This is a genomic window from Streptomyces meridianus, from assembly GCF_023703325.1.
Taxonomy (GTDB): domain Bacteria; phylum Actinomycetota; class Actinomycetes; order Streptomycetales; family Streptomycetaceae; genus Streptomyces; species Streptomyces meridianus.
The window spans coordinates 57,128-113,650 of the sequence record NZ_JAMQGM010000021.1 but is presented as its reverse complement, the minus strand read 5'-3'; the positions used below and the strand labels follow the sequence as shown (position 1 = coordinate 113,650).

Genomic DNA, 56,523 nt, shown 5'->3' with positions numbered 1-56,523 from the left:
GCGGGCCCTGCACGCGCTGGCCCGCGCCGCCCGGTCCATCGGCGAGCAGGAGGAGTACGAACGCTGTTCGGCCTTCCTGCGCGAGTCCTCCCCGACCGCGGCCGACACCCTCGGCTAGAGGCCTGTCCGAGCAGCCCCCCGGCCTTCGGCGTGGGGCCCCGGAGGACGGCTCTCCGCCGTGCAGCCCGGGGAATCTCCCGGCCGGAGGCCGGGGGAGCACCGGACGACCGGAGCCCGCCTCACGGCGGCCGGTGCCGTGCGAGACACAGATCCCGGCCCTCCCCGCGTCCCGTCGCCCGCCCCGCGCGCGGCGGGACCGGCCGACCAGGAGCCCGCCTGCATCGCGCAGGCGGGCTCTTGCCGTCGGGGCGGGCTCCACGGATGATGCGACCAGGAGCGTGCCGAGGATCTTCGGGGCGCTCCAGGGCCCGGCGATCCGGGCCCGAGAGGGGACCGGAGCTCCTTGGCCCGACCGGGCCGGGGCGGACCGCTACCCGGAGGAACGCAGTACGAGGAGCACCTGATGTCGCACCCCTCCGCATCCGAGCCGGGGTCCCAGGACCTCGAGCCCGACGTCAGCATCGGCAGCGAGGGCACGACCCCCTACGAGGACTACGTTCACGCGTCCGTCCTCACCCATCTGCAGAAGCCGCTCTCCGACGATCCGGGCGAGATGGTGTTCCTGGTGACCACTCAGATCATGGAGCTGTGGTTCACCGTGATCGTCCACGAGTGGCAGACCGCCGCGCAGGCCCTGCGCCGGGACGACCTCCCGAGCGCCATGGCCGCGCTGCGCCGCAGCCGGTGGGAGCTGGAGTCGCTGAACGCGTCCTGGAAGCCCCTGGCCCATCTCACCCCGGCCCAGTTCAACGCCTACCGCAGCGCACTCGGCGAGGGCTCGGGGTTCCAGTCCGCGATGTACCGCCGCATGGAGTTCCTGCTCGGCGAGAAGTCGGCGTCGATGCTCGTCCCGCACCGGGGCGCACCGCGTGAGTACGCCGAACTCGAGCAGGCCTTGAACGAGCCGAGCCTGTACGACGAAGTGCTGCGGCTGCTGGCCCGCCGCGGGCTCCCCGTCCCGGCATCGGTACTGGACCGTGACCCGACCGCGCGCCACGAGCCGGACCCGGGGGTCGAGGCCGTCTGGCAGCAGGTGTACGCGGGCGACCAGGAGAGCGAACTGGTGCGTCTGGGCGAGGAGTTGACGGAGGTGGCGGAGCTGGTGTGGCGATGGCGCAACGACCATCTGGTGGCCACCCGGCGGGCGATGGGCGCCAAGCCCGGCACCGGCGGGTCCGCCGGGGTCGCCTGGTTGGAGAAGCGCGCGGCGAAGAACGTCTTCCCCGAGCTGTGGACGGCGCGCAGCCATGTCTGAGGCGCTCGCGGCGAAGGCCGCACGGCTCGATGCCGAGGACGAACTGGCCAAGCTGCGCGACCGGTTCGCGCTGGAGACTCCGTCGGAGGGGAACGCCGCCGTCTACCTCGACGGCAACTCGCTCGGGGCGCTGCCGCGCAACGTCCCGGAGCGGCTGGCCGAGGTGGTGGCCCACGAGTGGGGCCGGATGCGGATCCGCTCCTGGGAGGAGAGCGGCTGGTGGACGGCGCCGGAGCGGGTCGGCGACCGCATCGCGCCGCTGATCGGTGCGGGACCCGGCCGGGTGGTGGCCGGTGACTCGACGAGCGTGAACGTGTTCAAGGCGGTCGTCGGCGCCGTGCGGTTGTCCGGCGGGCCGGAGCAGGACCGCGACGAGGTGCTCGTCGACGCGACCACGTTCCCGACGGACGGTTACATCGCCGGGTCCGCCGCCCGGATGACGGGCTGCCGGGTCCGGGCGGTCGAGCCGGCCGCGCTCGGGGAGGCGCTCGGCGGCCGGACGGCAGCCGTCCTCGTCAACCACGTCGACTACCGCACCGGGCGTCTGTACGACCTGCCCGGCATCACGGCCGCGGCGCACGCGGCGGGGGCACCGATCGTGTGGGACCTCTGCCACAGTGCGGGCGCCCTGCCGGTCGGACTGGACGAGCACCGCGTCGAGTTCGCGGTGGGCTGCACCTACAAGTACCTCAACGGCGGCCCGGGGGCGCCCGCTTACCTGTACGTCCGCGAGGACGTCCAGCCGGCCTTCGACTCCCCACTGCCCGGCTGGAACTCGCACGCGGACCCGTTCGGCATGACGTCCGGCTACACCCCGGCGGACGGTGCGGTGCGCGGCCGCGTCGGCACGCCGGACATCCTGTCGATGCTGGCGCTCGAGGCCGCCCTCGAGGTGTGGGACGGCGTGGACATAGGCGCGGTGCGGGCCAAGAGCCTGGCGCTCACGGACTTCTTCCTGGAGTGCGTGGACGCGTATGTGCCCGGGGGGCGTCTCTCCTGTGCCACACCGGCGGCGCACGCGGAGCGCGGCAGCCAGATCGCGCTGCGCTGCGACGACGCGGGCGAGGTGATGCGCGGCCTGGTGGCCCGCGGCGTCGTGGGCGACTTCCGCCCGCCGGACGTGCTGCGATTCGGGTTCACCCCGCTGTACACGGGGTTCGCCGACACCGAGCGGGCCGCGCGCGTGCTGGCCGACGTGCTCGCCGGCGTGCCGGTCGCGCGGTGACGGGCGGGTGCGGGCCGGTGCCGGGGGCGCCGGAGCCGTCCGCGAGTGCCGGGCCGGCTGTCGCCGGGGCGCTGCCCGCGGCGGACCTCGCCACGGCGCGTGCCGAGGAGGCCGCGCTGCTCGAACTCGCGCCCCGGCCGCCTCAGCGGTCGGCGGGGTACGGCCCGCACCCGTCCCAGGTGATCGACTGGTTCCTGCCGGACGGTGATCCCAGGGCCCGGGTGACGGTGCTGCACGGCGGGTTCTGGCGCGAGGCGTACGACCGTGCGCATCTGTCCCCGTTCGCGGCCGCGCTGGCCGAGCGGGGCGTCGCGGTCGCGCTCGCCGAGTACCGGCGGGTGGGCGGGGGCGGCGGCTGGCCGGAGACGTTCGAGGACGTGCGGGCGGTGCTGTCCTCGGCGTGGCCGGACCGCGGGCCCGCGGTGCTGTTCGGGCACTCGGCGGGCGGTCACCTCGCGCTCTGGGCGGCGGCGGGCGGTCGCGTTCCGGCGCCCGGGCCGGGCCGGGACACCCCGCAGGCGGATCAGCTCCCGGGCCCCGGGAGCGCCGGGGGCGCGGGCCCGGCGCGCGTGGTGGCGCTGGCCCCCGTCGCCGATCTGGCCGGGGCCCACCGACTCGGCCTGAGCGGGGGCGCGGTGGCCGGACTGCTCGGCGGCGCGGACCGGGTCGAGGGCCTGCTGCCGTGGACGGACCCGGCGCGGCTGCCGCCCCCGGACGTCCCGACGGTGATCCTGCACGGCGCCGCCGACGCCGACGTTCCCGTCGGGATCTCCCGCCGGTACGCGGCGGCGGTCCGGGAGCGGGGCGGCACGGTCGAACTGCGGGAGCTGCCTGGGCGCGGCCACTACGCGCCGCTCATCCCCGGCACCGAGGAGTTCGAGCTGCTGCACGGCCTGCTGGCGGGTGGAGGGAGTCGCCCCTGAGCCGGTCGATCCCCCGCGCCAGAACCAGGACGGGGTATGGGATATCATCTGCGGTGTATGGTTCAGAGTATGGCGACGAAGAAGATCACGATCACCATCCCTGAAGAGCTGCTGGAGGAGATCCGCGCTGACGCTGCGGAACGCGGGGTCTCCGCATACGTGGCCGAGGCATTGTGGGCCAAACGGGACCGGGACCGCTTGGTGGAGCTGGTGGACTGGTTGCAGGAAGAACACGGCCCGGTGACGGACGCCGAGCGCGCGGCAGCGCTTGCCGAGTTGGACTCGATCGACGCCGAGCACCGGAACCGTCGTGGTGGTGGTTCGGGAGCCGTTGCGTGACGCGGAAGAAGCGAAAGGCGGCGGCCAGGCCACTGCGGGTCTTCGTGCTTGACTGCGAGGCGCTCGCCCGAGCCGTGCGGGGTGATCGGAGGATGATCGCCCTGCTCGATCTCGCCGCGCGGGGCGAAGCAGAAGTCATCACGTCCCCCCTCACGCTGGTCGAGGCACACGACGGCCGGACCACGGAGAGCCGGTGGGACTGGATTCTGTCCCGCGTGCAGGTCGCTGTCGTCGGCAAGGAAGAGGCCCGTCAGGCGCGAAAACTCCTCGCAGGTGCTGGTCTGCACGGGCACAAGCACGCGATCGATGCGCTGTTGGCCGTCGTGGCTGTGAGGCAGCCGGGACAGGTCACGGTCCTCACCTCGGACATCGACGACCTCGAGGCCCTGCTGCCCGGGACGGTGCTGGTCAGGAAGGTGTGACCCCTCCGAACCGAGCGCCCCGGGCGGACGTGCGGCCCCCTCCTCCGTACGTCCGCCCGGGGCGGCTCAGCCCAGGTCGCGCCGGCGGAGCCCCGCCGCACCCACCGCCGTCAGAGCCGCGGCGAGGAGTCCGAGCACGATCAGGGGCAGAGCCGTCGGGTCCTCGGCCGGCACCTTCGGAAGGTGACTGAACGGCGAGAGGTCCAGCACCGGTCGGGGCAGGTCCAGCACCGGCCCGTACAGCCCCACCAGCAGGAAGAACCCGAGCAGGCCCCACGCCGCACCGGCCGCCCTCGGCACCACGCCGTGCAGCACGAACGCGGTGGCCCCGGTGAACCACACGGCCGGCGCGAGCACCAGTGCCGCGCCCGTCATCCGCGACGCCTGCCCCGGCAGGTCGCCACCGGTGGCGCCGTGTCCGAGCCCGAGTGACAGACCGGCGACGAGCAGCAGAGCCAGGCCGCCGAGCCCCGCGGGGACGAGATGGCTCGCGGCCCACCGCAGCCGCGACACCGCACCGGCGAGCACGGGTTCGGCGCGGCCCGACGTCTCCTCGCCGTGCAGCCGCAGCACGGACTGCACGGTGTACACCGAGGCGAGCATCGCCAACAGGGAGACCATGGAGGCCAGATAGGTGTCGGTCAGCTGCTGCGCGCCGCCGATCCGGCGGAAGACGTCGGCGAGTCGTGCGTTGTCGCGGATCAGGTCGGCCACCCCGTCGGCGAGGCTGCCGAAGGCGAGGCCGGCCACGGCGAATCCGGCTGCCCAGCCGTACAGCGATCCGCGCTGGAGCCGCCAGGCGAGGCCGAACGGCCCGGACAGGCGCCGGGAGGCGGTGGCCGGTCCGGGCCGGGATGCCAGTAGCCCGGCGTCCAGGTCGCGGCGGGCGACGAGGGCATGGGCCACGGCGGTCAGGGCCGAGGCGGCGCCGAGGAGGAGCGGCACCACCCACCAGCGCTCGTCTGCGAACGGCCGCAGCTGCTCGGTCCAGCCGAGCGGAGAGGCCCACACCAGCCACGACGGTCCGCCGTCCTGGGCGCTGTCGCCGGCGGCCCGCAGCAGGAAGGCCAGGCCGAGCACCGTCCCGGCCAGTGAGCGCGCCGCCCGTCCGGTCTCGGCGAGTTGGGCGGTGACCCCGGCCAGCGACGCGAAGACGACCGTGCTGAGGGTGAACGCGAGTCCGAGCGCGAACGAGCCGGCCACGCCCTCGCCCTGGGCGCACAACCCCACGGCGACCAGGAGGCCGAGGGCGATACCGGCGCCCGACGCGGTGAGCAGCGCGGCGGTCAGCGGGGCGCGGCGGCCCACGGCGGCGGCGCCGACGAGTTCCAGCCGTCCCGCCTCCTCCTCGTCCCGGGTGTGCCGGACGACCAGAAGGATGCCCATCAGTCCCGCGAGGGCGGCGCCGAAGACCCCGAAGCGCCAGGCCGTCAGGCCGCCGGTCGTCGAGGCGTCGAACACCGGTCCGTAGAGGGCGCGCAGCGAACCGTTGCCCGCCATGCTGCGCGCCAGACCGATGCGGGAGGCCGGGGTGTCGTAGAGGGCGGCGATGGACGAGGCGCCGCCGACGGTCATCAGGCCGAGGCCCAGGACCCAGGCCGGCACCATCAACCGGTCCCGGCGCAGTGCGAGGCGGGCCAGGGGGAGCGTGCCCGCCAGGGGGCCGGTCGCCGCCGGCCGGGCGGTGAGAGCGGTCATCGGGACACTACCTCGCCCAGGTCGTTCCGGTAGTGGCGCAGGAACAGCTCCTCGAGGGTCGGTGGGGTGCTGGTCAGGCTGCGTACCCCGGCTTCGGTGAGTCGTTGCAGCACAGGACCGAGGCTGTCGCTGTCGACCTGGAGCCGTACCCGGTTGCCGGTGGTCTCGAGGTCGTGGACCCCGGGGAGCCGGTCGAGCCCGTCGGGGCCGGCGCCGAGTTCGGCGGTGACGGAGGTCCGGGTCAGGTGGCGCAGCTCGGCGAGTGTCCCGGTCTCCACGGTGCGGCCCTTGCGGATGATCGTCACCCGGTCGCACAGCGCCTCGACCTCGCTGAGGATGTGGCTGGAGAGCAGGACCGTGCGGCCGCGGGACCGCTCCTCGGTGACACAGCTGCGGAAGACCTCCTCCATGAGGGGGTCGAGCCCGGCGGTGGGTTCGTCGAGGATCAGCAGTTCGGCGTCCGAGGCGAGGGCCGCGACGAGGGCGACCTTCTGGCGGTTGCCCTTCGAGTAGGCGCGGCCCTTCTTCGTGGGGTCGAGTTCGAAGCGTTCCAGCAGGTCGTCCCGGCGCCGCGGGTTCAGTCCGCCGCGCAGCCTGCCGAGGAGGTCGATGACCTCGCCGCCGGTCAGGTTGCGCCAGAGGGTGACGTCGCCGGGGACGTACGCCAGCCGCCGGTGCAGCGGTACCGCGTCGCGCCAGGGGTCGCCGCCGAGCAGCCGGGCCGATCCGCCGTCGGCGCGCAGCAGACCGAGCAGGATCCGGATGGTGGTGGACTTGCCCGAACCGTTGGGGCCGAGGAAGCCGTGGACCTCGCCGGTGCCGACCTCGAGGTCGAGACCGTCCAGGGCGTGGGTACGGCCGAAGGACTTGTGGAGGCCGGACACAGCGATGGCCGTGCCGGCCGTGGTTGCCGTTGTCATGTTTTGGAAAGTACGCTTCTTTCAGAAATTTGTGAAGTTAAGGAAGTGTATAAACTCGCCATTTGCGGATCGGGAGCCGGAGCAAGGGAGTTGATCAGGACGATGACCGAGGGCGCACAGGCCGCAGGAGGGCGCGACGCCGCGGCCGTGGACCGCTTCGTGGAGCGGTTCGCCGCCGAGCTGACCGAGGCCGGCATGCAGCGCATGGCGTCCCGCGTCTTCGCCGCGCTGCTCGCCTCCGACACGGGCTCGCTCAACGCCGCCGAGCTCGCCGAGCGGCTGCAGATCAGCCCCGCGGCGGTCTCGGGTGCGATCCGCTATCTCTCCCAGGTGAGCATGGTCGGCCGGGAGCGCGAGCCGGGGTCCCGGCGCGAGCGGTACCGGCTGCACAGCGAGCTCTGGTACGAGACCTTCACCCGCCGCGACCAGGTCCTCATCCGCTGGCAGCAGACCCTCCGCGAGGGCGCGGACAGCCTCGGCCCGGGCACTCCGGCGGCGCAGCGCATCTCCGAGACGGCCGAGTTCTTCGCCTTCCTGCATGCCGAGATGACGCAGATCATGGACCGCTGGCGGGCGCACAAGGCCGACCGGGCGGCGGAGCAAGCGACGGAAACGGTCGGCGACCCGGAGCGGTAACGGGCCGGACAACCGGAGCAGCCACCCGACCGCGGCCCGTCGTAGCCGGGGCTCCGCGCCGAGCCCGCTGCCGCATCCTGCGCCGGACGTGCCTCAGCCCCGGGGCAGCGTCAGCCGGCAGGCCCCCGGCTGCACGGTCCAGGTCCGGGTGCGCACCGGGCCGCCGACGAGCGCGTCCGCGCGGTAGCGGAAGTCTGCCCCCGACACGGTCACCCTCCGGGCGAGAGTCCTCACCCCGCTCGCGCCCTCGCCGCTCTCCCGGACGACGACCTCCGCGAATCCGCCGTCGGCCGAGACCCGTACCTGCTGCACCGGCCGGTCCAGGTCGGCGAGCACCACCCCGTCCGCCTCGACGCGCAGCCGGTGCCCGGGGTGCGCCTCGTCACCGAGGATCTGCGGCGGAGCGTCCGCCCGGCCGGAGGGCTTGCCGACCGTGAGGGAACGCATCAGCGACCTGTAGCAGTCCCACACCCCGAGCGGACCGTGCCCCTGAGAGTCCGCGCCCCTCGAAGAGGCGGGGATCCGCAGGTCCCCCAGAACGACCCCGTCGCTCTCGTCGACCAGCAGGTCGATGCGCTGCTCGGTCCCGTCCAGCACCGCGCGGGACGCGTCCACCGTGTCCGTCGGCACTCCCAGCCCGCGGGCCACCGACACCGACGCCGCGTCCGCCCCGACCGGAACCATCGACAGCACCGCGTCGGCCAGCGCCCGCTCCCGGTACAGCAGGTTCACGACCCGCAGGAAGGCGGAATCGTCGCCCACCACCACCGGGCGCCGCCGGCCTCTTCGGCCCACGGCCCGTGCGAGGTCCCGCGCGTTCTCGGGAAGACAGATTTTCGCGGAAGCGCCCGCGCACAGGACATCCTTCGCGATGCGTACGGACTCGCCGTCCGTCCGGCGGGCGTTGGGGTCGATGACCACGAGCAGGGGGCTCTCCCGGACGGGGTCCGCGGGAGGATGCCCATGACGCTGTGCCGACACCTCGGTCCTTCCTCAGGTAATCTCTCGGTGCAAGAGCCCCTGCCGTTGTTGCGCCAGGGGCTTCGTCTATCCGGGGCACCGGTCGACGGCTCTGGTGGCGGGACGTGCCGAGGCACCGCCCGCCGGATCGCCGCCGCGCACGTTGGACATGCCCCGCCCGGAAGGGGTGTACGCCTGTGCCCGCACTTGTGCTGCTCGGTGCTCAGTGGGGTGACGAAGGCAAGGGAAAGGCCACCGACCTGCTCGGTGGCTCCGTGGACTACGTGGTGCGTTACCAGGGCGGCAACAACGCCGGCCACACGGTCGTCGTCGGCGACCAGAAATACGCGCTGCACCTCCTGCCTTCCGGGATTCTCTCGCCGGGGTGCACCCCGGTCATCGGCAACGGTGTCGTCGTCGACCCGGCGGTCCTGCTCTCCGAGCTGAGCGGACTGAACGCGCGCGGCGTCGACACGTCCAAGCTGCTGGTCAGCGGTAACGCGCACCTGATCACGCCCTACCACACGACCGTCGACAAGGTGACGGAACGCTTCCTCGGGAAGCGGAAGATCGGCACCACCGGCCGCGGCATCGGCCCGGCCTACGCGGACAAGATCAACCGCGTCGGCATCCGGGTCCAGGACCTCTTCGACGAGTCCATCCTGCGCCAGAAGGTCGAGGCCGCCCTCGACATGAAGAACCAGCTGCTGGCCAAGCTCTACAACCGCCGTGCCATCGAGGTCGAGCAGGTCGTCGGGGAGCTGCTGGGCTACGCGGACGAGATCCGGGGCTACGTCGCCGACACCACCCTGATCCTCAACAACGCCGTCGACGAGGGCAAGGTCGTCCTCTTCGAGGGTGGTCAGGGCACACTGCTCGACGTGGACCACGGGACGTACCCGTTCGTCACCTCGTCGAACCCGACCGCGGGCGGTGCCTGCACCGGTGCCGGCGTGGGCCCGACGAAGATCAACCGCGTCATCGGCATCCTCAAGGCGTACACGACCCGCGTCGGCGCCGGCCCGTTCCCGACCGAGCTGTTCGACGAGGACGGCGATGCGCTGCGCACCATCGGCGGCGAGCGCGGTGTGACCACCGGCCGGGACCGTCGCTGCGGCTGGTTCGACGCGGTCATCGCCCGCTACGCGACCCGGGTCAACGGCCTCACCGACTTCTTCCTGACGAAGCTCGACGTGCTGACCGGCTGGGAGCGGATCCCGGTGTGTGTGGCGTACGAGATCGACGGCAAGCGGGTCGAGGAACTCCCCTACAGCCAGACCGACTTCCACCACGCGAAGCCGGTGTACGAGATGTTGCCGGGCTGGTCCGAGGACATCACCCGGGCCAAGACGTTCGCCGACCTGCCGAAGAACGCGCAGGGCTACGTGAAGGCGCTCGAGGAGATGTCGGGCGCCCCGATCTCCGCGATCGGCGTCGGCCCCGGCCGCGACGAGACCATCGAGATCAACTCGTTCCTGTAGGGCCCCGGGCCGATGCACGGCCCGACGGTGCCCCCCCATCCCGCCCCCGGCGAGCTCTGCCCGCCGGGGGCGCGGGCGTTCGCGACCAGGGTGAGCGGACCCGCCGACCCGACAGGATGCCGGGCCACGTGGCCGAAGCCATACAGGGTGGCGGTGTCGGCGCCGTGCCGCCGGTATCTACGCTGACCCGCATGACCGTTCACGCAGACCCCCAGGCCGGACAGGCAGTCAAGGCCGCCGACCGCGCCCATGTCTTCCACTCCTGGTCCGCGCAGGGCCTCATCGACCCGCTCGCCGTCGCCGGCGCCGAGGGCTCGTACTTCTGGGACTACGACGGCAACCGCTACCTCGACTTCTCCTCCCAGCTGGTCAACACCAACATCGGTCACCAGCACCCGAAGGTCGTCGCCGCCATCCAGGAGCAGGCGGGCAGGCTGTGCACCATCGCCCCGGGCTTCGCCGTGGACGTCCGCGCCGAGGCCGCGCGGCTGGTCGCCGAGCGCACCCCCGGCGACCTCGACAAGATCTTTTTCACCAACGGCGGCGCCGAGGCTGTGGAGAACGCGGTCCGGATGGCCCGCCTCCACACCGGCCGCCCCAAGGTGATGTCCGCCTACCGCTCGTACCACGGCGCCACCTCGACGGCGATCAACCTGACCGGCGACCCGCGCCGCTGGGCGTCCGACAGCGCGGCCGCCGGTGTCGTGCACTTCTGGGGCCCGTTCCTGTACCGCTCCAGCTTCCACGCCGAGACCGAGGCCCAGGAGTGCGAGCGCGCCCTGGCCCACCTCGAGCAGACCATCGCCTTCGAGGGCCCGCAGACCATCGCGGCGATCATCCTCGAGACGATCGTCGGTACCGCCGGCGTGCTCGTCCCGCCGCCCGGCTACCTCGCCGGCGTCCGTGAGATCTGCGACAAGTACGGCATCGTCTTCATCCTGGACGAGGTCATGGCGGGCTTCGGCCGCACCGGAACCTGGTTCGCCGCCGACCTGTTCGACGTCACCCCCGACCTGCTGACCTTCGCCAAGGGCGTCAACTCGGGGTACGTCCCGCTCGGCGGCGTCGCCATCTCCGCGAAGATCGCCGCGGACTTCGAGACCAAGCCCTACCCCGGCGGTCTCACCTACTCCGGGCACCCGCTGGCCTGTGCCTCCGCTGTCGCGACGATCAACGCGATGGCCGAGGAGGGCATCGTCGAGAACGCCGCACGCATCGGTGAGGACGTGCTCGGCCCCGGCCTGCGGGACCTGGCCGAACGTCACCCGTCGGTCGGCGAGGTGCGTGGCATGGGCGTGTTCTGGGCGCTCGACCTCGTGAGGAACAAGGAGACGCGCGAGCCGCTGGTGCCGTACAACGCCGCGGGCGAAGCGAACGCCCCGATGGCCGAGTTCGCGGCCGCCTGCAAGAAGCGGGGCCTGTGGCCGTTCGTGAACATGAACCGCACCCACGTCGTGCCGGCCTGCACCATCGGCGAGGCCGAGGCGAAGGACGGGCTCGCCGCGCTCGACGCCGCGCTCGCCGTCGCCGACGCGCACTGCGCGTAGCAGTCCGCACCGGTCCGGCACCCCACCGGCCGCGCGCCGCGGGACCTCCCGCGGCGCGCGGCCGCGTGCGAAACCCCGCACCGACGAGTCCGCGACCGGCGTTCCTCGCATATCGTGATGCGACGGTCGGTGTCCGCGCCGGCCCGACACCGCGAAGGAGACCGCCGACCATGCCCCGCAGCGGAGCTGTCACCCGCAACACCCTGCGGCAGCAGATCGCCGACGCGCTCCGCGACGAAGTGCTCGCCGGGCGCCTCCCGGTGGGCCGGCACGTGGCGGTCAAGGAGATCGCCGAGCAGTACGGAGTCTCCGCCACCCCTGTCCGCGAGGCGCTCGTCGACCTCTCCGCCCAGGGCCTCGTCGACATGGAGCACCACCGCGGCTTCCAGGTGCACCGGTTCACCCCGCAGGACTTCCGCGGCATGGTCGCCGCCCGGACTCTGATCATCGACGGCATCTTCCGGCAGATCGCCGACCGGGTCGACGACTCCGTGCCGGAGAAGTTCCTGACCTCGCTGCGCCGCCGTGCGGACGAGGCCCGGCGCGCCTCCCTGGCAGGCGACCTCGACATACTCATCGGCTACGACCTGCGGTTCTGGCGCGAGTTGAGCTGGCTCGCCGCCAACCCGTACATCAGCGACCTGCTGGACCGGCTCCGGGTCCAGTGCTGGGTCTTCTCCGTGCCGTACCTGCGCCGCGAGACCGATCTCCAGGGTGCTCTGTGGGCCCGTCACCGCGACCTCGCGGACGCCGTCGCCGCCCGTGACGTCCCGGCCGCGCAGGAGCTCGTCGACGACTACAACCGGCACACCCTGGAACTCGTCGGCAGGCTCTGCGGAGGCACGGCGGACTGACCCGCTGCGGGCCCCGCTTCGCGGCGACCGCACCGGAGTCCGCGCGACGACTCCCATCGGCTCGCTTCGCGCAGCGTGCCCGGAGCACTACGCTGACCCGGCTGCCCGCATGAACCCGACCGAGAGCGAGGCCCCGTGGCGTGCGACCTGTGGCTGGTTCCCCTCGTCGATGTGCTGTGCCACAGCTCCGACAACCCCTTCGCCGAAGAGATCGCGAGCTACGACAAGGCCCTGGCGGAGGCGGGACTGCCGCGCGTGCCCGTCTACGCCTACATGCCGGGACTGTCCGGTGAGGTCGCCCCCGTGGCCGGCTTCGACTACGACGCGCTGCACTTCCTGCGCCGCGCCTACCTGTTGCACATCAGCGGGCTGGAGGTGACACCGGTCGACGAACTCGGTAGCGACTACGAGCAGTTGCTGGAAATGTTCGGGACGGCGGCCCGGCAGTCGCACCTCGTCTGGCACTACGACCACGCGGGCGCGTACATCCCGCTGGACTTCCCGCACCCGGTTGCCTCGGACGAACTCCTCGAGGGAGGCGGGCCGCTGGGCTCCAGTCACGGGCTGCTGCGGGAACTCGAGACGGTCGCCCCGGTGATCGGCATCGACCACCTCAACCCGCCCGCCGCCCCGGCCCCTCCGGGCCGGCCGACCGCCCTGGACGAGCGCGCGGTCCCGCCGTCCCACGAGGACGGCCCGTACGCCCGGGAGCGTCACGTGTGGCTCGGCCTGCACGCCGCGGTGACGCGCAGCCTCGGCCAGGGCTCGATGATCGTCTTCAGCTGAGCCAGGACCCGCCGGCGTACGCTCAGCCCGGCGGGTGGTCGTCGCGGTGGTCGGCGCGGTGGTCGGCGCGCCGATCAGCGCGGCGGTTCCGGCGGGCGCTGACGCGGCATGCTCGGCCGGGACGCCGGCGGCAGCAGACGCGACGCCGGCCGGACCGGGCCCGGCCGGGTGCTCCACGGCACCAGCGACTGGGTGCGCAACGGAGCCGGCCCGGATCTGAACTCCACCATCCAGTCGGCGGTTTCGGCGCGCACGAGGTCGGACACGTCCTCGGAGAAGCGGCGCAGCACCGACAGGCACCGCTCTGCCGCCTCGCTGGAGGTGCCCTCCGTCGGCCCCAGCACCTCGCGGATGGACTCCGACGCCCAGTCGAACCGCAGGGCCTCCAGGCGCCGTTGGACCGCCTGGGCCGTCGCCATGTCCCGCATCCAGCCCGACGTCAGTCCGCAGTACCGGTCCAGGCCCAGACAGGCGGCGGCGCCCAGCAGCGCCAGATAGCCCCATGCCGTGCCGCTGTCCAGAACCCCGGTCAGGTCGAGCAGCGGCAACCCCGCCCCCGTGGTCGCGGTGAGCGCCGCGCCGATCCGCAGGGCGCGGGCCCCGCGGCGCTTCCACAACCGGTCGCGGAGGTACCAGTCGACGGTGTCCAGCGCACGGGACTCGACCCAGTGGCAGATCTCCTCGAGGCGCTCCGCGGGCTCGCCCCAGTCGCCGACCGGGAAGGCCCGGCCGGTCAGATCCCGCTGCCGTCCCCCGTGCTCCTCCCGAGGCGGCCCCTCGGGCTGCATCTCCGGTTGGCTCACCCGGTGCTCCCTCTGCGGTACGTGCGTGTGCGCGCCCACGTCTGATGCGCGGCCCCTTTCCTACCGCCGAACGGCCGCGCGCGGGGGCCGGATCGAGGCCATTCCGCCCGGAAGTGGCCTCCGATCAGGTATTAAGACCATCTCTGTCTCACTCGAAAGAGTGACCGGCGGCGCGGTTCCCGCCGCTCCCGGAGGCAGCTGAGGGCGGGGGCGGGGAGCGGAGCCGGCGCGCCCGGCCACTACCCTGAACCGGGTGAAGGTCCTTGTCATCGGCGGCGGCGCCCGCGAACACGCCCTGTGCCGCTCTCTCTCGACCGACCCCGACGTCAGCGAGGTCCACTGCGCGCCCGGCAACGCCGGTGTCGCCGCCCTGGCCGAGCTGCACGAGGTCGACGCCCTCGACGGCGCGGCCGTCGCCGACCTGGCCGCCGGCCTCGGCGCAGACCTGGTGGTCGTCGGCCCGGAGGCCCCGCTCGTGGCGGGCGTCGCCGACGCCGTACGGGCCCGCGGGATCGCCTGCTTCGGCCCCAGCGGCGAGGCGGCGCAACTGGAGGGCTCCAAGGCCTTCGCCAAGGACGTCATGGCCGAGGCCAACGTGCCCACGGCCCGCAGCTACGTCTGCACCTCCCCGGCCGAGGTGGACGCCGCGCTCGGCGCGTTCGGCGCCCCGTACGTCGTCAAGGACGACGGCCTCGCCGCGGGCAAGGGCGTCGTGGTCACCGACGACATCGAGGCCGCCCGCGCGCACGCGCTGGCATGCGACCGCGTCGTCATCGAGGAGTTCCTCGACGGACCCGAGGTCTCCCTGTTCGCGGTCACCGACGGCGAGACCGTCGTCCCGCTCCGTCCGGCCCAGGACTTCAAGCGCGCCCTGGACTCGGACGAGGGGCCCAACACCGGTGGCATGGGCGCCTACTCCCCGCTGCCGTGGGCCGACCCCGAGCTCGTCGACGAGGTCCTCGCGACGGTTCTCCAGCCCACCGTCGACGAGCTGCGCCGCCGCGGCACGCCGTTCTCCGGGCTGCTCTACGCCGGGCTCGCGATCACCTCGCGCGGGATCCGCGTCATCGAGTTCAACGCCCGGTTCGGCGACCCGGAGACCCAGGTCGTCCTGGCCCGGCTGAAGACGCCGCTCGCCGGACTGCTGCACGCCGCGGCCACCGGCAGGCTGGCGGACTTCCCGCGGCTGCGCTGGAGCGACGACGCGGCCGTCACCGTCGTCATCGCCTCGCACAACTACCCGGGCACGCCCCGGACCGGAGATCCGATCGAGGGCCTGCCCGAGGTCGAGGAGCAGGACCGGCACGCGTACGTGCTGCACGCCGGCACCCGGGCCGCGGACGACGGACGGATCCTCAGCGCGGGTGGCCGGGTACTCTCCGTGACCGCGACGGGCCCCGACCTGGCGAAGGCGCGGGAGCGGGCCTACCGGGCCGTCGGCCGGATCCGCCTGGACGGCTCCCACCACCGCACCGACATCGCCGCAGCCGCAGCCGCAGTCGAAGCCGCCTCCTGACGCCCGCCGGCCGGTCGGCGCCGTCCCGACCGCCCCGTGCACTCCCGGTGCACGGGGCGCGGTCGTGCCCGGACCACCGCAGGGCGCGCGTCCGGGGCCGTGCACCCGCCCGGACATGATCGTTCACAGGGCGCAGGGCGAGGCGGGCGGCGAGCACGTAGGCTCGGGCTACCGAGCAAAAACGCCCGACAACATCGAATGCCAGGAGCGAAGTCGTGATTCCCGGTGGTGGTCAGCCGAACATGCAGCAGCTGCTTCAGCAGGCCCAGCAGATGCAACAACAGCTCGCGGAGACCCAGGAGGAGCTGGCCGCGACCCTCGTCGAGGGCTCGGCGGGCGGCGGGCTCGTCAAGGCCACGGTGAACGGGTCCGGTGAGCTCCAGGGCCTGGTCATCGATCCGAAGACGGTGGATCCTGACGACACGGAGACCCTCGCGGACCTGGTCCTCGCGGCCGTCCGGGACGCGAACCATGCCGCGCAGGAGCTCCAGAAGCAGAAGCTGGGCCCGCTCACCGAGGGGCTCGGCGGCATGCCCGGTCTGCCCTTCTGACGCCGTGGGACCCGGATCGGGCGCAACGGTCCCGTTACTGATCCGGACCTTAAGCGCGGTCAACTAGCTTACCCAGCAACAGGAACAGCGCCGGAAGAGCGCGACGAAGGAGAAGACGGCCCGTGTACGAAGGCGTGGTCCAGGACCTCATCGACGAGTTGGGCAGGCTGCCCGGCGTCGGTCCCAAGAGCGCGCAGCGGATCGCCTTCCACGTCCTCCAGGCGGACCCGGCCGACGTCCGCCGCCTCGCGCACGTGCTGACCGAGGTCAAGGCGAAGGTCCGGTTCTGCTCGGTGTGCGGCAACGTCGCCCAGGACGAACAGTGCCGGGTGTGCCAGGACCCGCGCCGCGACCCGGCCGTCATCTGCGTCGTCGAGGAGCCCAAGGACGTCGTCGCCATCGAGCGGACGCGCGAGTTCCGGGGCCGGTACCACGTGCTGGGCGGGGCGATCAGTCCCATCGAGGGCGTCGGGCCGGACGATCTGCGGATCCGGGAACTGCTGGCCAGGCTCGCGGACGGCAGTGTCACCGAGCTGATCCTGGCCACGGATCCGAACCTGGAGGGGGAGGCGACCGCCACCTACCTCGCACGGATGACCAAACCCATGGGACTGAAAGTCACGCGACTTGCCAGCGGGCTCCCAGTGGGGGGAGACCTGGAGTACGCCGACGAGGTCACCCTCGGACGCGCCTTCGAAGGGAGACGACTTCTCGATGTCTGACGCCACGCTGCACGACGCACGCCAGAGTCCGGACGACTTCGCCGTCCAGATCGCCGACCAGATCGACAGCTTCCTGGTGGCGGTGTCCGAGGTCGCCAAGGGGGACGAGCCCGGGAGCGCGATCCCGTTCCTGCTGCTCGAGGTCTCGCAGTTGCTGCTCGCGGGCGGCAGACTGGGGGCGCACGAGGACTTCGTCCCGGACGAGCAGTACGAGCCGGACGCGGGGCCGGAGCCGGACGCCGACGGCATGCGCGAGCGGTTCGCCGCGCTGATGGAGCCGGCGGACGTCTACTCCGAGGTGTTCGACCCGTACGTGCCGCGCAGCGAGCCGGTCGCCTGCCGGATCTCGGACGACCTTGCGGACATCATCACGGACCTGCGGCACGGCATGGCCCACTACCGGGCGGGCCGGGTCAGCGAGGCGCTGTGGTGGTGGCAGTTCTCGTACTTCTCGAACTGGGGGCCGTCCGCGTCGGCCTGCCTGCGGGCCCTCCAGTCCCTGCTGGCGCACATCCGCACCGAGACGCCGCTGGACGAGCTGAACGGTCTCGACACCGACGACGCGCTGGGCCGTGACGACGCGTCGCTGGAGGAGGAGGCGGGCCGTGTGATGGCCGCCGAGATCGCCGCCCCGCTGGGGCTGGGCGCCAAGGCCCGCGCCTGACGGCCGGATCCGGGACCCTTCGCGTACCCGCAGGTCCGACCGCGGGCGTCGGTGTGTCGGTGTCGTCCAGGTGTCAGCGCCCCGAGATCCGGTCTGCGATTCCGGCGATCGGTGAGGTGGTGGTGCGGCCGGCGACCTCGCTGCGGTCGGCGGCCCGGTAGGCCGCGTACATGCCGTGGACGCCGAGCCAGCGCACGGGTTCCGGCTCCCACGCCCTGGACCGGTGGCCGACCCAGGGCAGGTCGGTGAGGGGGGTGTCCTGGCCCAGTACGAGGTCCCGCAGCGTGCGTCCTGCGAGATTGGTGGCGGCCACGCCGTGCCCGACGTAACCGCCGGCCGAGCCCAGCCCGGTGGCCGGGTCGAACGTCACGGAGGCGCACCAGTCGCGCGGTACTGCGAGGACGCCCGACCAGGCGTGGTCGATGCGCGCCCCGGCGGTCGCGGGCAGCAGCCGGGCCAGGGTGTCCCGGAGCGCGCGGACGGTCCGTGTGCTGGTCCTGCCGTCGCGTTCGATGCGCGATCCGTAGCGGTAGGGCACCCCGCGTCCGCCGGCCGCGATCCGCCCGTCGGCGGTGCGCTGGGCGTACAGGTAGGCGTGCGTGCTGTCGCTGAGCAGCTCGTGCCCGGACCAGCCGATGGCCTTCCACACCGCGTCGGACAGCGGTTCGGTGATCACCATGGAGGAGTTCATCGGGAGCCAGGTGCGGTGTTCGCCGTGCAGATCGCTGGTGTAGCCCTCGGTGGCGCGGATGATCCGGTCGGCCCTGACCTCGCCGAACGGGGTCTCGGCGCGGCCGGGCGCGATGCGGGTGACGGGCGTGGACTCGAGGATGGTGACGCCGAGTGCCTGGACCGCGTCGGCCAGGCCCTGGACGAGTTTTGCCGGGTGCACACGGGCGCAGTGCGGGTTGTGGACGCCGCCCAGCGCGCCGGCGATGTCGACCCGCTCCAGCACTTCGGGTGCGGTCAGCCACGCCAGGTCGGTGCTGCCCCAGTGCACGGCGTCCCGGTGCGCGGCGCGCAGCCGGGGGAGCTGGGCCGGGCCGTGGGCGACCGTGAGGTAGCCGCTCTTGACGATGTCGGCCTCGATGCCCTCGGCCCCGGCCACGGCGATGACCTCGTCGACCGTCTCGTTCATGGCCTGCTGGAGGTCCAGGACGGCCTGCCGGCCGTGCCCGCGGGCATAGGTCGCGGCCGATCCGGCGATCTTGGCGCTGAGCCAGCCCGCGTTGCGGCCCGAGGCGCCGAAACCGGCGAAGTCGCGCTCGATGACGGTGATGTCGATGGATGGCTCCGCCTTCTTGAGGTAGTAGGCCGTCCACAGGCCCGTGAAGCCGGCGCCGACGATGCACACGTCGGTCTCGGCGGATCCGTCCAGCGGCGGACGGCGGGCGGGGAAGCCCTCCTGCCGGTACCAGAAGGAAACGCTGCCGTTGACGGTCATGGTGCCTCGTTCGTTCTCGTCGTTGTGCCGTGCCGTGCCGTGCCGTGCCGTGCCGTGCCGGGCCCTGTTCGTGGTCCGTGTCGGAACAGGTGTCGGTAGCCGGGCGGGCCGATCACCCGGGGGCCGCTGCCGCACGCGGGACGCGCGATCCGGTCCGGCAGTCGGAGCGCGCGAACGGCCGGCCGTGGTGAGACCGCCCCGGAGATCTGCTGGAGCGCGGTGATGCTCGGGTCGGCGGCCGTGCCGCGTTCCACCCGGCGCAGGTGGCCAGTCCCGGCCTACCCGGCGACGGGTCCGGAGGGAGGTGGCGGACCCGGCGCATCGAGCGCACTCGCTCTCCGGGCGGGACCTCCTCGTCGCAGATGTCGTGCGCCATGCCCGGCAACGTAGCCCGCCGTGACACGCGGGAACAGTCCCTGACCCGGGAACGCGGAAGCCGTTCCGGGGGCCGCGAGGTCCGGCCGTGGGCACGGCGGAGACGACGGGCAGGGCGGTTTCTTGAGCTCTCCGCCGTCCCCGGCGGCACCTGTCCTCGGGGCAGATGTGTGACCTGCGTAACGTTTCCGTGTGCAATCCGTCGAGTGGGGCAGGGGTTCGTGCTGAGCAGGTGGGCCGTCCGGAGTTCATGGAGTGAACGTTTGTCTCGCCATGTGATATCGCCAGGTCGGATTCCCCCTGCTCGTTAGACTGAGCCGACCGAAGGATCCCGATTTCGGGGTCCGCGGAACAGATTTCGAGGAGCGCACGTGGGCCTTGTCGTGCAGAAGTACGGCGGCTCCTCCGTCGCGGATGCCGAAGGCATCAAGCGCGTCGCCAAGCGGATCGTCGAAGCCAAGAAGAACGGCCACCAGGTCGTCGTCGTGGTTTCTGCGATGGGCGACACGACGGACGAGTTGATCGATCTCGCGGGAGAGGTTTCTCCGATCCCCTCCGGCCGCGAGTTCGACATGCTGCTGACCGCCGGAGAGCGGATCTCGATGGCTTTGCTGGCGATGGCGATCAAGAACCTCGGGCACGAGGCTCAGTCGTTCACCGGCAGCCAGGCGGGTGTCATCACGGACTCGGTCCACAACAAGGCGCGCATCATCGATGTCACGCCGGGCCGGATCAAGAGCTCGGTCGACGAGGGCAACATCGCCATCGTGGCCGGCTTCCAGGGGGTGTCCCACGACAAGAAGGACATCACCACCCTCGGCCGTGGTGGTTCCGACACCACCGCAGTGGCCCTCGCGGCCGCGCTGGACGCCGAGGTCTGCGAGATCTACACCGACGTCGACGGTGTCTTCACCGCTGACCCGCGGGTCGTGAAGAAGGCCCGCAAGATCGACTGGATCTCGTTCGAGGACATGCTGGAGCTGGCCAGCTCCGGTTCCAAGGTGCTGCTGCACCGCTGCGTCGAGTACGCACGCCGATACAACATCCCGATCCACGTCCGGTCGTCGTTCTCCGGCCTCCGGGGCACCTGGGTCAGCAACGAGCCGCAAGGGGACCAGACGATGGAGCAGGCACTCATCTCCGGAGTCGCCCACGACACGTCCGAGGCCAAGGTCACGGTCGTCGGGGTGCCGGACAAGCCGGGCGAGGCGGCGATGCTCTTCCGAGCCATCGCGGACGCCGAGATCAACATCGACATGGTGGTGCAGAACGTGTCCGCCGCCACCACCGGTCTCACCGACATCTCCTTCACGCTGCCGAAGACCGACGGCAAGAAGGCCATCGCGGCGCTGGAGAAGACCAGGGCGAGCGTCGGCTTCGACTCGCTGCGCTACGACGACCAGATCGCGAAGATCTCCCTCGTGGGCGCGGGCATGAAGACCAACCCGGGCGTCACCGCGACGTTCTTCGAGGCGCTCTCCAACGCCGACGTCAACATCGAGCTGATCTCGACCTCCGAGATCCGCATCTCCGTGGTCACCCGGGCCGACGACGTCAACGCCGCGGTCCGCGTCGTCCACACCGCCTTCGGTCTGGACAGCGACAGCGACGAGGCCGTCGTCTACGGAGGGACCGGCCGATGAGTGCCGCTGCGGGCCGCAAGCCCACCCTGGCCGTCGTCGGCGCCACCGGCGCCGTCGGCACCGTCATGCGGGGGATCCTCTCGGAGCGCGCCGACATCTGGGGCGAGATCCGGTTGATCGCCTCACCGCGTTCGGCGGGGCGGAAGCTCACCGTGCGCGGTGAGGAGGTCGAGGTCGTTGCGCTGAGCGAGGAGTCCTTCGAAGGGGTCGACGTCGCGATGTTCGACGTCCCCGACGAGGTCTCGGCGCAGTGGGCTCCGGTCGCAGCGGCCAAGGGCGCCGTCGCGGTCGACAACTCCGGTGCCTTCCGGATGGACCCGGACGTGCCGCTGGTGGTCCCCGAGGTCAATGCGCATGCGGCCCGCAACCGCCCGCGCGGCATCATCTCGAACCCGAACTGCACGACGCTCTCGATGATCGTCGCGCTCGGTGCGCTGCACGCGGAGTTCGGGCTCAGCGAGCTGATCGTCTCCTCGTACCAGGCGGTTTCCGGCTCGGGCAAGGAGGGCGTCGACACCCTTCGCGACCAGGTCGCGAAGGTCGCCGGTACGGATCTGGGCACGCACCCCGGCGACGTGCGGCGCGCGGTCGGTGACCTCGGCCCCTATCCCGCCCCGATCGCCTTCAACGTGGTGCCCTTCGCCGGGTCCCTGAAGGAGGACGGCTGGACCTCCGAAGAGCTGAAGGTGCGCAACGAGTCGCGGAAGATCCTCGGGCTGCCGGACCTGCGGGTCACCGCGACCTGCGTCCGTGTGCCCGTGATCACCACCCACTCGCTGACCGTGCACGCCCGGTTCGAGAACGAGGTCTCGGTGGCCAAGGCCCACGAGATCCTCAGCAGCGCGCCCGGCGTGGTGCTGTGCGACAGCCCGGAGAAGGGTGAGTTCCCGACGCCGGCCGACGTCGTCGGCACCGACCCGACCTGGGTCGGCCGGGTCCGCCGCTCGATGGACGACCCGAACGCGCTGGAGCTGTTCGTGTGCGGTGACAACCTCCGCAAGGGGGCGGCGCTCAACACCGCGCAGATCGCCGAGGTCGTGGCAGCGGAGCTGAACGCCGCTTAGGCACCACAATGCTCCGTTTGTAAAAAACCGTGAAGGTGTTGTGACAAGGTCTGGCGTACAACTCGCTTGATCTGGACCTTCGGTGTGTTCGACTATCACTCCCCGTCCGCTGCAACCGCAGCCGGGCGGGGAGCGTCTTTGGTGCAGCCTCTCGAAGTCGCTTTCGCGAATGGGGTATTGGGGGAGGATTTGATGCACATACCGGCAATCGAGACCTTGTCGAAAGCGGTGGCCCGCACGTACAACCCTGGTGGGGGGAAGCGTGTCCAACAGACGTGGCAGAACTTTTCGGCGTGGCAGTGGCACCCGGGGCCGGCGGAGCGGTCGTCCGCCCGCTCGGCATCCGCAAGACCGGCGGCATGCCGGTGATCGCCCCCATGCCCGCGACCCGTACCCCGGGCATCCCGTCGCAGCGCAGCGCTGACGACAGCATGACGGCCGGCACCACCGTCGATCACCTCACCGAGACCTACCGCGCCCACTACCGCGCCCTGCTGGGTCTGGCCTCCCTCCTCCTGGACGACACGGCGTCCTGCGAGGACGTCGTCCAGGAGGCCTTCATCCGCGTGCACTCGGCGCGCAGCCGGGTCCGCGACCCCGAGAAAACCCTGGCGTACCTTCGCCAGACGGTCGTCAACCTCTCCCGTTCGGCGCTGCGCCGTCGCATCCTCGGGCTGAAGCTGCTCTCCAAGCCGATGCCCGACATGGCGAGCGCCGAGGAGGGGGCCTATGACCAGCTCGAGCGGGACCAACTGATCAGAGCGATGCGGGGATTGCAGCGTCGTCAGCGGGAAGTGCTGGTACTGCGGTACTTCGCAGACATGACGGAAGCACAGGTCGCCGACACCCTGGGCATATCGCTCGGCTCGGTGAAGGCGTACGGATCACGGGGGATCGCGGCGCTGCGCGTCGCCATGGAGGCCCCGGCATGAACGAGCACCATCAGCACCGGGACCGACGGGACCAGCCCGGCGGAACCGGCACCCAAGGACCGTCCGACATGGACGAGGAGATGCTGCGCCGGCTGCTCCACGACGCCATGGAAGACGTCGAACCGACGCCGGGCAGCCTGGAGGAGATCCGCAGAGCGGTTCCGGTCCGCCGGGCGCGCCGTCGCCAGGCCATGGTCGGAGCCGCGGCCGGCGTACTGCTCGTCGGCACGGCCGTCCCCGCGCTGATGCACGTGGCACGCTCCGGCCCGGACACCGGCCGGAGCGCCACCGCCGCGTCCAGCCGGGAAGCCGGTACGGGCACCGAGCCCAGCGGCGGCACCGACGGCACCGGGGCGGACTCCGTCGTACCGACCGCCGCGCCCGGCGAAGGCAGCCCGGCCGGCGCCGGCGAGAAGGACGGCGGGACCGACCCGACGGCCGGGCTTGCCGGTACGGGCATCGACCCGGAGGGCACCATGGCCGCCACCTCGCCGACCTGTACCCGGGCCCAACTCGGGCAGGGTGGGGGCACGGTGGGGCAGCCCGGCCAGGAGGGCAAGGTCTACGGCTCGTTCCGGGTCGTCAACATCTCCGGGAGCGACTGCACGATCGACGGCCGTGGTTCCGTCACGGCCGTCGCCCAGGGGGCCGCCGAGAGCTCCGGAATCTCCGTAGTGGACCACACGACCGGGGACGCGGCCACCGGTCTGCCCGACCCCAGTGCCAACCTCGACCAGCTCATCCTCAAGCCTGGGCAGGCCTACGTCGTGAAGTTCGCGTGGGTCCCCGCAGGTGGTGGGCCGGGCGGTTGCCGGATCCCCGACTCCTCGCCCACTCCGAGCAATTCGAGCGACTCCGCGCCGTCGGAGGCCCCGACCGGCGGGGACGAGCCCGAGTCCACTCCGGCCGGGAGCATTCTGCTCAGCCACACTCCGCAGGCGGGGGAGCCGGTGGAAGGCAGTGTCACCCTTCAGGACGCGTGCGCGGGCACGGTCTACCGGACCGGCGTGCTGGAGTCCTGAGCCTCCCGGACGGCGCCCGGCCGGGCCAGCTAGTGCTGTGACCGGAAAGGTTTGCCGGGTGGCTCGCGGCGTCCGGTGCGGTGCATCGCAAGGCGGAGAATCGTCCTCGTACTGGGCGTACTCGGGCGATGCGACAACGCAGCGAGGCGCCGTACAGGGCGTCGCGAGCCGGTGAACTTTTCCGGCCACAGCACTTGGGGCAGCCGGCCGGACCGCAGGGCGTGCATCGGGTTGCCGGGCGGGGACCCCAGCAGAGGGAGTCGCGCCGGCGGCCCGTACCGTGGGGGTGTGTACCGGTTCCTGCTGACTCCCCGATGGTGGGGGATCAACGTCTTCGCCGTGCTCGCCGTCCCGTTGTGCTTCTTCATGGGCAGCTGGCAGCTCAGCCGTTTCGAGGCACGGATGGATTCCCACCGTGCCGAGGGGAACCGGACCGACCGCGACCGGAGTGCCGTGCCGCTCGACGAGTTGTTGCCCGTCGACCGGAAGACCTCGGGACGGCTCGCGACCGCCACGGGGCGCTACGAGGACCAGTTCCTCGTGCCCGACCGCCGGCTCGACGACCGGCGGGGCTTCTACGTCCTGACCCTGCTGCGCACCGAGGGCGGCAAGGCGCTGCCCGTGGTCCGCGGGTGGCTGCCCGGCGATGCCCGCAGTGATGCCGCACCGCCCCCCCCGTCCGGGAAGGTCACCGTGACCGGAGCAGTGCAGGCATCGGAGAGCCAGGGCGCCGACGGCGTCCGGTCGGGCGGGGGGCTGCCGCGCGGGCAGCTCGGCATGATCAGCGCTGCCTCCCTCGTCAACCTCGTGCCCTACCCGGTGCACGACGCCTGGATCACCCAGATCCGCACCTCCGGGGATCTCCGTGCGGTGCCGCCGAGGGCGCCGAACGGCACCGGACTGGACCTCAAGGCGTTCCAGAACCTCGGCTACACCGGCGAGTGGTTCGTCTTCGCGGGTTTCGTCGTCTTCATGTGGTTCCGCCTCTTCCGGCGTGAGGCCGAGGCCCAGCGGGACCTCGCCCTGGGCCTTCCGGCGCAGGAACCCGGTCACGTCACCGTCAGCGGGCCCCCGGCCCCGAAGGCCGTCACGGAGGCCGCCGACCCGGAGACGGCCCCCGGGGCGACCGCCGCCGACGACACCGCCGTGCGGACGGCCCCCGGGGACTGAGTCAGCCGCCCGCCTCATCCGGCGGGCGCCGCCTGCGGTGCTGCCGTCCCGAGGTGGCGCTGCGCGAACCCGATCTCCAGCCGCACCTGCTTGATCCGCTCCTCCACCACCAGCGAACCGTGCCCCGCGTCGTATCGGTAAACCTCGTGCGGGGCACCGCGCTCCTCCAGCCGCCGCACGTAGTTCTCGATCTGGCGGATCGGACAGCGCGGGTCGTTCACCCCGGCCGAGATGTAGACGGGGGCCCGGACCCGGTCCACGTACGTCAGCGGTGAGGAGGCCGCGAACCGCTCCGGCACCTCCTCCGGGGTGCCGCCGAGCAACGTCCGGTCCATGGCCTTCAGCGCCTCCATCTCGTCGTGATAGGCGGTGACGTAGTCCGCGACCGGCACGGCCGCCAGCCCCAGCGCCCAGGCGTCCGGCTGTGTACCGAGGCCCAGCAGCGTCAGATAGCCGCCCCACGAGCCGCCCGCCAGCACCAGCCGGTCGGGGTCGGCGATGCCCGAATCGACGGCCCACTCGCGCACCGCCGCGATGTCCTCGAGTTCGATGAGGCCCACCCGGTGCTTGAGAGCGTCGGTCCACTCGCGCCCGTAGCCCGTCGAGCCGCGGTAGTTGACCCGGACCACCGCGAAGCCGTGGTCGACCCAGGCCGCCGGACCCGCCGCGAACGCGTCGCTGTCGTGCCAGGTCGGGCCGCCGTGGATCTCGAAGACCGTCGGGAACGGACCGGCCCCCTCGGGCTTCTGCACCAGGGTGTGCACACGCCCGCCCGGGCCTTCGACCCACGCGTCCGTCACGGGCACCGACGCCGGCGCACGGAAACCCGGAGGATCGAGGACCACCCGGCCGGTCGTGGAACGGACCTCGGGTGGCACCGCCGCCGACGACCAGAGGTACTCCACCGATCCGTCCGGCCGCGCGGTCGCGCCGGACACCGTGCCCGGCGGGGTCTCCAGCCGGATCAGCTCTCCCGAGCGCAGGTCGTACCGCCAGAGGTCGCTGCGGGCCTCGTGGCTGTGGACGACCAGCAGGGCGGTCGCCTCGGGAGGCCTCGCCTCCGTCTCCGGCCCGGCCGGTGCCGGAGAACTCGCTCCCGCGGCGGACCCGCTGCGCGGTGCCGGGAACCACTCGGCACTGATGTCGCCCGGCAGGTCGATGGGGAGCGCCGTCTCCTCCTCGGTGACCGGATCCCACAGCATGGGCAGCCACCGGCCGTCGCGCTGGTGGCCGACCAGCAGCCGGGAGTCCCCCGGGGCCGGGGAGAACCCCAGCACGGACAGGCCCAGTTCCTCACTGCCGCCCTTGGTGTCGTCGAGTTCGGCGACCGTCGAACCGTCGGGCCGCACCACCCGCAGCGCCGCGTGCATGGCGTCACCGTGCTCGGTGTGCTCGAGGGCGATCAGCGTGCTGTCCTGCGACAGGTCCCCCACCGCGGCGGACTCGCGGTTCCGGTAGATCTCGACCGGCTCCTCGCCCGGCCGGACGACGTGGATCGTCGATCCGGTTTCGTCGGTGGAACGCCCGACCACCACCGTCCCGTCGCGGCCCAGAGCCAGGCCGGCCGGGTACGAGGCCGCCAGCCCGGGCACCGCCGGGACGTCCTCGCCCCCGGAGAACGGCTGGCGCATCCAGACGCCGAACTCGTCGCCGTCGGTGTCCGCGAACCACCACAGCCACGCGCCGTCCGGGGACAGCACGCCGTCGGTGGTGCCGTTCGGCCGGTCCGTGGCGCGACGCTGCGCGCCGGTGGCCCGGTCCCAGGTGTAGAGCTCGAAGGTCCCGGTGACGTTGGACACGAACAGCGAGCGGTCGGGTGCATCCTCGGCCCACTCCGGCAGGCCGATCCGTGGCGCCCGGAAGCGCTTCTCCCAGGCGGGCTCGGGCGAGGTGGTCCCGGTGATCTCGTCAGTCATGGCCCCATTCTGCGCGGAAGCGGCGACATTCCGCTGGCGAGGGCCCCAGCCTGTGGATAACGTCCGCTCCATGCGCAGACCCACCGGCCCCGACGGCTCCGGCTCCCTCGGCGAGGACGGGGACTCGATCCCGGGATTCGTCGCCGGGGAGGTGGGCGACGTCACCGGCCGGTCCCTGCTCCACCTCACGTGCGGCACCGGGCATGAGGCCCTCGCCTGGGCCCGCCGCGGAGCGGCGCAGGTCGTGGGGGTCGACGCCTCCGAAAGCGCCGTCGACCTGGCCCGCGACCTGGCGGCGGACCTCGGCATGCCGCCGGAGCGGGCCGCGTTCGTCGTCGCGGACGTGTACGACGCTGCGGTGGCCGTCCCCGACCTTTCCTACGACGTGGTCCTCAGCGCCCCCGGGTCCCTGAGCGGGCTGCCCGACGTCGAACGCTGGGCCGAGACGGCCGCCGCGCTCGTGGCGCCCGGCGGGTTCCTCCACCTCGCCGAAGTCCACCCGCTCACAGCGGTGTTGGACGAACCGGTGAGCCCGCCCGGAGCCCCTCCGCCGGAGGATCTTGCCGATGGCGCACAGTGGACCGCCGAAACCCACGGCGCCGAAGTTCTCGGCGCCACAACGGACTTCGACGACGGGCCGCGAGACGGCGGCCCCGGACTCCGTCGGCAGCACTCCGTCGCGGAGGTCGTCTCCGCGGTGGCGGCCGCCGGGCTGCGCATCGACTTCCTGCACGAGCACGACGCCGGCCCATACCGGATCCTCGAATGCCTGCGGCACGACGAGGACGGCTTGTTCCGTCTCCCCCCGGACCGCCCGGCGGTCCCCTGATGTACTCCCTGCGCGCCACACGTACCTGATCCGCGCGGGAGCCGCGGGACGGACGGCGGGCGAGGCTCCGGTGAACGGGAGCCGCCCTCCCGCCGCAAACCGACGGGCCGGGCCCGTTCGACGCTTGTCGGCCGGGGAGTCGCTCCGTCCGCCGATGTTGCGTCACCTAACCTGCCGGGACCGGCATATCGCTACGAAAGGTGAATTTCATGCCGTCTCGACTCAATCCTTACATCAGCTTCAACGGCGACGCCCGGCAGGCCATGGAGTTCTACCGGAGCGTCTTCGGCGGGACTCTGACGATGAACACCTTCGGTGAGTTCGGCGAGAAGGGCGACATCGCGGACAAGATCATGCACAGCATGCTCGAGACCGCCGGCGGCTTCACGCTGATGTGCTCCGACACTCCGCCCGGCATGGAGTACAAGCCGGGCAACAACATCTCCGTGAGCGTGAGCGGGCAGGACGCCGCCGAACTGCGCGGCTACTGGGACAAGCTCGCCGCCGACGGCACGGTCTCGGTCCCGTTGGAGCGGCAGATGTGGGGCGACGTATTCGGCATGTGCACCGACCGCTTCGGCATCACGTGGCTGGTCAACATCAGCGACCAGTAGCTCTGAACCGGGCATTGCCCGCGGCGCCGACGGGTGCGATGGCCAAGTCGACGCGGTCGACGCGCTGCTGGACCCCGCACGGATCAGGGCCGTGCTCCCCTGAGGGAGACCGGCCCTGATCTGTGTTTCTTCAGTCGGGGTGGCGGGATTTGAACCCACGACCTCTTCGTCCCGAACGAAGCGCGCTGCCAAGCTGCGCTACACCCCGAAGCAACGAGCTCTACTTTAGCGGACGTGTCGCCCCAGGCGAAATCCGGTTGATGAGCAGCTCGTGCAGGTCGGAAGCGGCGTCCCGCCGGCCCGGCGGCCGCGGGGTCAGTCCCGCGCGGTGAGGGTCAGCAGCGTCGCCTCGGGCGGGCAGGCGAAGCGGACCGGAGTGTACCGATTGGCCCCACAACCTGCCGAAACGTGCATGTGGGAACGACGGTCGCCGACCTGGTGGGAGGACAGCCCCTTGACCCGGTTCGTGTCCAGGTCGCAGTTGGTCACCAGGGCACCGTAGAAGGGGATGCACAACTGGCCGCCGTGGGTGTGCCCGGCCAGGATCAACGGGTACCCGTCCGCGGTGAAGGCGTCGAGCACCCGCAGGTACGGCGCGTGGACCACGGCCAGGGACAAGTCGGCGTCGGCTTCCGGCCCGCCCGAGACCTCCGCGTAGCGGTCCCGCTTGATGTGCGGGTCGTCGAGGCCGGTCAGGGCGATCTCGAGATCCTCCAGCTTCAGCCGGCCCCGGGTGTTCGACAGGCCCACCCAGCCGGCTGCGTCGAAGCCGTCCCGCATGCCCTCCCACGGGTTGCGGAGCACGCCGACCGCCGGGTCGTTCCTGCCGTTCAGGCCGTGCTCCCCGCTCATCCGCTCCAGGAGGTAACGGGCAGGGTTGCGCAACCGTGGTGCGTAGTAGTCGTTGGATCCGAAGACGTAGGTGCCCGGGAACTCCATGAGCGGCCCCAGGGCGTCCAGCACCTCCGGCACGGCCTTCGGGTCCGAGAGGTTGTCGCCCGTGTTGACCACGAAGTCCGGTCGCAGCCCCGCGAGCGACCGCAGCCACCGCTGCTTCTTGCGCTGTCCGGAGACCATGTGGATGTCCGAGAGATGCAGCACCCGCAGTTGCCGCATCCCACGGGGCAGCACGGGCACGGTGACCCGCCGCAGGCGGAAGGAGCGGGCCTCGAAGCCCGCGGCATAGGCGAGGCCGGCTGCGCCGACTGCCGTGATTCCCAGGGGTACTGCGTGTAGCGCGCGCATGAGTCCATCGTGGCAGACGCGCCGGGGTGCCGGTCGCCCCAGCGGATCCGAAAGACGCCCGCACCTGCGGGCCCCGCGGCTGCCGGGAGGACGGACGCCCCGTCCGTCCCGGGTGGGAGGGGCAGCCCTGCCCGATGGGTCTCCGCCGCCGGAGCCGTCCGGCACCGGCCATGACGGGCGCCGCACCGTGGCCCGGCCCGTCCCGGGACGGGGCCGGGCCTTGGGGGCGGATCCGCTCCGGCAAGCGGCCGCGGAGAGGAACGCCCCGCGGCCCACGATCCCGGCCTCGCCTCATCCCGGTCTCCGCCGCCATCGGGGTGATCGCCGTCACTCCGGCGCGATCCCGAGGACGGCCACCGGCCGAGGGTACGGGTCCCCGGGGCGGCCCGGAGCGTGACCCTTCCGTGGGCCCCACGGAGGACAGAGAATCGGGGGGCGCCTCCCGCCGTCCCGGCCGGGCTGCCGATACCGTGAACGGCGTCGACCGGAATCACCGGCTCCTCCCGGACGTGCGCCGTCGACCGGGCTCGGCGCGGTCCGGACGACCCGAGCCGCGAGCGTCGACGACGGGGGATCCGGATCCGCCCGGGCCGGACGCAAGCCGCTCCGGCCTGCTTCCCACCGCCGGGAACGGGGCCGCCGCCCCCAACCGTCCCCCGGGAAAGGGCCCCTGGGGTTATGCAGTGGGCTGCCACCGGGACGGCCTGGCAGACTCACGGTCATGACTACGCTCAAGAACCGGCTGCAGGAGGACCTCACTGCGGCGATCAAGGCCCGTGACGAACTCCGCTCCTCCACCCTCCGGCTGACGCTCTCCGCGATCACCAGCGAGGAGGTCGCGGGGAAGACGGCGCGAGAGCTGTCCGACGACGAGGTGCAGAAGGTGATCGCCCGCGAGGCGAAGAAGCGCCGCGAGGCCGCCGAAGCCTTCGCGCAGGGCGGCCGGACCGACTCCGCCGAGCGCGAGCGCGCCGAGGGCGACGTACTCGCCGGCTACCTGCCGAAGCAGCTCACGGACGAGGAACTGCACGCCGTCGTGGCCGAGTCCGTGAAGGAGGCCGCGGCGGGAGGCGCCGAGGGGCCCCGGGCGATGGGTGCGGTCATGAAGATCGTGAACCCCAAGGTGGCGGGACGCGCCGAAGGCGGCCGGGTGGCCGCCGAGGTCAAGCGGGCTCTGGCCGGCTGAACCGGCGGGCCGACCGTACGCACCGCACGGCGAAGGGGCGGCCGGAGTGATCCGGCCGCCCCTTTCCCTTGTCTGTCCGGCTCGTACGGTCCGCCGTGCCTCCCCGCACGGGCCCGGACCCGGGCCTCGGCGGATCGGCGGGCCCTGCGGCGTCAGCGCTTCCGCGGCTTGCCGTTGCCCCAGCCACCACCGAGCACGTCCGACGGCAGCGTGAAGTCGGGCTTCGGCAGCCGCGATCGCCCCGGCTTGTCCTTGCGGTCGCCGCCGCGCTTGCCGGCCTTGTCCTTCGGCAGCGGGACCGTGTGGAAACGCTCGGAGGGGTGGCCCTCCAGGGCGCCGGAGACGGCGTCCTTCCAGATCGGAGCCGGACCGGAGGCGCCGTACACCTTCTTCTGGTAGCGGCCGCCGATGGTGATGTTGCGCATCTGGCGCTCCCGTTTCGGGTCGCCCATCCAGACCGCGCCCGCCATGTTCGGGGTGTAGCCGACGTACCAGGCGGCGAACCGGCTGTCGGTGGTTCCGGTCTTGCCGGCGGTCTCCCGGTTCGGCAGGCCGGCCTGCCGGCCGGTGCCGTCGTCCACCACGCCCTTGAGCATGGTGTTGATGGTGTCCGCGGTCTTCTTTGACATGGCCTCGGTGCACTTGCCCTCGGGGACCCGCAGCTCCTTGCCCCCGGCGTCGGTGACCGCGGTGATGGCGTTCGGTGCGCAGTACACACCGCGGTTGGCGAACGCCGCGTAGGCGGCGGCCATGCTCAGCGGTGACGCCTCGTTGACGCCGAGAGTGAACGACGGCCCCAGGCCCCAGTCCGTGCCTCCGGCCCGCTTGTCCATCCCCAGCTTGCTCATCAGCTTCGTGACCTCGCACAGCCCGGCGTCTTCCTGCAGCGAGACGAAGTAGGTGTTGATGGACTTCTGCAGGGCCTCGGGCATCCGGTACGGCCCGACCTCCGACTTGTTCTCGTTGGGCACCGAGCCCGTGCCGGGGTAGCGGTTGCCGTCACAGTCGGTCGCCGACGGATAGGGCATGCGGTAGGGCGAGGCGTACGACTGGCCCGGCGACATCCCCTTCTCCAGCGCGGCCGCCGCCGTGAACGCCTTGATGGTCGAGCCCGGCTGGTAGCCGACTCCGCCGCCCATGGCGTTGTCGACCGACAGGTTGAGCGTGGTCTGGTTCCCCTTGAACCCGTAGGGGCGGGACTGGCCCATGCCGAGGATCTTGCCCGTCCCCGGTTCCACCAGGCTCACAGCTGTCGCCACCGGGTCGGACTGGTAGACGTGCCGGCGGATCGCCCGCTGCACGGACTCCTGGGCCTGCGGGTCGAGCGTCGTACGGATCGTCATTCCGCCGCGCGTCCACCGCTTGACACGCGCCTCCCGGGACTTGCCGAACTCGGGGCTCCGGAGGAAGGCCTCACGCACGTAGTCGCAGAAGAACCCGGCGCCGTTGACCGCCGTGATGCAGCCGTTGCGGGGCTTGCTGATGCTGAGCCCGAGCGGCCGGCGCTTCGCGCGGTCGGCCCGCTCCTGCGTGACGGCACCGGTGTCGGCCATGCGCTGCAGGACGACGTTGCGGCGCTTGGTTGCCTCGGTCTCATTGCTGAGCGGGTCGAACCGGCTCGGCGACTGGACCAGGCCGGCCAGCAGCGCGGCCTCCTCCAGCTTCAGTTCCTTCGCCGGCTTGCTGAAGTAGCGCTTGGCCGCGGCCTCCACGCCGTAGGCCTGCTGACCGAAGAACGTGATGTTGAGGTAGTTCTCCAGGATCTGCTTCTTGCCGAGCTCCTTCTCGACCTGGATCGCGTACTTCAGCTCTTTGATCTTGCGGCCGACAGTCTGCTGGGTCGCCTCGGCCACCTTGTTCTCGTCGGTGCCGGCGTCCTCGACGAACACGTTCTTCACGTACTGCTGGGTGAGCGTCGACGCGCCCTGTTGGACGCCGCCCTCCTGAGCGTTGCGGTTGGCCGCCCGCAGGATGCCCTTGAGGTCGACCGCCCCGTGCCGGTAGAAGCGCGCGTCCTCGATGGCGACGATCGCCTTCTTGATGTACGGCGACATGTCCCGCAGCGGGATCACGGTCCGGTCGCGGAAATAGACGCTGGCGATCTGCCCGCCCTCGGCGTCCAGGATGGTCGTCTTCTGGCTCAGTGGGGGACGCTTGAGGTCGGCCGGTATCTCGTCGAACCCCTCGGCGGAGTTCTTGGCCACCAGTCCCAGGGCCCCGGCCGCGGGGAGTGCGAGCCCGGCCAGCACGGCTCCGGCGAGAGCGCTGACGCCGACGAACTTGGCGACCTGCTGGGTTGCCGTGGGACCGCCACCGGGACGCTTGTCAGTCATGAAGGCAGCCTAATCCGTGGCCTGTACCGCTCCGACCGAGCGGGTGCCCCCCAGGACGTATGCGTACAGGATCGTGACATCCGTGAGCGGCCGGGACGGACACGGCGAACGGTCCTGCGATGCTGCCGACCGCGGGGGCCGGACGGAAAACCGGTCGGCGTCGAGGTTCCCGTTCGCCGGACAGCGGTACATCCGTTGGCCTAAGCTGATGCCGCCTGTTACGAGAGCCCTCCCCCCCCGTGTGCTGTCGTCCGCTCCCTCCCGGGCCTGTTGTGCCCGGAATTCTGCCCTTCTACCGGTTGTCGGCCGATGCGGATCGACCGAAGCGTCCGCAATCGACACCGGAGTTCCGGTCTATCCTCTCGTCACTCCGTTGGGTGATCTGCCGCGTACGCATAGTCCGTTCGGGCCATTCAAGATTGGGCCCGCAGGGGGTGTTGCGCTCCGGACACTTTCCGTAACGTCCTCAACTGGCAGCGGTGAATATGCCGCTGCCGCCGTGGGGGAGCCCCGATTCGGGAGAGGACGGCACCAGCATGGGCTGGGTAACCGAGTGGAGTGCGCAGGCAGCCTGCCGCACGACTGATCCGGATGAACTGTTCGTTCAGGGTGCGGCGCAGAACAGGGCGAAGGCGGTGTGCACCGGTTGCCCGGTGCGGACCGAGTGCCTTGCGGACGCGTTGGACAACCGCGTCGAGTTCGGCGTATGGGGGGGAATGACCGAGCGGGAGCGGCGGGCGTTGCTGCGTCGCCGTCCGCAGGTCACTTCCTGGCGCAGGCTCTTGGAGACCGCGCGGATGAAGTACGAGCGCGACACGGGCATGCTGCCCGTGGGCATCGGCAGCGACTACTCGGAAGAGGACTTCGCAGCCGTCGGCTAGGTGGCCGGACGGGGGCGTGTCGCCCTCGCGGGGCGGGCCGGGCCGCGATGACGTCGGTCATCCGGGGCCCGGCCGCCCGGCCGCAAGCTGTTCCCCGATGGTCCGCAGACCCTCGAGGTCGTGGACGTCGCCCGACAGCGCGCCCACGTCGGTCACCGGGACCTCGGGATGGAGCGCGGTGAACCGAGCCCGCGTGTGCTGTTCGCGCGCGAGAACCTGCATGCGTTCCGCGTGCAGACGGAGCAGCCCTGCGGTGAACTTCTCGGCGCGCAGGGCGTCGCGTGAGGCGGACAGCACCTCGGTGGCCACGGGTGTGCCGTCCAGGTCGGCGTTCGGCGTGGGTGTCCGGCCGCCGTCGTGAACTGCCGTACCGGTCGGGGAGAGTGGAGTGCTCCCGGCGCCTGCAGCCGCGGGGGAGCCGCCGTCGGAGGCGTCGATGACGGGTTCCTGCCCGCTCGGCTGATCCACAATGCCGGTGCCCTCAAGATTTTCTGCGGCGGCCAGCGCGTGCTCGGCCGACAGCTCGGACGCCCCGCTGGTGTGCACCCGGTTCAGCACCAGCCCGGCCAGCGGCATCCGCTCGGCGGCCAGCCGCTCCACGAAGTAGGCGGCCTCCCGCAGGGCGTCCCGCTCCGGGGCGGCCACCACCAGGAACGCCGTGCCCGGGGCCTGGAGCAGCCGGTACGTCGCGTCCGCCCGGGTGCGGAAACCGCCGAACATCGTGTCCATCGCGGACACGAACGTCTGGACGTCGCTCAGCAACTGGCTGCCCACCAGTTTGTTGAGGGTGCCGGTCACCATCGACATGCCGACGTTGAGGAACTTCATCCCGGCCCGGCCGCCCACTTTCGCCGGGGCCATCAGCACCTTGATGAATCTGCCGTCGAGGAACGAACCGAGGCGCTTGGGCGCATCGAGGAAGTCCAGTGCGGAACGGCTCGGCGGGGTGTCCACGACGATGAGGTCCCAGGTGTCGCGCGCCCGGAGCTGGCCCAGCTTCTCCATCGCCATGTACTCCTGCGTCCCGGCGAACCCCGCGGAGAGCGACTGGTAGAAGGGGTTGTCCAGGATCGCCCGCGCCCGGCCCGCGTCGGTGTGCGCCTCCACGATCTCGTCGAACGTGCGCTTCATGTCGAGCATCATGGCGTGGAGTTCGCCGCCCGCCCTGCCGTCGAGACCCGCCACCCGCCGCGGGACGTTGTCGAGCTCGGCGATGCCCATGGACTGCGCCAGCCGGCGGGCCGGGTCGATGGTCAGTACCACGACCGTGCGCCCGCGTTCGGCTGCCCGGAGGCCCAGGGCCGCGGCCGTCGTCGTCTTGCCCACCCCGCCGGAGCCGCAGCACACGACGATGCGGGTCTCCGGGTCGTCCAGCAGCGCGTCCACGTCCAGGGCGGGCGGTGTCTCCTCGCGGCTCATCCGTGTGCTCCCGTCCTGATCGTCCGACCGTCCGCGTGCCCGGCGGTCACCGGACCTGTTCCCCGAGATCCGCGGCCAGCCGGTGGAGGCCGGCCGGATCGACGCCGTCCCCGAGCAGTTCCAGCTCCCAGGTCGGCAGCCCCAGCCGGGCGACGGCCGAACGTTCCTGCTCCTCCAGCGCGAGCCGCTGCGCGTGGTCCCGGGCCTGCGCGAGCAGCGGTTCGACCAGCGTCCCGGCGGGTCCGCCCCGGTGCGCCCCGTCCAGTCCCGCCCGTGCCAGCGCCCGGGCGACCTCCGTACGGGAGACGTGTCCGTCCACGCGTTCGCCTCCTGCGCCGGCCAGGTCGGCGTGCACCGCGTCGTCACCGAGCACACGCGGGCGCACCATGTTCACCACGACGCCGCCCACCGGCAGCCCGGCCGCGCGAAGTTCCGCGATGCCGTCCGCCGTCTCCTGGACGGGCATCTCCTCCAGCACCGTCACCAGGTGCACCGCCGTGTCGGGCGACTTCAGCACACCCATCACCGAACGCGCCTGCTGATGTATCGGGCCGATCCGCGCCAGGCCCGCGACCTCGTCATTGACGTTCAGGAAGCGGGTGATGCGGCCGGTCGGGGGCGCGTCCATCACCACCGCGTCGTAGGCGAAGGTGCCGTCCTTGTTCTTGCGGCGCACCGCCTCGCACGCCTTGCCGGTCAGCAGGACGTCCCGCAGCCCCGGCGCGACGGTCGTCGCGAAGTCGATCGCGCCGAGCTTCTTCAGCGCCCGCCCCGCGCTGCCGAGCCGGTAGAACATCTGCAGATAGTCCAGCAGAGCGAGTTCGGGGTCGATCGCGAGGGCGTAAACCTCGCCGGGCGCCACCGGCGGCGTTTCCGGCGGCCCCGGAACCACGGCGATCCTGCGCTCCTCGTACGGCAGCGGCTCGGTCTCGAAGAGCTGCGCGATGCCCTGCCGCCCCTCCACCTCGACCAGCAGCGTGCGTCGTCCCCCGGCAGCGAGGGCGAGCGCCAGTGCGGCGGCGACCGTCGTCTTACCGGTCCCGCCCTTGCCGCTGACGACATGGAACCTGCTCATGCCGGGGAGCCTAACCAGTCGCGCTCCGGCCTACGCACGTTGCCGCCGGAGGCAGGTACTACAGTCGGGCCCATGACCAAGTGGGAATACGCGACCGTTCCGCTCCTCGTGCACGCGACCAAGCAGATCCTCGACACCTGGGGCGAGGACGGCTGGGAGCTCGTCCAGGTCGTTCCGGGGCCGAACAACCCGGAGCAGCTGGTGGCCTACCTCAAGCGGGAGAAGGCGTGAGCGCGGTCGAGGAGAAGATCTCGTCGCTCGGGCTGACGCTGCCCGAGGTGGCGGCTCCGCTCGCTTCGTACGTTCCGGCCGTGCAGACCGGCTCGTACGTCTACACCGCCGGGCAGCTGCCTCTCGTCGAGGGCACCCTCGGGGTGACCGGAAAAGTGGGTGCGGAAGTCACCCAGGAGGAGGCCAAGGAGCTGGCGCGGATCTGTGCGCTGAACGCTCTGGCTGCCGTCAAGTCGGCGGTCGGGGACCTCGACCGGATCGTGCGGGTCGTCAAGGTCGTCGGCTTTGTCGCCTCCGCCCCCGACTTCACCGGACAGCCCGGCGTCGTCAACGGCGCCAGTGAGCTGCTTGGCGAGGTGCTCGGGGACAAGGGCGTGCACGCCCGCAGCGCGGTCGGGGTTGCCGTGCTGCCACTGGACGCCCCGGTCGAGGTGGAGATCCAGGTGGAGATCGCCCGCTGACGGGACCTTGCCCCCGGCGACGACGAGTGCCTCTCGAACATCGTCGCGAGAGCGCATAGCATCCCGGCCATGTCCACCAAGAATGGCCAGTGGTATCCGCCGGAGTGGCCCGACCGGATCCGTGCCCTCCAGAACGGCGAGCTGACGGTCGCCACCCCCCGCACCGCTTCGACCGTGCTGCTCCTGCGGGACTCCGCCGAGGGGCCGGCCGTGCACATGCTGCGCAGACGCGCCTCCATGGCATTCGCCGGAGGCGCGTACGCGTATCCGGGCGGGTCCGTCGACCCGCGCGACGAGCGTCCGGTGGCCTGGGCGGGTCCGTCGCTGGCCGAGTGGGCGGGCCTGCTCGGGGTCGAGGAGACGTCGGCCCAGGCCATCGTCTGTGCCGCGGTGCGCGAAACCTTCGAAGAGGCGGGGGTGCTCCTCGCCGGGCCGACCGCCGGGACCGTGGTCGACGACACCACCGGCGACGACTGGGAGGCCGACCGCGCCGCGCTCGTCGCCCGTGACGTGTCGTTCGCGGACTTCCTGGAGCGGCGGGGCCTCGTCCTCCGCAGCGATCTGCTGGCCTGCTGGGCGCGCTGGATCACGCCGGAGTTCGAACCCCGGCGCTACGACACCTGGTTCTTCGTGGCGGCCCTGCCCCCGGGGCAGCGGACCCGGAACGCCTCGACCGAGGCCGACCGCACCGTCTGGATCCGGCCCGCGGAGGCGGCGGCAGGATACGACCGCGGTGAGCTGCTGATGATGCCCCCGACCATCGCGACGCTGCGCCAGATGGAGCCGTACCGCAGCGCGGACGAGGCGCTCGGCGCCGCCGCAGGCCGTGACCTGTCGCCGGTGCTGGCGAACGCGGAGCTGAAGGACGGGCAGATCGTGCTCAGCTGGCCGGGACACCAGGAGTTCACCAGGTCGGTGCCGACCGGAGGCGCGCCGTCGTGACCCACGCATCGGCGCTTCCCGGCCGTCCGGGCCAGGGCCCCGTCGGCGGCCCGGCGACCGCACGGGCCGTATGCGTCCTCGCGCCCAATCCCTCGCCGATGACCCTCGACGGCACCAACACCTGGGTCCTCGCCGAGCCGGACTCGGACCTCGCCGTCGTCATCGACCCCGGGCCGCTCGACGAGGGCCACCTGCGGGAGGTCGCGGCCACCGCGGAGCGGGCGGGCAAGCGGGTCGCCCTGACCCTGCTCACTCACGGCCACGCCGACCACGCCGAGGGGGCGGCGCGGTTCGCCGAGTTGACGCGCACCGAGGTGCGGGCGCTCGACCCGGCGCTGCGCCTGGGGGACGAGGGGCTGGAGGCCGGCGACGTGATCACGGTCGGCGGTCTGGAGGTGCGGGTGGTCCCGACGCCGGGCCACACCTCCGACTCGCTGTCCTTCCACCTTCCGGCCGACCGGGCCGTGCTCACGGGCGACACCGTGCTCGGACGCGGCACCACGATGGTCGCCCACCCCGACGGCAGACTGGGCGACTACCTGGAATCCCTGCGGCGGCTGCGTTCGCTCACCGTTGACGACGGGGTGGACACGGTGCTGCCGGGCCACGGCCCCGTGCTGGCCGACGCGCGGGGCGCCGTGGAGTACTACCTGGCGCACCGGGCGAACCGGCTGGCCCAGGTCGAGACGGCCGTCGAGAGCGGTCTGGCCACGGCCGAGGAGGTCGTCGCGCACGTGTACGCCGACGTGGACCGGTCGCTGTGGCCCGCCGCCGAACTGTCGGTGCGTGCCCAGCTCGACTATCTGGTGGAGCACGGCCTGGTGTGAGGGTCCGGACGCGGCGCGCGATCGTTCCGGGGCCCGGGCGACCGGTCTGCCCGGGGGCATTGAGCTCCGCGTGGTCGGCAGCGCCGGCCTAGATGCTCGTAGGTCCCGGCCGTCAGGAGTTCTCGCGCCGGTCCGGGCGCCGGCCAGGGTTCGGTCCGGGCGATGCCCCTCTCCAGGCCGGAGCGGGCCCCGCCCGACGCCGTCGGTTCCGCGACCATGGGCCCGGCACCGGCCATGACACCGACGTCGCCGTGCGATCACGCGGCCCCCGGGGTTCCGGCGGCCATGCGACGGGGCCCCGCCGCAGCGGGACCCCGGGGGCATGCACTCGGCCGGACCGGCGGCCTCAGCGGGAGCGCTTGGCGAGCCGCTCGACGTCGAGCAGGATCACGGCGCGCGCCTCCAGGCGCAGCCAGCCGCGTCCGGCGAAGTCGGCGAGTGCCTTGTTGACGGTCTCCCGCGAGGCGCCGACCAGCTGTGCCAGTTCCTCCTGGGTGAGGTCGTGGACGACGTGGATGCCCTCCTCGGACTGCACGCCGAAGCGGCGCGACAGGTCCAGGAGCGCCTTGGCGACGCGGCCGGGGACGTCGGAGAAGACCAGGTCCGACATCGAGTCGTTGGTGCGGCGCAGGCGGCGGGCGATGGCGCGGAGCAGCGCGGTCGACACCTCGGGCCGGGCGTTGAGCCAGGGCTGGAGGTCGCCGTGGCCGAGGCCGAGGAGCTTGACCTCGGTGAGCGCGCTGGCCGTCGCCGTGCGCGGGCCCGGGTCGAAGAGCGACATCTCGCCGATGAGCTCACCCGGTCCGAGAACGGCCAGCATGTTCTCGCGGCCGTCGGGGGAGGTGCGGTGCAGTTTCACCTTTCCCTCGGTGACCACGTAGAGGCGGTCGCCGGGGTCCCCCTCGTGGAACAGGGTTTCGCCCCTGGCAAGCGTGGCCTCGGACATCGAGGCGCGCAGCTCGGCGGCCTGCTCGTCATCGAGCGCCGCGAACAGCGGGGCGCGCCGCAGAACGTCGTCCACGAGATCTCTCCTTGTCGACATGCTCAGAGGACCGTGGTCCCTATGATGCCGGACGGCAAAACTGTGTGATCAAACACAAGTGTGTCCTATCCCCGTCCCGAGCTGTACGGCAGGGGGCCGTTCCAGGTGCCGATTCTTGCAGTCGGGGCGGATGTCGGTCCCTGGCTTTACTCTGGCCGGGTGTCCAATTCGCCGGTGAGTACTCAGGGCAGGGGGCCTGACGGGTGACCGAGACCCGCAATTCCGCTGTGGGCGAACGGACGCCCGCAAAGAAACCAAAAGCGACAAAATCTGTCAAGTCGGAGTCGCGGCTCGCGCTTGTCCGCCGGGCCCGGAGGATCAATCGCGAGCTTGCCGAGTTGTATCCGTACGCCCACCCGGAGCTCGACTTCGAGAACCCGTTCCAGCTCCTCGTCGCGACGGTACTGTCCGCGCAGACGACCGATCTGCGGGTGAACCAGACGACGCCCGACCTGTTCGCCGTGTACCCGACGCCCGAGGACATGGCGGCGGCCGACCCGGAGGGGCTGGAGCAGATCATCCGCCCGACCGGCTTCTTCCGCGCCAAGGCCCGTTCACTCATCGGTCTGTCCGCTGCCCTGCGGGACCGGCACGGCGGAGAGGTGCCCGGGCGCCTCGAGGACCTGGTGAAGCTGCCGGGTGTGGGCCGCAAGACCGCCCATGTCGTCCTCGGCAACGCGTTCGGCGTGCCCGGCATCACCGTGGACACCCACTTCGGACGGCTGGTGCGGCGCTGGCGCTGGACGGACCAGGAGGACCCGGAGAAGGTCGAGGCGGAGATCTCCGCGCTCTTCCCGAAGAGCGAGTGGACGATGCTCTCCCACCGCGTGATCTTCCACGGCCGGCGCATCTGTCATGCCCGCAAGCCCGCCTGCGGCGCCTGCCCGATCGCCCCGCTGTGTCCCGCCTACGGCGAGGGGGAGACGGACCCGGACAAGGCTCGCAAACTTCTGAAGTACGAGATGGGTGGGGCTCCGGGCCAGCGGCTCAAGCCGCCGCCCGACTATCCGGGGGAGCCGGCTCCGCCGCTTGGAGCGGCATGAGCCCGGGCAGGGGAGGGGGGTGGCAATGACACGTGCACGCGAGGTGCACCCGAGACGCGTCGCCGTCAGCGAGCACGGCATCCCGCAGTGGCTGGGTCCTGTGGCCCGGGTGGCCAGGGATGTCGAACCTCAGCAGATCAGCCGGTTCCTGCCGCCGGAACGCGGAGGCCGGGCCGCAGCAGTCCTGGTCCTCTTCGGTGAGGGCGGCGAGGAAAGCGGTGACGGTACGGGCGAGCCGGAGCTGCTGCTCACCGAGCGATCGGGAAGCCTGCGCTCACACGCCGGTCAGCCGTCCTTCCCGGGCGGAGCGCTGGACCCGGAGGACGGCGATCCGACGGACGACGGCCCCCTGCGGGCCGCACTGCGCGAGGCGGAGGAGGAGACGGGTCTCGATCCGGCCGGCGTGCAGATTTTCGGAGTCCTGCCGCGCCTCTACATCCCGGTCAGCGAGTTCGTCGTCACACCGGTTCTCGGCTGGTGGCACTCCCCGAGCGCGGTCGCACCGGTGGATCCCGCCGAGACCGCCCGGGTGTTCACGGTGCCCGTCGCGGAGCTGACGGACCCGGAGAACCGGGCGACGAGCCTTCACCCGAGCGGCTACACGGGGCCCGCGTTCCTCGTCCGGGACGCTCTGGTGTGGGGGTTCACCGCGGGTGTGATCGACCGCATTCTGCACTTCTCGGGCTGGGAGCAGCCCTGGGACCGCAGCAGGCGCGTCCCGCTCGACTGGCGCGCGTGAGACGGTGTCCCGGTGAATCTGCTGGACATTGTGCTGCTCGTTGCGGCTGCGTGGTTCGCGGTCATCGGCTATCGCCAGGGGTTCGTCGTCGGCATCCTGTCGGTGACAGGCTTCCTCGGCGGCGGTCTCGTCGCCGTCCAACTCCTGCCCGTGCTGTGGGACCGGATCACCGGTGACGCTCCCCCCGGATACTTCGCAGCGGTCGGAGCCGTGGTCATCGTGATCGTCTGCGCCTCGGTGGGGCAGGCCATGACCACGCACCTCGGCAACAAGCTGCGCCGGTACATCACATGGTCCCCGGCCCGGGCGCTGGACGCCAGCGGGGGCGCCCTGGTGAATGTCGCCGCGATGCTGCTCGTCGCCTGGCTGATCGGTTCGGCACTCGCCGGAACGTCCATCCCGACCCTGGGCAAGGAGGTCCGCAACTCCCGCATCCTGCTGGGGGTTTCACAGGTCCTCCCGGCGAACGCCAACACCTGGTTCACGGACTTCACCTCGGCCCTCGCCCAGAACGGTTTCCCCCAGGTCTTCGCGCCCTTCGCGAACGAGCCCATCACCGACGTGCCAGCACCGGACCCGAAACTGGCCCGCAGCCCCGTTGCCAAGCGTGCACAGGCCAGCATCGTCAAGGTCATGGGAACCGCGCCGAGTTGTGGCAAGGTCCTCGAAGGCTCCGGATTCGTCTTCGACCGAAACCGGGTCATGACGAACGCGCACGTGGTGGGCGGCGTCGACGAACCCACCGTGCAGGTGGGCGGCAAGGGCCGGCTCCACGACGCCACTGTCGTGCTTTACGACTGGCAGCGCGACATCGCCGTGCTCGACGTCCCCTCACTCGACGCTCCAGCGCTCCGCTTCACCGGCACTGACGCCCGCACCGGCGCCGGTGCGATCGTCGCCGGCTTCCCGGAGAACGGGGCCTTCGACGTGCGGTCGGCCCGGATCCGGGGCCGAATCGAAGCCAGCGGGCCGGACATCTACCGCCAGGGCACGGTCCGCCGCGACGTCTACTCCCTCTACGCCACGGTCCGGCAGGGAAACTCCGGCGGGCCACTGCTCACCCCGGACGGCAAGGTGTACGGGGTGGTCTTCGCCAAGTCCCTCGACGACTCCAACACCGGCTACGCGCTGACCGCGGACGAGGTGTGGGACGACGTCGTCAAGGGACGTGCCGCCGACCGTCCGGTGGACAGCGAGGGCTGTGCCCTGTGAGGAGGCGGTGAGGCAGGCGGGACCACCGGTGACAACGGCGGGGGCGCCCGGCCCGGGGGCCGGTGCCCGTCAGCCCCGGGGGTGACGCAGCCGCGCGGACACCCAGCGGGCCCGGCGACGCAGGATCAGGGGGATGCCGAGTCTCGGATCGATCCCGTTGAGCCCGTCGCGGCCGGCCGCGGACTGGGCTCCGGTGCTGCGCCCGCCGGTGCTGCGGCGTGGCCGTGCGGTGTCTTCGCGGGGGGCGAGCGAAGTGCCCCCGGCCTTCTCACGGTCGTCGTGCGTCCAACCCATACCCGGAGGTTTGCCCCGTGAAAGGGGTTGATAACCGCTGCGGATACGGCCAATCGGCCTATGCAGCGGGCAATTGGCGGCTTGTCGGGCTGTAGGCCGATGAGGTGCACCGGATCACCGGTCGGGTTCGGGATCCTTCAGCCAGTTGATGAGCTCCGACGAGAAGGCCACCGGGTCCTCCTCGTGGGGAAAGTGCCCCAGTCCGTCGAACAGCCGCCAGCGGTACGGGGCCTCGACGTACTCCCCCGACCCCGCCGCGCTGCGGGTGCGCATCACGGGATCGAGCGAGCCGTGCAGATGCAGCGTCGGTACCCGGACGGCCCGCTTCATGCGCCGGTTGAACTGCAAGCCGTCCGGCCGCGCCAGCGAACGCACCATCCAGCGGTACGGTTCGATCGAGCAGTGCGCGGTCGACGGAATGGTCATGGCGCGGCGGTACACGTCCACTACGTCGCTCGACGGAGGCTGGGGGCCCGACCAGTCGCGCAGCATCCGGCCCACCATCGCAGCCTGGTCCACCACCAGTTGACGCTCCGGCACCCACGGCCGCTGAAAACCCCAGATGTGGCTGCCGGCCGCGCTCTGCCGGACATCGCCGACCATCGCCGAGCGCCAGCGCCGCGGATGCGGCATCGAGGCGACCGCGAGACGGCGCACCAGCTTCGGGCGCATCACGGCCGCTGTCCAGGCCAGATAGCCGCCCAGATCGTGTCCGACCACAGCAGCGTCGGGCTCGCCCAGCGAACGGATCACACCGGTCACGTCGAGGGCGAGGTTGGCCGGGTCGTAACCGCGCGGGGTGCGGTCGCTGCCGCCGACGCCTCTCAGATCCATGGCAACGGCGCGGAAACCCGCGTCGGCGAGCGCCGTCAGCTGGTGCCGCCAGGCCCACCAGAACTGCGGGAAGCCGTGCAACAGCAGGACCAGGGGGCCGTCGCCGGCCTCGGCGATGTGGAAGCGGGCGCCGTTCGCGGCGACGTCCCGGTGCATCCAGGGCCCGTCGACTCGTACGACCGATCCGGAGGTGTCGGGGACCGTCATACGCCAGAGCCTGTCACATGTCGCGCTGCTTCGTTCGCCATCGGGGGCCCCAGCGCACCCGCACCCGCACCTCGTCGGGTGGCGGGCCGGGCATGTGTGCGCTGTTCAGCGGCGGGCTGCCGTGATGGCGCGCGTATCGCCGTTCAGCGCGCGGGTGTCCGCGCTCGCGGCGAGACGCGGGTGCGGCTTGACACCCTGCAGGACCGCGGCTGTCTCCCTCGCCGAGGCGATGCTCTTCTCCGGCGGCTTGACCTTCTTGAACTTGGCGACCGCGATCAGACCGAGGAGGGCCGCCAGCAGGAGATACGCACCGCCCACGATCAGGAAGGACCACGCCAGCCCCAGTCCCAGGTTGTGGATGCCGTACGCGGCGGCGAAGCTCAGCACCGGCAGCGCGAAGAGCGCCAGGATCCCCGCGGCCGTGATGGCGCCGCCTCCGATGCCGGCACGCTTCACGTCCTGCCGGAGTTCTGCCTTTGCCAGCGCGATCTCGTCGTGGACGAGTGCGGACAGTTCGGAGGTCGCGGAGGCGACCAACTGGCCCAGGCTGCGGCTGCCGTCCTGCTCGACTGTGCTCATCGGAGTCATCCCTCGTCTCTCTCGGCCGGACTACTCACCAGTCGGTTGCCCTCCAGATGATGCCGGACTGCGGCCTTTTCCGCTTCCGTCCGCGGCCGCCTCGGCGATCCTCCGGTGTTCGGCCGCCTTCGCCTCGAGACGGGCGGCCATGCGCAAGTGGTACTCGGGGTCGTCCTCCTCGTAGATGTCGGGGATGCCGTCCTCGTCCTCGTCCCGGTTCTCCTCCTCCCACAGACGCCGGTAGATGTTGTCGCGGCGTTTGAGCAGGATGCAGGCCAGTACGGCGGCCAGCAGCGAGGCGATCAGGACAGCGGCCTTGTCCTCTTCCACCAGTGCGGGTTTCCCGGGGAAGGCCAGCTCGGTGATGAGCAGGGAGACCGTGAACCCGATGCCGGCCAGGGTGGCGACGGCGAACACATCGGCCCAGGCGAGTTCCTTGTTGAGCTCGGCTCTGGTGAACCGGGCGGCGAGCCAGGATCCGCCGAATACGCCCACCATCTTGCCCACCACGAGTCCGACGACCACCCCGAGGGGCTCGGGCCGGGTGAAGACCGTGGCGACGGCGCCGCCGGACACCGACACGCCGGCTGCGAAGAGGGCGAACAGCGGCACGGCCACGCCCGCGGACAGGGGACGGACGAGATGCTCGATCCGCTCGCCCGGTGAGCGGTCCTCGCCGTCGCGGCGGGTGCAGCGCAGGAGCAGCCCCATGGCGACCCCGGCGACCGTGGCGTGCACGCCGCTCGCGTGCATCAGGGCCCAGATCACCAGTCCGAGCGGGACGTAGACGTACCAGCCGTGCACGCCCTTGCGGTGGAGGAACCAGAAGAGGACGAGGCCGGCGATCGACAGGCCCAGAGCGGCGAAGTGGATCTGTGACGTGAAGAACACCGCGATGATCAGGATCGCGCCCAGGTCGTCGACGACGGCCAGGGTCAGCAGGAAAGCGCGCAGCGACGCCGGCAGCGAGGTCCCGATCACGGCCAGCACGGCCAGGGCGAACGCGATGTCGGTGGCGGTCGGAACCGCCCATCCGCTCTGGTCGCCGCCTCCGGCCGCGTTGACGGCGACGGACAGCAGCGCGGGCACGGCCATGCCGCAGACCGCAGCGATCACCGGCAGGGCCGCTGCCTTGGGGTTGCGCAGTTCGCCGGCGACCAGTTCGCGCTTGAGCTCGATGCCCGCCACGAAGAAGAAGATCGTCAACAGCCCGTCGGTGGCCCACGACGCGACCGACAGGTTCAGGTGCAGGGCCCCGGGACCGAAGCGGAACGTGCTGACGTCCTCGTAGAAGCCGCTGAGCGGCGTGTTGGCGAAAACGAGGGCGGTAACGGCCGCCAGCAGTAGCAGAACACCGCCGACGGTCTCGGTCCGCAGGGCGTCGGCTACGAAGTTCCGCTCCGGAAGCGAGAGCCGTCCGAGGAAGACGGAAGAGCGGCGGGGCGAGGTCACGAAGGGGCCTCCTGCTGGTTTTGGATGCACGTGTCCTGTGTGCCGACCAGACTTCCCGGCGCGCCCTGTCTCGCCGCGATTGACCGCGACCCGGACCCAGCCTATCCGGAACCCCATGGGGACGCCCACCGTCCGGCGGCCGGGCGGTGGGCGCCCCCTCGCTGGTAGGAGCCGGCGGCTCAGTCCTCGCTCGAGGCGCCGGGCAGCTTGGCCTGGATGAGTTCCATGACCGAGGAGTCGGTGAGCGTCGTGACGTCGCCGAGCGTGCGGTTCTCCGCGACGTCGCGGAGGAGCCGGCGCATGATCTTGCCCGAACGGGTCTTGGGCAGCTCCGCCACCGGCAGGATCCGCTTGGGCTTGGCGATCGGGCCGAGTGCCTGGGCGACGTGGGCTCGCAGCTCCTCGACCAGCGCGGCGCTCTCCGCCTCGCCCGAGGCCTCCGCAGCAGCGCTGCCCCGCAGGATCACGAAGGCACAGATGGCCTGGGTGGTCTGCGGGTCGGTGGCCCCGACCACGGCGGCCTCGGCGACCTTCGGGTGCGAGACCAGGGCCGATTCCACCTCGGTCGTCGAGATGTTGTGCCCCGAGACCAGCATGACGTCGTCGACCCGGCCGAGCAGCCAGATGTCGCCGTCCGTGTCCTTCTTGGCGCCGTCGCCCGCGAAGTACCGGTTCTGGAAGCGCGACCAGTAGGTGTCGATGTAGCGCTGGTCGTCGCCCCAGATGGTGCGGAGCATCGACGGCCACGGCTCGGTGAGGACCAGGTAGCCGCCGGCGCCGTTCGGGACCTCGTTCGCATCGTCGTCGACGACTGTCGCGGCGATGCCCGGCAGGGGAATCTGTGCCGATCCCGGCTTGGTCGCGGTGACGCCCGGCAGGGGGGTGATCATGATGCCGCCGGTCTCGGTCTGCCACCAGGTGTCGACGACGGGGGTACGGTCCCCGCCGATGTGCTTCCGGTACCAGATCCAGGCCTCCGGATTGATCGGTTCACCGACCGAGCCGAGGACGCGCAGCGAGGAGAGGTCGAACTTGGCCGGGATGTCGTCGCCCCACTTCATGCAGGCGCGGATCGCGGTCGGGGCGGTGTACAGGAGCGTCACCCCGTATTTCTGGACGATCTCCCACCAGCGGCCCTGGTGGGGCGTGTCCGGGGTGCCCTCGTAGAGCACCTGGGTCGCACCGTTCGACAGAGGGCCGTAGACGATGTACGAGTGGCCGGTCACCCAGCCGACATCGGCCGTGCACCAGTAGACGTCCGACTCCGGCTTGAGGTCGAAGACCGCGTGGTGGGTGTACGAGACCTGGGTGAGGTAGCCGCCCGAGGTGTGCAGGATGCCCTTCGGCTTCCCGGTGGTGCCCGAGGTGTAGAGGATGAAGAGCGGGTGCTCGGCGTCGAATGCCTCGGGGGTGTGCTGCTCCGGCTGAGCGCCGACCAGCTCGTGCCACCACACGTCGCGTCCGTTGGTCCAGGCCGTGTCCTCCCCGGTCCGGCGGACGACGAGGACGCTGCGGACGTTCTCGGTGCCGGGCCTGGTCAGGGCCTCGTCGACGGCCGGCTTGAGCGCCGAGGGCTTGCCACGCCGGTAGCCGCCGTCGGCGGTGATGACGACTCGGGCGTCGGCGTCCTGGATCCGGGTGGCGAGAGCATCGGCGGAGAAGCCGCCGAACACCAGCGAGTGCGGTGCGCCGATGCGCGCGCACGCCAGCATCGACACGACGGCCTCGGGGATCATCGGCAGGTAGATCGCGACCCGGTCGCCGGCCTGCACGCCCAGCTCGGTCAGTGCGTTGGCGGCCTGGGAGACCTCACGCTGCAGTTCCGCGTACGTGATGCTGCGGGTGTCGCCGGGCTCCCCCTCGAAGTGGAGGGCGACCCGGTCGCCGAGACCGTTCTCGACGTGCCGGTCCACGCAGTTGTACGCGACGTTGAGCTTTCCGTCCGCGAACCACTTGGCGAAGGGAGGGTTGCTCCAGTCGAGAGTCTCGGCCGGTTCCGTGTCCCAGGTCAGCCTGCGGGCCTGCTCGGCCCAGAAGCCCAGCCGATCCGCCTTGGCCACCTCGTACGCTTCAGCGGTGACGTTCGCGTTTGCAGCCAGATCGGCGGGCGGTTCGAACCGCCGCTCCTCTTTGAGCAGGTTGGCGAGGCTTTCGTTGCTCACGACATCTCCCATTCCCAGGGTGTCCGTTGTGTCCCAGGCCATAGCTCATCAGCACATGGCACACCCTGACAAGAGCCGAAGGGGAGTATTGGTATAGACCTGTACGCGGTCCGGACGGTCCGGGGTGCCGGCGCCCGGCCAATCGCGGGCTCCCAGGTCAGGAACGGACGAGCTCCCGGAGATCCTCGTTGCCCGACAGCGACACCGTTCCCCCGAGCCGGGTATGGGTGCTGCTCCAGTGCTGCAGGGTCTCGTGGGCAGCGTGGTCGATGAACCATCCGTGCAGTTCGACGAGCACGTGGGCCCCTTCCGGGACCTGTGCCAGCGCCCTGCTGAGTCGTGGCACCGCGAGGAACGTCAGCTGGCCGTGGACCCGCACCCGGTACGCGTCGTCCTCGCTCTGCTCCACACCGATGCGGGTGTGTGCCAGCCGGTGCAGGGCTACCGCCACGGCGACGAGGATCCCGATGCCGACGCCTTCCAGCACCCCGAACAGGACGACGCCGGCGACCGTGGCGGCGTACACCGGGGCCTCGCGATGGCGCACCACGTTCCGCACGTGACGGATGTTGACCATCTGGATGCCCACCGCCATCACCAGGGCGGCGAGCACGGCAAGGGGGATCAGCTCCAGGGCCCCGATCAGCAACCCCGCGGCAAGGATCATCCAGACCCCGTGCATGACGGTCGAGGCGCGGCTCACGGCGCCTGCCGCAACGTTCGCCGTGCTGCGCACCGCCACCCCGGTCACCGGGAGCCCGCCCAGCAGGCCGGAGACGATGTTGCCCGCACCCTGGCCGCGCAGTTCCCGGTCGAGGTCGGCGCGGGGCACCGGGATCTCGGAGGCCCCCGGCCGGGCGGCGGCGAGTTTGTCGACCGCGACGGCGGACAGCAGCGACTCCACCCCCGCCACCAGCGTGACCGTGAGCACGGCCGCGATCAGGCCCAGGACGGGTCCGTCAGGAGCTTCGGGGAGGGCGTGGCTGCGCCAGGACGGCAGGTCGACCCGGGGTAGCTCCAGCCCCGTGAGTACGGCGACCCCGGCTGCGACGACGACGGCGACGAGTGCCGCGGGAGCCTTCCGGAGGCGCGGCAGCCGGCCCCTGGACAGCTGGGGCCAGAGCAGCAGGACGCCCACGGTCAGCAGGCCGACGGACACTGCGGCGAGGTCCGGGTCTGCCAACTGCCCCGGTAGCGCCAGGGCGTTGGCGGTCGCAGAGCTCTCGGGCCTGCCACCGAGCACGATGTGGAGTTGTGCGAGTGCGATTGTGATCCCGATGCCGGACAGCATGCCGTGGACGATCGCGGGGCTGACGGCCAGTGCCGAGCGGGCCACCCGTAGAAAGCCCAGTGCGAGTTGAACGACTCCCGCGGCCACCACGAGCGCGCAGGTCGTACGCCAGCCGTACTGGTTGATCAAGTCTGCCGTGATCACCGTCAGCCCCGCGGCCGGCCCGCTGACCTGGAGCGGGGCGCCGCCCAGCAGGCCGACGACGATTCCGCCGACGGCGGCGGCGACCAGGCCCGCCTGGAGCGGGGCACCCGTGGCCAGGGCGATGCCGAGCGACAGCGGCAGCGCGATGAGGAAGACCGTGACGGACGCGGTCAGGTCGGCGGACCGTGCGGGGAGTCGCAGGTGCCGGTGTTGCCGGACCTCGGGGTTCTTGCCGGGCGGGGTGGTGGGGGCGGTCATGGTTCCCGTCTTCCGGTCGGCGCGGCCGCGCGGCGGCGGTCGTGGGCTCGGGTTCTGCGGCGGGTACGGCAAGGCCCTTTGTGGGGCTCGGGAGGCTCCGGGTGGGCCGAAGAATCTCAAGTCTCGGCAAATGAATCGTAATGCAAGGTAAAGGTGTGAAGTGTGTTCGGCGCCGCATTCCTCTTGCTCTTGTGGCAAATGAGTGAATATCAATATTTAACAGCTTGTCGTACTTATCTGAACCCGGTCTCGTGCGACGTTGACGGCACGCCTGCGAGCGCCGTCCCTGCGCGGCGAGAATCGGGAGGTGGGCTGATGGCAGCCTCGTTGAGAGCGACGGTGCCCGTCGTTGCGGCGGCGGTTCTGATCGGTGTCGCCGGTTGTTCGACCGGAACGGCCACGAAGTCCGGTGCCGGTCAGAAGGATTCGGCACCACGTCAGAAGGGTGGAGCGGCCGCACCGGTGAGACTCATCGGTGACGGCTCGACCGCATTCACCGGAGCGCAGCCGAACCAGCCGGCGGTCAAGCGGATGCAACCGGGCCAACGGCCGCCCCAGTTCGTCGTGTTCTCCTGGGACGGAGCCGGGGAGGACGGACAGAGGCTCTTCTCGCACTTCCGTGAGGTGGGCCGCAAGTACGACGCGAGGATGACCTACTTCCTCAGCGGCGTGTACATGTTGCCCGCGGACAAGCGCGACCTCTATCACCCGCCGCTGCACGCTCCCGGCGCCTCCGACATCGGTTTCAACGATGTCGAGGGCATCAGGGCCACTCTCGAGCAGATTCGCGGGGCCTGGCAGGAGGGCAACGAGATCGGCACCCACTTCAACGGCCACTTCTGCGGCCCCGACCGGGGGGTCGGCACCTGGTCGACGGAGGACTGGGTGGACGAGATCGAGCAGGCCGAAGCGTTCGTGAAGAGCTGGAAGACGAACGCCGGACTGGAGGCGGAACCGCCCCTGCCGTTCGACTACAGCAAGGAGTTGGTCGGCGGCCGGGCCCCGTGCCTGGAGGGCCAGCGGAACCTGATCCCCGCCGCCAAGGCCATGGGGTTCCGCTACGACGCCAGTTCCTCCGGCGGCCTCCAGGTCTGGCCGGACAGGATCGACGGGATCTGGGACTTCCCGCTGCAGCAGATCCCGGTCCCGGGCAGGGCGTTCGAGACGCTGTCGATGGACTACAACTTCCTGGCCAACCAGTCCGGGACCACACAGGGCGACCCCTCCCGGCACGAGGCCTGGGGGCGTCAGATGCGCGACGGTCTGCTGGCCGCGTTCGACCGCGCCTACAACGGGAACCGGGCACCGCTGTTCATCGGCAACCACTTCGAGTCGTGGAACGGCGGAACGTACATGCGCGCGGTCGAGGACACCATCAAGACCGTATGCCCCAGGGAGGGCGTGCACTGCGTGACCTTCAAGCAGTTGACCGACTGGCTCGATGCCCAGGACCCCGAAGTGCTGACCGGACTGCGCACGTTGGGCGTGGGTGAATCGCCCAAGGATGGCTGGACGGCGCTCATGAACGGCGCCTCGTCCGCGACTTCCTCTGCGCCTCCCTCCGGGGCTTCCGTCAGACGGTCTGCGGGATAGCCGAACCCTCGTGCAGCACGAAGCCGGGGTCGATCTGCCGGGCCAGGTCGATCCCGGTCCGCGCGTTCCCCCAACTCTCCGCGTTCTTGCAGTGGAACTCCACCATCTGGCGTGTGTAGCGGGCCCAGTCGCGCCGCTCGTACGAGGCGTCCGCTGCGTCGTGAAGTCTGCGCAGGGCAGCCCGGTTGGGCCCCTCGAGCGAAGCGAAACGCTGGACGCGGCCCTTCTCCGCCGACCGGACCCAGTCGGACTGGCCGACGGTCACGAGCAGATCGTCCCCGATCTCGCTGCGCAGGTACGCGAGGTCGTCGGCGTTGTGCACCTTGTTCCCCACGACGCGCAGTTCGACGTCGAAGTCGCGGGCGTAATCCTTGTACTGGCGGTACACGGCGATGCCCTTGCGCGTCGGCTCCGCGACCAGGAACGTCATGTCGAAGCGGGTGAACATGCCTGAGGCGAAGGAGTCGGAACCGGCGGTCATGTCGACGACGACGTATTCGTGCCGACCGTCGACAAGGTGGTTGAGGCAGAGTTCGACGGCGCCGACCTTCGAGTGGTAACAGGCGACGCCGAGGTCCGACTCCGTGAACGGGCCGGTGACCATGAGCGGGACCGGTACGCCGGTCTCGAGGTGCACCGGACGCGCGCAGGCGGCGTAGACGGGGTTGTTCTCCACCACGCGCAGCAGACGGGAACCCGTGCCGGGCGGAGTGGTCTTGATCATGTCCTCGGCGGACTCGATCCGCGGGTTCGTGCCGCGCAGGTACTCCTTGATCAGGGGCAGGTTCGCCCCGAGCGTGGGCAGCCCGGCAGCCTCCTGCTCATCGAGGCCCAGGGCGGGGCCCAGGTGCTGGTTGATGTCCGCGTCCACCGCGATCACAGGGACAGCGGCTGCGGCGAGATGGCGGATGAAGAGCGAGGACAGCGTGGTCTTGCCGCTGCCGCCCTTGCCGACGAAAGCGATCTTCATGTTCACCAAGAGTAGCGTTCGGCCACTCCGGGTGAGTGTTCGCGTGAAGAAGACCACTCCAACGAGGGGTGGGGGCCGGGGAGTGCGTAGGGTCGTACTCATGGGTATGAAAGCCGATCCGCTGGCCGCTCTGAGCGAGCTGCCCGGCGTCGCGGACGCCGTGGACTCCGTACGCAAGGCCGTGGACCGTGCCTACGGTCACCGTGTGATGCGCCGCCGCAGCGCAGAGGTCACCTCCGAGGCGGCGCTGCGCGGTGCGCGAGGGACCGCGGCGCTGGCGGGGGCGGACTGGTCCCTCGAAGAGGTCCGCAGGCGCAGTGATTTCGGTGTGGAGGGCGAACCACGGACCGTGGGGGCCGCGCTGCGGCTGACCGCCGAGGCCGGCCAACTGCTCAGCGTCTGGCGGCAGTCGCCGTTGCGGGTGCTGGCCCGGTTCCATCTGGTGGCGGCCGGCGGTGCCGGAGCGGACGCGACGGTCGGACGCCCCAGGCTCGGCGCCGAGCCGGCTGACGAGCCACTGCCCGAGATCGCCTCGGCGCTCGGTCCGGTGCCGGGGGCGGAGGAGGTGGCGGGACGGCTCGAGGGTCTGGCCGACCTGCTGTCGGCGGAGAGCAGTGCGCCGGCACTGGTCACCGCTGCCGTGGTGCACGGAGAACTGCTTGCGCTCAGGCCGTTCGGTTCGTACAACGGCCTCGTCGCCCGGGCCGCCGAGCGGATCGTGCTCGTGGGCAGCGGACTCGACCCCAAGTCGATCTGCCCGGCCGAAGTGGGTCACGCAGAACTCGGCAAGGCCGACTACGCCGCCGCCCTGCAGGGTTACGTCTCGGCGACCCCCGAGGGCGTCGCGCGGTGGATCGCGCACTGCGGGCGGGCGGTCGAACTCGGTGTCCGGGAGACGACGGCGGTATGTGAGGCCCTGCAGCGCGGCGCTGCTTAGAGCGGGCGGTTCGTGACGGTTCGCGGTTTCCGGGACCGTCGGACAGAAGTGCGGCGGTACCGGCTCGCGGTACCGCCGCTGGCACGTTCACCGGGTTACCAGGCGTGCACAGGAGTTGCCGATCAGGTCGGTACTTTGCCGTCCCTGGTGCGGCAGGCCCGTATTCGACGGGTCGGCGTCGCGTGGGTGCCCGGTGTTCGTGCACGGTCCGTGGGGCCTTGGTGCGTCGGGGGCGTCCTCACGGATGTCCCTGGTCTCGCGGGCCGTCAATTCATTTCTACTCCTGGGGCCGGACAAGCGGAAGTCTTCGGTTCCGCTTCTGTGCCGTCCGTCAGAGGCGGGCCAGGACGGAACGCCGCCGGTTGGCGTACCAGACGAGCCCGGCTGCAGCCACCGCCCCCGCCGCCGCTGCCGCGATCAGCGCAGTTCCCGAAGGCACGCCCGGCCTGTCGGCCCAGGTCGGTATCCGCAGGGACGCCACGCGCTTCTTCAACTGCACGGGGCGGTCGAAGGACAGGACGGGCCACTGGCGTTTGGCGGCTTCCCTGCGCAGCGCCCGGCTCGGGTTCACCGCGTGCGGGTGTCCGACTGTCTCCAGCATCGGAATGTCGGTGGCCGAGTCGCTGTAGGCGTAGCAGCGCGAGAGGTCGTAGCCCTCCGACTCGGCCAGGGCGACGACGGCGTCGGCCTTGGTCTGACCGTAGGCGTAGTACTCGATCTCCCCTGTGAAGTGGCCGTTCTCCACCACCATGCGCGTGGCGACGACGCGGTCGGCACCCAGGAGTTCGCCGATCGGCTCGACCACCTCTGCGCCGGAGGTGCTGACGATCACCACGTCGCGGCCGGCCAGGTGGTGTTCCTCGATGAGGGAGGCGGCCTCGTCGTAGATGAGGGGGTCGATCAGGTCGTGCAGCGCCTCCGCCACTATCTCCCGCACCTGCTGGACGTTCCAGCCCCGGCACAGTGCGGAGAGGTACGCGCGCATTCGCTCGATCTGCTCGTGGTCGGCTCCGCCCGCGAGGAAGATGAACTGCACATAGGCGCTGCGGAGTACGGCTCGGCGGTTGATCAGGCCGCCTCGGTAGAAGGACTTGCTGAAGGTGAGAGCGCTCGACTTCGCAATCACTGTCTTGTCGAGATCGAAGAAGGCGGCTGTGCGCGGCAAGGAGTGGTTTTCCACGGGGTTGAGCATAGGCGCCCACCATTCGGCGTAAGCTGGGGCGTGTGGGTTTGCCTGAGAAGGCTCTCGGGTACACCATGGAAGTCACGGATCGTTCGCGACCGTGCTAACCCGGTCCGGCTCCTCCCCCCCGAGTCGGCCGTGGGGACGACCCCCGCTCTCCCCCCCGGCGGGGGTCGTCGCATGTCCGGACGCGTTTTCCCGGGTGCGTTCAAGTCCCCCTTCTCTTGCTGAGTTCCGTGCAGATGTCCGTGCATACAAGAGTGGACATCACTCTCCGTAATCGCAAGGTTTCGTTGCGAATGTCGCCGCTATGGGTGACCGAGATATTCACAACCCACGAGTTGTCCACAGTTTCAGATCAAGATCCACACGACTTTCCGGATCGCTGCACGGTGATTGCCCGCGATGTTCGCGGATGCGAGAACGAGTGTCGAGAAGGGAAGTGGATCGTGACGGGAGTCATCACGTCGGATCACGTGCCGGAACAGGCGCGGCAGCCCGGGCCTCTGATCATCACTGAGGACGACGTCCTGCTGGACGACTTGCTGCGGCTCAGTGCCGCCGCGGGCACGGAACCCGAGGTCGCCTACGGTGCACCGGGCCGGGCGAGCTGGGACGGGGCGCCGCTCGTCCTGGTCGGTGACGATGTCGCCGCCCGCCTGCAGGGAGCCCTCCGGCGCCGCCGCGGTGTGCTGCTGGTCGGCCGGGATCTCGACGACCACGGCATCTGGCAGCGAGCCGTCGGTATGGGTGCGGACAACGTTCTCTTCCTGCCCGACGCCGAGACCTGGCTCGTAGACCGGATCGCCGATGTCGCGGAAGGCGTGGGCCGGCAGGCTCTGACGGTCGGAGTGATCGGCGGAACCGGAGGGGCCGGCGCCAGCACGCTGGCCTGCGCGCTCGCCCTGGCCGCTGCACGCTCCGGCGAACGCACGATGCTCATCGACGCCGACCCGCTCGGCGGCGGTCTGGACGTACTCCTGGGCGGCGAGTCGGCGGCCGGGCTCAGATGGCCGGCGTTCGCGGATTCCCGCGGACGGGTCGGGGGCGGCGCGCTGGAGGAGTCGCTGCCGGAACTGCACGAGATGCGCCTCCTGAGCTGGGACCGGGGGGACGTGACGTCGATTCCGCCGGAGGCGATGCGCTCGGTCCTGGCGGCCGCTCGCCGCCGGGGCGGTGTTGTGGTCGTCGATCTTCCCCGGCGAAACGATGCCACCGTCACAGAGGCTCTGCTGCAGTTGGACGTCGGACTGTTGGTCGTTCCCGGAGAGCTGCGTGCAGTGGCCGCAGCCCAGCGCGTCGCCTCCACACTGGCGCTGGTCCTGAGGGACCTGCGTGCCGTCGTCCGGGGGCCCTGTACGGCCGGGCTGCGTGATACGGAGATCGCGCGCCTGATGGGACTGCCGCTGGCGGGAGCCCTGCCGTCGGACGCTGCGCTGACCGGGCGTCCCGTTGGTAACACCCCGCCGGGCGGCAGCGAACGAGGTCCGCTGGCCCGGTTCTGCGCCGAGTTCTGGGAGCGGACTCTCTCCCGGGGCGAGGGGGTGGCCTC

52 protein-coding genes, 1 tRNA gene and 1 pseudogene (2 of these 54 only partly in view) are annotated in these 56,523 nt (G+C 71.3%); 34 read left to right on the top strand and 20 right to left on the bottom strand.

Translation table 11 applies throughout. The features are described from left to right. The 6 genes from M1E25_RS10385 to M1E25_RS10360 all read left to right on the top strand — a co-directional run. Positions 1-118, top strand: partial view of a DUF3151 domain-containing protein gene (locus M1E25_RS10385; RefSeq protein WP_251413027.1) — the final stretch only. The gene continues 296 nt to the left of window position 1, outside the view; only the last 118 of its 414 coding nucleotides appear in the window; its start codon lies off the left edge, out of view; its stop codon occupies positions 116-118. Positions 119-523: 405 nt separating this feature from the next. Then, positions 524-1,375: a tryptophan 2,3-dioxygenase family protein gene (locus M1E25_RS10380; protein ID WP_251413026.1), complete on the top strand. Its 852-nt coding sequence runs from the start codon at positions 524-526 to the stop codon at positions 1,373-1,375. Further along, positions 1,368-2,600 carry a kynureninase gene (gene kynU, locus M1E25_RS10375; RefSeq protein ID WP_251413023.1) on the top strand — a complete coding sequence of 411 codons (1,233 nt, stop codon included), beginning with the start codon at positions 1,368-1,370 and terminating at the stop codon, positions 2,598-2,600. Before M1E25_RS10380 ends, kynU begins: the two co-directional genes overlap by 8 nt. A 71-nt stretch (positions 2,601-2,671) precedes the next feature. Continuing rightward, a complete protein-coding gene (locus tag M1E25_RS10370; protein WP_372500569.1) occupies positions 2,672-3,523 on the top strand; it encodes an alpha/beta hydrolase in 852 nt (283 codons plus the stop codon). A 69-nt stretch (positions 3,524-3,592) separates the two neighbouring features. Beyond that, positions 3,593-3,862: a CopG family transcriptional regulator gene (locus M1E25_RS10365; protein ID WP_251413019.1), complete on the top strand. Its 270-nt coding sequence runs from the start codon at positions 3,593-3,595 to the stop codon at positions 3,860-3,862. Then, a complete protein-coding gene (locus M1E25_RS10360; protein WP_251413016.1) occupies positions 3,859-4,284 on the top strand; it encodes a PIN domain-containing protein in 426 nt (141 codons plus the stop codon). Before M1E25_RS10365 ends, M1E25_RS10360 begins: the two co-directional genes overlap by 4 nt. Before the next feature lie 66 nt (positions 4,285-4,350). On the opposite strand, the gene M1E25_RS10355 is transcribed toward M1E25_RS10360, so the two are convergent. Together M1E25_RS10355 and M1E25_RS10350 are read right to left on the bottom strand one after the other, a co-directional pair. Next, entirely contained in the window at positions 4,351-5,982 is a 1,632-nt protein-coding gene (locus tag M1E25_RS10355) for an ABC transporter permease (protein ID WP_251413014.1), read from the bottom strand. Beyond that, positions 5,979-6,902, bottom strand: a complete 924-nt coding sequence (locus M1E25_RS10350; protein ID WP_251413013.1) for an ABC transporter ATP-binding protein — start codon at positions 6,900-6,902, stop codon at positions 5,979-5,981. The genes M1E25_RS10355 and M1E25_RS10350 overlap by 4 nt, the downstream gene beginning before the upstream one ends. A gap of 102 nt (positions 6,903-7,004) precedes the next feature. Here M1E25_RS10350 and M1E25_RS10345 point away from each other — a divergent pair, with 102 nt between their 5' ends. Next, complete coding sequence (locus M1E25_RS10345) at positions 7,005-7,538, top strand: GbsR/MarR family transcriptional regulator (RefSeq protein WP_251413011.1); 534 nt, start codon at positions 7,005-7,007, stop codon at positions 7,536-7,538. 93 nt (positions 7,539-7,631) lie between these two features. Here M1E25_RS10345 and M1E25_RS10340 read toward each other — a convergent pair whose 3' ends face one another. Next, positions 7,632-8,519 (bottom strand): diacylglycerol kinase, encoded by an 888-nt coding sequence (locus M1E25_RS10340; RefSeq protein WP_251413009.1) that lies wholly within the window; start codon positions 8,517-8,519, stop codon positions 7,632-7,634. A 176-nt stretch (positions 8,520-8,695) separates the two neighbouring features. Here M1E25_RS10340 and M1E25_RS10335 point away from each other — a divergent pair, with 176 nt between their 5' ends. From M1E25_RS10335 to M1E25_RS10320, 4 genes are all read left to right on the top strand, one after another. Next, positions 8,696-9,979 carry an adenylosuccinate synthase gene (locus M1E25_RS10335; RefSeq protein WP_251413007.1) on the top strand — a complete coding sequence of 428 codons (1,284 nt, stop codon included), beginning with the start codon at positions 8,696-8,698 and terminating at the stop codon, positions 9,977-9,979. Positions 9,980-10,170: 191 nt separating this feature from the next. Then, positions 10,171-11,526, top strand: a complete 1,356-nt coding sequence (locus tag M1E25_RS10330; protein ID WP_251413005.1) for an aspartate aminotransferase family protein — start codon at positions 10,171-10,173, stop codon at positions 11,524-11,526. A gap of 170 nt (positions 11,527-11,696) precedes the next feature. Next, positions 11,697-12,380, top strand: a complete 684-nt coding sequence (locus tag M1E25_RS10325) for a GntR family transcriptional regulator (protein WP_251413003.1) — start codon at positions 11,697-11,699, stop codon at positions 12,378-12,380. A 135-nt stretch (positions 12,381-12,515) separates the two neighbouring features. After that, complete coding sequence (locus tag M1E25_RS10320; protein ID WP_251413000.1) at positions 12,516-13,166, top strand: putative DNA-mimic protein; 651 nt, start codon at positions 12,516-12,518, stop codon at positions 13,164-13,166. Between the two features lie 74 nt (positions 13,167-13,240). Here the strand turns inward: M1E25_RS10320 and M1E25_RS10315 are convergent, their stop codons facing one another. Beyond that, entirely contained in the window at positions 13,241-13,969 is a 729-nt protein-coding gene (locus M1E25_RS10315; protein ID WP_251412998.1) for an SLATT domain-containing protein, read from the bottom strand. A 253-nt stretch (positions 13,970-14,222) separates the two neighbouring features. On the opposite strand from M1E25_RS10315, the gene purD reads away from it, so the two are divergent. The 4 genes from purD to M1E25_RS10295 all read left to right on the top strand — a co-directional run bounded on the left by purD (position 14,223) and on the right by M1E25_RS10295 (position 17,422). Beyond that, the gene (purD, locus tag M1E25_RS10310; protein ID WP_251412996.1) at positions 14,223-15,485 is read left to right on the top strand and encodes a phosphoribosylamine--glycine ligase; all 1,263 of its coding nucleotides are present in this window, start codon (positions 14,223-14,225) and stop codon (positions 15,483-15,485) included. A 215-nt stretch (positions 15,486-15,700) separates the two neighbouring features. Further along, on the top strand, positions 15,701-16,036 hold the full coding sequence (locus tag M1E25_RS10305; RefSeq protein WP_251412992.1) for a YbaB/EbfC family nucleoid-associated protein: 336 nt from the start codon (positions 15,701-15,703) through the stop codon (positions 16,034-16,036). Positions 16,037-16,158: 122 nt separating this feature from the next. After that, the gene (gene recR, locus M1E25_RS10300) at positions 16,159-16,758 is read left to right on the top strand and encodes a recombination mediator RecR (protein ID WP_251412988.1); all 600 of its coding nucleotides are present in this window, start codon (positions 16,159-16,161) and stop codon (positions 16,756-16,758) included. Further along, positions 16,751-17,422, top strand: a complete 672-nt coding sequence (locus tag M1E25_RS10295) for a DUF5063 domain-containing protein (RefSeq protein WP_251412986.1) — start codon at positions 16,751-16,753, stop codon at positions 17,420-17,422. Before recR ends, M1E25_RS10295 begins: the two co-directional genes overlap by 8 nt. A 73-nt stretch (positions 17,423-17,495) precedes the next feature. Here the strand turns inward: M1E25_RS10295 and M1E25_RS10290 are convergent, their stop codons facing one another. Further along, positions 17,496-18,866, bottom strand: coding sequence for an NAD(P)/FAD-dependent oxidoreductase (locus M1E25_RS10290; protein ID WP_251412984.1), 1,371 nt, complete (start codon positions 18,864-18,866; stop codon positions 17,496-17,498). A gap of 746 nt (positions 18,867-19,612) precedes the next feature. On the opposite strand from M1E25_RS10290, the gene M1E25_RS10285 reads away from it, so the two are divergent. The 5 genes from M1E25_RS10285 (at position 19,613) to M1E25_RS10265 (ending at position 25,072) form a co-directional block, all read left to right on the top strand. Further along, on the top strand, positions 19,613-20,884 hold the full coding sequence (locus M1E25_RS10285; protein WP_251412981.1) for an aspartate kinase: 1,272 nt from the start codon (positions 19,613-19,615) through the stop codon (positions 20,882-20,884). After that, positions 20,881-21,948 carry an aspartate-semialdehyde dehydrogenase gene (locus M1E25_RS10280; RefSeq protein WP_251412980.1) on the top strand — a complete coding sequence of 356 codons (1,068 nt, stop codon included), beginning with the start codon at positions 20,881-20,883 and terminating at the stop codon, positions 21,946-21,948. Before M1E25_RS10285 ends, M1E25_RS10280 begins: the two co-directional genes overlap by 4 nt. 359 nt (positions 21,949-22,307) lie before the next feature. Next, positions 22,308-22,880: a SigE family RNA polymerase sigma factor gene (locus M1E25_RS10275; protein ID WP_251413111.1), complete on the top strand. Its 573-nt coding sequence runs from the start codon at positions 22,308-22,310 to the stop codon at positions 22,878-22,880. Further along, entirely contained in the window at positions 22,877-23,902 is a 1,026-nt protein-coding gene (locus tag M1E25_RS10270; protein ID WP_251412969.1) for a hypothetical protein, read from the top strand. Before M1E25_RS10275 ends, M1E25_RS10270 begins: the two co-directional genes overlap by 4 nt. Before the next feature lie 288 nt (positions 23,903-24,190). Beyond that, a complete protein-coding gene (locus M1E25_RS10265) occupies positions 24,191-25,072 on the top strand; it encodes an SURF1 family protein (protein WP_251412967.1) in 882 nt (293 codons plus the stop codon). A 14-nt stretch (positions 25,073-25,086) separates the two neighbouring features. Here the strand turns inward: M1E25_RS10265 and M1E25_RS10260 are convergent, their stop codons facing one another. Next, positions 25,087-26,988: a S9 family peptidase gene (locus M1E25_RS10260; protein WP_251412965.1), complete on the bottom strand. Its 1,902-nt coding sequence runs from the start codon at positions 26,986-26,988 to the stop codon at positions 25,087-25,089. Positions 26,989-27,058: 70 nt separating this feature from the next. Between M1E25_RS10260 and M1E25_RS10255 the strand changes: the two genes are divergently transcribed. Together M1E25_RS10255 and M1E25_RS10250 are read left to right on the top strand one after the other, a co-directional pair. Continuing rightward, the gene (locus M1E25_RS10255; protein WP_251412963.1) at positions 27,059-27,817 is read left to right on the top strand and encodes a class I SAM-dependent methyltransferase; all 759 of its coding nucleotides are present in this window, start codon (positions 27,059-27,061) and stop codon (positions 27,815-27,817) included. Between the two features lie 209 nt (positions 27,818-28,026). Then, positions 28,027-28,431: a VOC family protein gene (locus tag M1E25_RS10250; protein WP_251412960.1), complete on the top strand. Its 405-nt coding sequence runs from the start codon at positions 28,027-28,029 to the stop codon at positions 28,429-28,431. Between the two features lie 134 nt (positions 28,432-28,565). Here M1E25_RS10250 and M1E25_RS10245 read toward each other — a convergent pair. Continuing rightward, positions 28,566-28,639: transfer RNA gene (locus M1E25_RS10245), tRNA-Pro, on the bottom strand. 107 nt (positions 28,640-28,746) lie between these two features. Continuing rightward, positions 28,747-29,676, bottom strand: a complete 930-nt coding sequence (locus M1E25_RS10240) for a metallophosphoesterase (RefSeq protein ID WP_251412957.1) — start codon at positions 29,674-29,676, stop codon at positions 28,747-28,749. A gap of 721 nt (positions 29,677-30,397) precedes the next feature. Between M1E25_RS10240 and M1E25_RS10235 the strand changes: the two genes are divergently transcribed. After that, the gene (locus M1E25_RS10235; RefSeq protein WP_251412954.1) at positions 30,398-30,862 is read left to right on the top strand and encodes a GatB/YqeY domain-containing protein; all 465 of its coding nucleotides are present in this window, start codon (positions 30,398-30,400) and stop codon (positions 30,860-30,862) included. A gap of 152 nt (positions 30,863-31,014) precedes the next feature. On the opposite strand, the gene M1E25_RS10230 is transcribed toward M1E25_RS10235, so the two are convergent. Beyond that, positions 31,015-33,195 (bottom strand): transglycosylase domain-containing protein, encoded by a 2,181-nt coding sequence (locus M1E25_RS10230; RefSeq protein WP_251412952.1) that lies wholly within the window; start codon positions 33,193-33,195, stop codon positions 31,015-31,017. A gap of 536 nt (positions 33,196-33,731) precedes the next feature. Here M1E25_RS10230 and M1E25_RS10225 point away from each other — a divergent pair. Next, complete coding sequence (locus tag M1E25_RS10225) at positions 33,732-34,076, top strand: WhiB family transcriptional regulator (protein WP_251412950.1); 345 nt, start codon at positions 33,732-33,734, stop codon at positions 34,074-34,076. Positions 34,077-34,133: 57 nt separating this feature from the next. Here M1E25_RS10225 and bagB read toward each other — a convergent pair whose 3' ends face one another. Next, positions 34,134-35,495, bottom strand: coding sequence for an ATPase BagB (bagB, locus tag M1E25_RS10220; RefSeq protein ID WP_251412948.1), 1,362 nt, complete (start codon positions 35,493-35,495; stop codon positions 34,134-34,136). 46 nt (positions 35,496-35,541) lie between these two features. Continuing rightward, on the bottom strand, positions 35,542-36,570 hold the full coding sequence (gene bagA, locus M1E25_RS10215) for an ATPase BagA (protein WP_251412947.1): 1,029 nt from the start codon (positions 36,568-36,570) through the stop codon (positions 35,542-35,544). Between the two features lie 72 nt (positions 36,571-36,642). Between bagA and sp36 the strand changes: the two genes are divergently transcribed. The 4 genes from sp36 to M1E25_RS10195 all read left to right on the top strand — a co-directional run bounded on the left by sp36 (position 36,643) and on the right by M1E25_RS10195 (position 39,031). Then, positions 36,643-36,801: a Sp36 family protein gene (gene sp36 / locus M1E25_RS10210; protein ID WP_003967454.1), complete on the top strand. Its 159-nt coding sequence runs from the start codon at positions 36,643-36,645 to the stop codon at positions 36,799-36,801. Next, positions 36,798-37,262, top strand: coding sequence for a RidA family protein (locus M1E25_RS10205; protein WP_251412945.1), 465 nt, complete (start codon positions 36,798-36,800; stop codon positions 37,260-37,262). Before sp36 ends, M1E25_RS10205 begins: the two co-directional genes overlap by 4 nt. A gap of 69 nt (positions 37,263-37,331) precedes the next feature. Next, positions 37,332-38,204 (top strand): NUDIX hydrolase, encoded by an 873-nt coding sequence (locus tag M1E25_RS10200; RefSeq protein WP_251412943.1) that lies wholly within the window; start codon positions 37,332-37,334, stop codon positions 38,202-38,204. Continuing rightward, positions 38,201-39,031 (top strand): MBL fold metallo-hydrolase, encoded by an 831-nt coding sequence (locus M1E25_RS10195; protein WP_251412940.1) that lies wholly within the window; start codon positions 38,201-38,203, stop codon positions 39,029-39,031. Before M1E25_RS10200 ends, M1E25_RS10195 begins: the two co-directional genes overlap by 4 nt. A gap of 346 nt (positions 39,032-39,377) precedes the next feature. On the opposite strand, the gene M1E25_RS10190 is transcribed toward M1E25_RS10195, so the two are convergent. Next, the gene (locus M1E25_RS10190) at positions 39,378-40,052 is read right to left on the bottom strand and encodes a Crp/Fnr family transcriptional regulator (RefSeq protein ID WP_251412937.1); all 675 of its coding nucleotides are present in this window, start codon (positions 40,050-40,052) and stop codon (positions 39,378-39,380) included. Positions 40,053-40,276: 224 nt separating this feature from the next. On the opposite strand from M1E25_RS10190, the gene nth reads away from it, so the two are divergent. From nth to M1E25_RS10175, 3 genes are read left to right on the top strand one after another with little or no spacing between them, the layout of a single operon-like run. Further along, positions 40,277-41,116 (top strand): endonuclease III, encoded by an 840-nt coding sequence (gene nth / locus M1E25_RS10185; protein WP_372500553.1) that lies wholly within the window; start codon positions 40,277-40,279, stop codon positions 41,114-41,116. Positions 41,117-41,141: 25 nt separating this feature from the next. Then, positions 41,142-41,855, top strand: a complete 714-nt coding sequence (locus tag M1E25_RS10180) for an NUDIX hydrolase (protein ID WP_251412935.1) — start codon at positions 41,142-41,144, stop codon at positions 41,853-41,855. Positions 41,856-41,867: 12 nt separating this feature from the next. Then, positions 41,868-43,067: a MarP family serine protease gene (locus M1E25_RS10175; protein ID WP_251412932.1), complete on the top strand. Its 1,200-nt coding sequence runs from the start codon at positions 41,868-41,870 to the stop codon at positions 43,065-43,067. Between the two features lie 69 nt (positions 43,068-43,136). On the opposite strand, the gene M1E25_RS10170 is transcribed toward M1E25_RS10175, so the two are convergent. From M1E25_RS10170 to M1E25_RS10145, 6 genes and pseudogenes are all read right to left on the bottom strand, one after another. Next, positions 43,137-43,361 carry a hypothetical protein gene (locus tag M1E25_RS10170; protein ID WP_251412930.1) on the bottom strand — a complete coding sequence of 75 codons (225 nt, stop codon included), beginning with the start codon at positions 43,359-43,361 and terminating at the stop codon, positions 43,137-43,139. A 114-nt stretch (positions 43,362-43,475) separates the two neighbouring features. Beyond that, positions 43,476-44,402: an alpha/beta fold hydrolase gene (locus M1E25_RS10165; RefSeq protein ID WP_251412927.1), complete on the bottom strand. Its 927-nt coding sequence runs from the start codon at positions 44,400-44,402 to the stop codon at positions 43,476-43,478. A gap of 105 nt (positions 44,403-44,507) precedes the next feature. Further along, positions 44,508-44,981, bottom strand: coding sequence for a phage holin family protein (locus M1E25_RS10160; protein ID WP_251412925.1), 474 nt, complete (start codon positions 44,979-44,981; stop codon positions 44,508-44,510). A gap of 30 nt (positions 44,982-45,011) precedes the next feature. Continuing rightward, positions 45,012-46,433, bottom strand: a complete 1,422-nt coding sequence (gene nhaA / locus M1E25_RS10155; RefSeq protein ID WP_251412922.1) for a Na+/H+ antiporter NhaA — start codon at positions 46,431-46,433, stop codon at positions 45,012-45,014. A 179-nt stretch (positions 46,434-46,612) separates the two neighbouring features. Next, positions 46,613-48,595 carry an acetate--CoA ligase gene (gene acs, locus M1E25_RS10150; protein WP_251412919.1) on the bottom strand — a complete coding sequence of 661 codons (1,983 nt, stop codon included), beginning with the start codon at positions 48,593-48,595 and terminating at the stop codon, positions 46,613-46,615. Between the two features lie 181 nt (positions 48,596-48,776). Next, positions 48,777-50,288 (bottom strand): annotated as a pseudogene (locus tag M1E25_RS10145) (SulP family inorganic anion transporter); the annotation flags it as partial. 312 nt (positions 50,289-50,600) lie between these two features. Here M1E25_RS10145 and M1E25_RS10140 point away from each other — a divergent pair. Next, the gene (locus tag M1E25_RS10140) at positions 50,601-51,881 is read left to right on the top strand and encodes a polysaccharide deacetylase family protein (RefSeq protein ID WP_251413106.1); all 1,281 of its coding nucleotides are present in this window, start codon (positions 50,601-50,603) and stop codon (positions 51,879-51,881) included. Here M1E25_RS10140 and M1E25_RS10135 read toward each other — a convergent pair. Continuing rightward, complete coding sequence (locus M1E25_RS10135; protein WP_251412913.1) at positions 51,862-52,851, bottom strand: ATP-binding protein; 990 nt, start codon at positions 52,849-52,851, stop codon at positions 51,862-51,864. The genes M1E25_RS10140 and M1E25_RS10135 overlap by 20 nt on opposite strands. Before the next feature lie 100 nt (positions 52,852-52,951). Between M1E25_RS10135 and M1E25_RS10130 the strand changes: the two genes are divergently transcribed. Continuing rightward, positions 52,952-53,788, top strand: coding sequence for a Fic family protein (locus tag M1E25_RS10130; RefSeq protein WP_251412910.1), 837 nt, complete (start codon positions 52,952-52,954; stop codon positions 53,786-53,788). 331 nt (positions 53,789-54,119) lie between these two features. Here M1E25_RS10130 and M1E25_RS10125 read toward each other — a convergent pair whose 3' ends face one another. Further along, positions 54,120-54,980 carry an HAD family hydrolase gene (locus M1E25_RS10125; RefSeq protein WP_251412907.1) on the bottom strand — a complete coding sequence of 287 codons (861 nt, stop codon included), beginning with the start codon at positions 54,978-54,980 and terminating at the stop codon, positions 54,120-54,122. A gap of 440 nt (positions 54,981-55,420) precedes the next feature. Here M1E25_RS10125 and ssd point away from each other — a divergent pair, with 440 nt between their 5' ends. Beyond that, a protein-coding gene (gene ssd, locus M1E25_RS10120) for a septum site-determining protein Ssd (RefSeq protein WP_251412904.1) crosses the window boundary here: on the top strand, positions 55,421-56,523 show its 5' portion. 4 nt of this gene lie beyond the right edge of the window; only the first 1,103 of its 1,107 coding nucleotides appear in the window; it begins with the start codon at positions 55,421-55,423; its stop codon lies beyond the right edge, outside the window.

What these genes read in the sequence shown, in the direction of transcription:
- M1E25_RS10380 (WP_251413026.1), top strand. Translation starts at nt 524, where the DNA reads ATGTCGCACCCCTCCGCATCCGAGCCGGGGTCCCAGGACCTCGAGCCC.
- kynU (WP_251413023.1), top strand. Translation starts at nt 1,368, where the DNA reads ATGTCTGAGGCGCTCGCGGCGAAGGCCGCACGGCTCGATGCCGAGGAC.
- M1E25_RS10365 (WP_251413019.1), top strand. Translation starts at nt 3,593, where the DNA reads ATGGCGACGAAGAAGATCACGATCACCATCCCTGAAGAGCTGCTGGAG.
- M1E25_RS10355 (WP_251413014.1), bottom strand. Translation starts at nt 5,982, where the DNA reads ATGACCGCTCTCACCGCCCGGCCGGCGGCGACCGGCCCCCTGGCGGGC.
- M1E25_RS10350 (WP_251413013.1), bottom strand. Translation starts at nt 6,902, where the DNA reads ATGACAACGGCAACCACGGCCGGCACGGCCATCGCTGTGTCCGGCCTC.
- M1E25_RS10345 (WP_251413011.1), top strand. Translation starts at nt 7,005, where the DNA reads ATGACCGAGGGCGCACAGGCCGCAGGAGGGCGCGACGCCGCGGCCGTG.
- M1E25_RS10330 (WP_251413005.1), top strand. Translation starts at nt 10,171, where the DNA reads ATGACCGTTCACGCAGACCCCCAGGCCGGACAGGCAGTCAAGGCCGCC.
- M1E25_RS10325 (WP_251413003.1), top strand. Translation starts at nt 11,697, where the DNA reads ATGCCCCGCAGCGGAGCTGTCACCCGCAACACCCTGCGGCAGCAGATC.
- M1E25_RS10295 (WP_251412986.1), top strand. Translation starts at nt 16,751, where the DNA reads ATGTCTGACGCCACGCTGCACGACGCACGCCAGAGTCCGGACGACTTC.
- M1E25_RS10290 (WP_251412984.1), bottom strand. Translation starts at nt 18,866, where the DNA reads ATGACCGTCAACGGCAGCGTTTCCTTCTGGTACCGGCAGGAGGGCTTC.
- M1E25_RS10280 (WP_251412980.1), top strand. Translation starts at nt 20,881, where the DNA reads ATGAGTGCCGCTGCGGGCCGCAAGCCCACCCTGGCCGTCGTCGGCGCC.
- M1E25_RS10275 (WP_251413111.1), top strand. Translation starts at nt 22,308, where the DNA reads ATGCCGGTGATCGCCCCCATGCCCGCGACCCGTACCCCGGGCATCCCG.
- M1E25_RS10270 (WP_251412969.1), top strand. Translation starts at nt 22,877, where the DNA reads ATGAACGAGCACCATCAGCACCGGGACCGACGGGACCAGCCCGGCGGA.
- M1E25_RS10260 (WP_251412965.1), bottom strand. Translation starts at nt 26,988, where the DNA reads ATGACTGACGAGATCACCGGGACCACCTCGCCCGAGCCCGCCTGGGAG.
- M1E25_RS10255 (WP_251412963.1), top strand. Translation starts at nt 27,059, where the DNA reads ATGCGCAGACCCACCGGCCCCGACGGCTCCGGCTCCCTCGGCGAGGAC.
- M1E25_RS10250 (WP_251412960.1), top strand. Translation starts at nt 28,027, where the DNA reads ATGCCGTCTCGACTCAATCCTTACATCAGCTTCAACGGCGACGCCCGG.
- M1E25_RS10240 (WP_251412957.1), bottom strand. Translation starts at nt 29,676, where the DNA reads ATGCGCGCGCTACACGCAGTACCCCTGGGAATCACGGCAGTCGGCGCA.
- M1E25_RS10235 (WP_251412954.1), top strand. Translation starts at nt 30,398, where the DNA reads ATGACTACGCTCAAGAACCGGCTGCAGGAGGACCTCACTGCGGCGATC.
- M1E25_RS10230 (WP_251412952.1), bottom strand. Translation starts at nt 33,195, where the DNA reads ATGACTGACAAGCGTCCCGGTGGCGGTCCCACGGCAACCCAGCAGGTC.
- M1E25_RS10225 (WP_251412950.1), top strand. Translation starts at nt 33,732, where the DNA reads ATGGGCTGGGTAACCGAGTGGAGTGCGCAGGCAGCCTGCCGCACGACT.
- bagB (WP_251412948.1), bottom strand. Translation starts at nt 35,495, where the DNA reads ATGAGCCGCGAGGAGACACCGCCCGCCCTGGACGTGGACGCGCTGCTG.
- bagA (WP_251412947.1), bottom strand. Translation starts at nt 36,570, where the DNA reads ATGAGCAGGTTCCATGTCGTCAGCGGCAAGGGCGGGACCGGTAAGACG.
- sp36 (WP_003967454.1), top strand. Translation starts at nt 36,643, where the DNA reads ATGACCAAGTGGGAATACGCGACCGTTCCGCTCCTCGTGCACGCGACC.
- M1E25_RS10200 (WP_251412943.1), top strand. Translation starts at nt 37,332, where the DNA reads ATGTCCACCAAGAATGGCCAGTGGTATCCGCCGGAGTGGCCCGACCGG.
- M1E25_RS10180 (WP_251412935.1), top strand. Translation starts at nt 41,142, where the DNA reads ATGACACGTGCACGCGAGGTGCACCCGAGACGCGTCGCCGTCAGCGAG.
- M1E25_RS10170 (WP_251412930.1), bottom strand. Translation starts at nt 43,361, where the DNA reads ATGGGTTGGACGCACGACGACCGTGAGAAGGCCGGGGGCACTTCGCTC.
- M1E25_RS10165 (WP_251412927.1), bottom strand. Translation starts at nt 44,402, where the DNA reads ATGACGGTCCCCGACACCTCCGGATCGGTCGTACGAGTCGACGGGCCC.
- M1E25_RS10160 (WP_251412925.1), bottom strand. Translation starts at nt 44,981, where the DNA reads ATGAGCACAGTCGAGCAGGACGGCAGCCGCAGCCTGGGCCAGTTGGTC.
- M1E25_RS10135 (WP_251412913.1), bottom strand. Translation starts at nt 52,851, where the DNA reads ATGAAGATCGCTTTCGTCGGCAAGGGCGGCAGCGGCAAGACCACGCTG.
- M1E25_RS10130 (WP_251412910.1), top strand. Translation starts at nt 52,952, where the DNA reads ATGGGTATGAAAGCCGATCCGCTGGCCGCTCTGAGCGAGCTGCCCGGC.
- M1E25_RS10125 (WP_251412907.1), bottom strand. Translation starts at nt 54,980, where the DNA reads ATGCTCAACCCCGTGGAAAACCACTCCTTGCCGCGCACAGCCGCCTTC.